A 55,641-nucleotide genomic window follows, 5' to 3' on the forward strand; every position below is an offset into this window, starting at 1 on the left:
GCTGGGGGACTGCACTGTTTCTCCTAGGTGATCACATCTCCTGGGCCACAGCCCGGATGATCTGACGACTTTGATCCGGGCTGAGGGCGTCCGCTCGAAGCCTATCCATCATCTTTCGGTGGTCTTCGATATCTTCTGGGCGGTCCTCAAACAGATTGTTCGCAACGCCCTCTGTGTAGACGACCGTGATGTGTTCCAAGTGGAGAAGCACGAATGAGCCCCGTTCCAGAGCTGCGTGGCCACCCGAGCTGAAGGGGATGATCAGGAACTCGATGTTCGGTTCCTCAGACAACTCGATCAGGTGCTTAAGCTGGCGCTTCATCCCCGGAGCCCCGCCGATGTGATGTCGGAGGGATGACTCCGCGACGATTGCCCAGGTCTCAGGAGCGCGCTCCCTCCACAGTGACTGGCGGTCGAGCCGGGCGCGGATGAGCCCATCCACCTCGTCGGGCGACCGGCTGTGCGCACTCTTGTCGAAGACCGCCCGAGCATACTCTTCTGTCTGGAACAGGCCTGGAATCAGCTCACTTTCGAAGAACTCCAGACGCGTCGCGGCCGCCTCCAGTCCGATATAGGTGCCGTAGCGCTTCCCGACACCGTAGCTCTGCCACCAGCCACGCTTCTTCGCCTGCGTGTACAGGCCAAGAAGCCGCTCTACTTGCTCCGAACTCACTTCGTAATACGCGAGCAGAGCCTTCAGATCTCGTAGTCGTGGCAGAGTCCGGGTCGGATCTTCCCAGCGGCCGACACTGGTCGGGGCCACTTCGATGCCCCGCCCAACCGTCTCCAGCGTGCGGCTGCCCCTGAGTTTGCGCAGCTCGTAGGCGAGCTGCCAGTGCCCGATCGTCGGATTCGCCATGGCGTCAATCATGGCGGCCACCACAGCCCTCCACAAAAGTTGTCCCCATGTGCTTCATTCAACTGCAGGCTGCATATTCAGGAGCTACTTTAGGAGTGTGAGCACACCCACACGGGGTGTGGACCCCTACTCCAAGCAGGTGATTCCTGTGGCCGAACAACTCACGTCCTCTTCCTCCCTCTCGCCTCTCAGCATCAAGTGCGGATGCTTCGAGGGAGACTTCATCCAGGTGCCGAACTGCCGGTCCTGGCTGCGGATGATCCTCTGCGACTACGACAGCGCCTTCCGCTGGATCGCGGAGCTGTGTGTCAGCGAACTCGCCGCCAATGCCATCGCGCACACGCGGTCCAGCTGGATCGGCGGGGTGGTGTGGCTGCGGGTCGAGTTCTACCCCTCGATGGTTCGCGTGGTCGTTCGCGACAACGGGTCGGAGCAGACGCCCACCGTGCGCGACGTCGGCGCTGATGCCGTCGGCGGGCGCGGACTGTCGCTCGTGCAGTCGATGGCCAGCGGGTTCGGGCATCAGGGCAACTACCTCGGCCGCGAAGTCTGGTTCGACCTCGAAGGCACGCCGGAGACGTGACCCGACGAACGACGAAACCGCTCCGGCCCTGGGCTTAGCAGGGCCGGAGCGGCGACTCCGATTATCTCAGAGACCAACATGGGAGGGGTTCCTCCCCGAGGAGGGGGCGGGGAGGAACCCTTAGGTCGTGGGGCGCTCGTCGGTCTCGGCCTGCATGTCCCGCATGAGTGCGTCGGCATCGGTCGGGCTCCGTATGAGGAGGCTGACGATCCACACGGCGAGCGTCGAGGCGATGAGGCCAGGGACCAGCTCGTACATTTCGCGGGCGACTGTCGACGACGCTGACATTCGTGCGTTGAAGGGGGCCCGAAGAGCGGTAACCGCAATGACGGCACCCAGCCGATACCGCTGATTGATGCGGTATCGCCGGTGGGCGGCAATAGCGGAGCGAGAAAAATACTCCTTGCCACTTTCAACGTATAGCGCACCGGGGGGCTTGCGGCAAGACCCGGGTCATGCCCCAGAATTTCCAGCCGAAGCCCGAACCTGCGGAAATCAGGGATTCGCGAAGTACGTGTGCTTTGGCGACGCATGGGTCGGGCAGGGACGTCGAACCGCCGGTGGGACTCGCGGTGCGGTTAGGGACACTTGGCGCGGAGGTGCGGGTGCGCGCGCCGCTGGACTGCGCGGAGCGGCGGGCCGGAAAGCAGTCATTGTTGTATGGGGGGTTTCATGGTTGACGTGATCGTGGTCGGCGGCGGGCCGACCGGATTGATGCTGGCCAGCGAGTTGCGGCTGCACGGCGTGCACGCGCTTGTACTGGAAAAGGAGGCGGAGCCGACCCGGTATGTCCGCGCGCTCGGCTTGCACGTGCGCAGCATCGAGGTGATGGACCAGCGGGGCCTGCTGGAGCGGTTCCTCTCCCACGGCCAGCAGTACCCGGTCGGCGGCTTCTTCGCCGCCATCACCAAGCCCGCGCCCGACCTGGACACCGCACATCCGTACGTCCTGGGCATCCCGCAGCCCACCACCGATCGCCTGCTGGCCGAGCGCGCCGCCGAGCTCGGCTCCGAGATCCGGCGCGGCTGCGAACTGGTGGGGCTGAGCCAGGACGAGGAGGGGGTGAGCGCCGAGCTGGCCGACGGCACCCGGCTGCGCTCGCGCTTCCTCGTGGGCTGCGACGGCGGGCGCAGCACGGTGCGCAAGCTGCTGGGCGTGGGCTTTCCCGGCGAGCCCACCCGGGTCGAGACGCTGCTGGGCGAGATGGAGGTGACCGAGCCCCCGGAGACGATCGCCGCCATCGTCGCCGAGGTCCGCGAGACCCAGAAGCGGTTCGGACTCGGCCCTATTGGGGACGGGGCGTTCCGTGTGGTCGTGCCGGCCGCGGGGGTGGCCGAGGACCGCTCGGTCCCGCCGACCCTCCAGGAGGTCAAGCAGCAGCTGCGGGCGTACGCCGGGACCGACTTCGGCGCGCACTCACCGCGCTGGCTGTCCCGCTTCGGGGATGCCACCCGGCTGGCCGAGCGCTACCGGGTGGGTCGGGTGCTGCTGGCCGGCGACGCGGCGCACATCCACCCGCCGGTCGGCGGGCAAGGCCTCAACCTCGGGATCCAGGACGCGTTCAACCTCGGCTGGAAACTGGCCGCCGAGGTCAACGGCTGGGCACCCGACGGGCTGCTGGACACTTACCAGGCCGAACGGCATCCAGTGGCGGCCGAGGTGCTGGATAACACCCGGGCGCAGATGGAGCTGATGTCCACCGGGTCGGGTCCCCAGTCCGTGCGCCGGCTGGTGTCGGAACTGATGGACTTCGAGGAGGTGAACCGGCACCTGACCGAGAAGATCACGGCGATCGACGTCCGCTACGACGTCGGCGAGGGGCACGAACTGCTCGGCCAGCGGATGCGCGACATCGGCTTGAAGCGGGGCCGCCTCTACGAGCTGATGCACGGCGGGCGCGGACTACTCCTCGACCCGACCGGACAGCTATCGGTGGAGGGCTGGGCCGAGCGGGTCGACCACGTCGTCGACGGCAGCGAGGAACTGGACGTGCCCGCTGTGCTGCTGCGGCCGGACGGCCACGTGGCGTGGGTCGGCGACGACCAACAGGAACTGTTCAGCCAGCTGCCCAGGTGGTTCGGCGCTGCCGCCACGTGAGCGCCGTTGCGGCCCGAAGGGGGCTTGAGCGAGACCCTGGAGTGACCGGTGGCACGCTGCCAGCGCACAGCCCAGGCCCCGGGGGTCGCTGCCGGATGACCGCCGCGCCGAACCGGCGTCGGCGGTGACCGCGGCACTGCTGCTCGACGCGGCCAGCTAAGAAGAGCCGCCCGTGTCCGCGTGAACCACACGGGGATTGTCGCGCCAGGGAAAGGGCTCGGCGCCGGGCTGCACCGCCAACTCGCCATGCTCGAAGTGACGGGCACGCTCGGCGGCGTTCCGCGGCGGCAGCCCGACGTCGAGCAGCAGCACCGGATTCCGAGATCATCCTGTTGAGAATTCTCGGCCGGTTCCCCCGTTGAGCATGGGTGCTGCATGGAGAGCGAGCCCTGTCCGGAGAACACCCCACACTGGAGAGGCCGCCGCAACAGACCAAACGCGGACTGGCTCATCACTGGCCAGCCGGGCATGCTAGTCGGGCGCGCCGGGTGTCTCCGACACCCGAAGCCCGCTCAGGTTCTCCAGGTCGGTGGCGAACCCGGGGTAGGAGGTCGCCACCGCCTCCCATCCCTCGATCAGACTCTCGCCCTGTGCCCGGCACGCCGCCGCAACAGCAGCGGCCATGGCGATGCGGTGGTCGCCGTGGCTGTCCACCCAGGCCGCGCTGAATTCCGGGCGGCCGTGGATGACCATGCCGTCAGGGCGCTCCTCCGCTTGAACGCCGAAAGCCCGCAGCATGGCCGCAGTTGTCGCGATCCGGTCCGATTCCTTGGCTCGCAGTTCCTTGGCGCCGCTGATGACCGTCGTGCCTGCGGCTGCGGCGGCGGCCACCGCCAGCACCGGGATCTCATCCAGGATGCCCGGCACATCCCCGGCATCGATCTCGACCCCGCGCAGGTGGGAGGCGCGGGCCACCACGGTCCCCGAGGCGCGGTCGACCTCGATGTCGCCGCCCATGCGCTCCAGCACTCCCACGAAGTCGGCGCGGCCATGCCCCAGGTAGAGGCCCGGTGCCTCGATCTCGCCCGCCAACAGTCCTGCGACCGCCCAAAACGCCGCCTGGGACGGGTCGTTCGGAACGTGGTGGTCGACCGGCGCCAGTGGGCCGGGGTGCACCGTCACCGCGGTGCCCTCCACACGGATCTTGACTCCGGCGGCCTGGAGCATCTCCTCGGTGTGGCGGCGTGTGGTCTTCGGCTCGATCACCGTCGTCCGCCCAGCGGCGTAGAGCCCCGCCAGCAGCACACAGGACTTGATCTGGGCAGAGGCGACAGGCGAGCGGTACGTGATCCCCTCCACTTGGCCGCCGCGGATCACCAACGGGGCGAACCCACCGTCGTGACGCCCATCCACGCGGGCTCCCATCTGCCGCAGCGGAATGGCGATGCGGTCCATCGGACGCCGCCGCAGGTACTTGTCTCCGGTCAGGACGCTCACCCCGTCCACACCCGCGCACACCCCCGACAACAGGCGCATACCTGTACCGGAGTTGCCACAGTCGAGCACGTCGTCGGGCTCGTTCCGTAGCCCGCCCCGGACTCGAACCGCCCCGGAGTCCAGGTCGGTGAACTCCACGCCGAACCGCGTCAGGGCCGCACGGGTGTGGGCGACGTCCTCGCACCGCGACACCCCGGTGAGGGTGCTGTGGCCCTCAGCGAGTGCCGCGAGGATCAGCGCCCGATGCGAAATCGACTTGTCCCCGGGAACCTGGACACGCCCTATGACCTCTCCGGCTCCCCTGACGCTGAGCCGAACCCCCGCGCGCTCAACCACCGACCACCTCTTTGTCCTGCGGTAACAACCCCCGTCCGTGCCCAGGTTTGCACGCTGAACCCGACGCTGGTCGGCGAACACGGGGGGCGACACCAGCCCATTGTGCGAGGAGGTATCCCCGCACGTGCGGGGATACCTCTGGGCCGAATGTGACGGGGCAGCCCAGATGCCCGTACGGCCCGCAAGCTCGGGGATCACACTGCTGGGCTGCTCATCGCTGTGGGGGGCGGGTCCTCTGATTACTCATGGCTTCCGGGAAGGCGGGTGCTGATCGCTCTCCGAGCGCATGTCGCGCATAAGTTGGTCGGTGTCCGCTGGTTTTCGGGTCAGGCGGCTGACGAGCACGACTGCCAGGGTCGAGGCGATGAAGCCCGGGATCAGTTCGTACATGTAGGGCTTGAGCGTGTAGTACCACGTCACCGTGGTCACGGCGCCGACGATGATGCCCGCCGCCGCACCTGCCGATGTCGTTCCCCGCCAGAAGAGGGAGAGGAGGAGGGGTGGCCCGAATGCCGCGCCGAGGCCGGCCCAGGTGAACAGGACGAGCCAGAAGACGACGTCCTCGATTCCGGGGACATAGAGGAGGCCGACGGCGAGGAGGCACATGGTCAGGACGACCAGGCGGCTGATCCGCACTGCGACGTGGCCGCTGAGTTCTCGGTTCTTGAGGATGAGGCCCTGGTAGATGTCGCGGACCACGCCCGAGGCGCCGACGAGGAGTTGGGAGTCGGCGGTGGACATGATGGCCGCGAAGACGGCGGCCACGAGGAGACCGGCGATGAAGGCCGGGAGGTACTCGGCGGCGAGGAAGGGGAAGAGCTGCTCGCTGTCGGCGCCGGGGAGTGCTTCGACGTTGCCGTAGATCGCCCGTCCGACCAGGCCGACCGACACCGCTCCCCATCCCATCAGGACGTTCCACACCGTTCCCCACGCGGCGGCGCCGCGCAGGCTGCGGGGGTCGTCGATGGACATGTAGCGGATGATGATGTGCGGGTTGCCGGGCGAGCCCAGGCCGATCCCGAGAGCGCCGATCAGGGCGCCGATGCCCAGGGAGAACGGGTCGAGCAGGGCGGGGTCGAGGGCGCGGAGGGTGTCGATCATCGGGCCCCAGCCGATGCTCGCCATCGCGATGACCGGCAGTACGACCAGGCCGAAGAGCATGAACATGGCCTGCACGACGTCCGTCAGCGCGACGGCGACGTACCCGCCCACGACCGTGTAGAGCAGCACGATCCCCGCGGTGATCCACACGCCCGCCATGTTCGGCAGCCCGAAGCTGCTCGCGAATGCCTTGCCTCCGGCCGTGAACTGCGCGGCGACGTAGGAGGTCATGAAGAGCACGATGACCCCGGCGATGAGCGCGCGCAGTGCGCGGCCGCCGCCGAGGCGGCTGACGAAGTAGTCCGTCAGCGTGATGTCGCCGCGTTTCCCGGTGAACCGCCGCAGCCGAGGCGCGGCGAACAGGAAGAGGAAGAGTTCCATCAGCGTGTAGCCGACGACCGACCACACAGCGGACGCTCCGCTCACGAAGGCCAGGCCCGTCATGCCGAGCATGAGCCAGGCGCTGCGGCCGGAGGTGACCGCGCTCAAGGCGACGACGACGTGCTTCATTCTCCGGCCGCCGAGGAAGAATCCGGCCGCCGATCCAGATCCCACGCGCGTGGCGTAGATAGCGATACCGATGACCAGGAGGAGATATAGGGAGAAGGAGCCCAGGACGGCCCAGTCGGCATCGACCGCGAACTGGGCCGCTGGAGGAGTAGCGGCCATTGCGTTCGCCGTCATCGCGGCTCCCGCGACGGGCGGCGGCCGCCCGTCGCGGCCGCCGCGTTGATGGCGCGGACGGTGGCGCACTCCGCGGCGGCTGATGGTGGTAGCCACGGCACAAGGGCAGGGTGCGCGAGGATCATGATGACGTCATCGCCTCTGTTCCAGTCGGGGATCCGCAGGGCGGGGCACCCCCGCGTCTGCGACGTTCGGGTAGAGGGGGCGCGGGGCGAAGTGGTGGGGCATCGTCGGGGCGGTCGATATGGTTCCGGGCGCTGGCCAGCTCGGCGTCGGAGCCAGCAACGGTAATCATGTTCGAATGGATACCGCTCCCGCCGTTCGCTTCGTGGCCACGTGATTACTGGCATCCCCGGTTCGGGACCGGCCAATCCATCCATAGGACGTCCACGTCGACCGGTCGTTCTCCCTACTCGCTGGTTTATCCGAGGTTAGGCTGGCCAATCCCCGCCCGCGACGCCGCCGCTTTTTTCTAACCCTTGGATAAACAATCCTTCATCAGCGCCCTCCACACCACGGAATTATGGAGAATCACTCCTGCAAAATACCGATGCCCGAAAGCCTCCGAATCTCCTTAGCGACACCCCTACGATCGCGTCATACACCCCACAGAGCAACGCACATGATTACACGGGGAATTCACTTGAGAACGAAGAGTGACAACCACGGGTCGTCCACCCATCACGCCGAGTGGAAGCCGACAAAGCGTCCGTTCGTCCGGAATCAGGGGCGGTGAACGTGAGGCAGATCGCTGTTCACTCATTGATCCGGCTAGGGGTGTCCCCTATTAGCCTCTTCTCAGGCATCATTGCCTCTAAAGAGGAAAAAGGAAGTCTCGCCATGGCCGAACAGACCTACCCCTCGCCACCGCCCTCGTTGAGCATCCGCAGGGCGGGGGTGACCATCCGGCTCACGCCGCAAGCGCTGGTCTGGGAGGACGCGGTTACGGTGAGCCACATTCCCTACACGGCGATCACCGATGCCGAAGCCGACCCCTTCCCGGCCTACGCAAGTAGTCTGCGAGTCACGGTTCGTGACACCGGGACGGGCCATCCGTCCGTCTACGAACTACTTTGTTCGCCGCGCGACGCCGCCGCCTTCGCTGCCGCGATCACCGCTCAGATCCCCCGGAACGGCGACAGGCCGCCGCCGTCCGACCAGCCCGCCATCACCGTCGCGCCGCGGCCCGACGAGCCGCCGCTGCTGGCGCGCCATGAGCCCCAGGAACTCGCCACGCGCGTTCTCCTCATGCTCTTCACCCTCAATTCCCTGGGGCTCATCATCTTCGGGGAGTGGTTCTGGGCATTGATGTCATGGTGCGGATTCATCGGCTGGTATGCGGCCGGCGCCCTCCTCACCCTCGCCGTGAATGGAATTCGCAGCGCGTGGCTGGTAATAACGAAGGGCGTCCGTGTGGAAACCCGGTACAGCCACACCGAGCAACGGCGGGACTCCGAGGGGAATTCCACCACCTACCAGATCTACACCTTCACCGACCCGAGCGGCCTCACCCGCGAGTACACCCATATTCCCGGCGACTCCGACAGGTCGACGCCGAAGCAGTCGCGCAACATCCGGTTTGTTCCCAGCGAGCTCTACCACCACGACATTTCCTCGACATTCGAAGTCGTTCTGGCCTTCGTCACGACACCATTGCTCATCGCCGCCGCGCTCTTCGCCGGTGCCATCGGATTCGTGAATATGCCGGGGCGGCTTTTCCTCCTGCTGGTGGGATGAACAGCGGGACCACCATGCGTCCGACGACGCCGTGATGACGACTAGCGAATCGGGAGCGCGTTTCCGTATTCCGATTCCGGCCGCGGCCCGTGGATACGGCGTTCCTCCGGAAGGATGGGGATGTCATTGATACTCGCCTCTCGGCGGCTCATCAGACCGTGCCCGTCGAACTGCCACAGCTCGTTGCCGTAGCTGCGCCACGTGCGCCCCTCAGCGTCGTGCCACTCGTACTGGAACCGCACCGAGATCCGGTTCCCACCGAAGCTCCACAGCTCCTTGCGCAGGGCGTAGTCGAGCTCCTTCTTCCACTTGCGGGCCAGGAAGTCGATGATCGCGGCGCGACCGGTGATGAAGTCGTCGCGGTTCCGCCAGACGGCGTCGGGGGTGTAGGCCAGGGCTACCCGTTCCGGTTCGCGGGTGTTCCACGCGTCTTCGGCGGCCTGGACCTTGCGCCGTGCTGATTCCTCGTCGAAGGGCGGCAGGGGCGGACGGGCGGTCATACGTACTACCTCCGGGAGAATCCGTCGAGAAGATCTGTGCGATCCTGAGCCGGGGAGAACGACCGTTCTCCCCGAGATCTGTACCCTAGAGAACGATCGTTCTCACGCGCAAGCGCCCCTGAGTCGAAAGTTGGATAACGTGGAGTTGCCAGAGGTCAGAGAGCGGGTGCTGGAGGCGGCCGGTCGGCTGTTCTACCGCGATGGCATCCAGGCCGTCGGGATGGACGCCATCCGCACCGCCTCCGGAATCTCCCTCAAACGGCTCTACCAGTGCTTCCCGAGCAAGGAATCCCTGGTCACCCACTACCTGGCGCAGCGCGACATGAACTGGCGCTACGCACTCACGCGATTCGTCGACGCCGCGGACACCGACGGACCGTGCACCCTGGCCGCCTTCGACTTCCTGGCGAGCTGGTTCACCACCGACGACTTCCGCGGCTGCGCCTTCATCAACGCCTTCGGCGAGCTCGGCGCCCGGTCCGAGCAGGTCGCCCACTCGGTCTACGCGCACAAGCGGACGCTGCTGGGCCATCTCCAGGATTTTCTCTACCGCGACGGCATCACCCAGCCGGAACGGCTCGCCGAACAGCTGCTCCTGCTCATGGACGGCGCCATCGTCTGCGCGGCGACCGGCACCAACCCGAACGCCGCCGAGGACGCCAGGGCCGTGGCCGCCGGGCTGCTGGCGAGTGCGCCCCGCTCCGCCGACATGCCTCACCTCGGGGCGGGAGCATCACCCGCTCCCGCCCCGCACGAAGCGCCCTCCCCGGCTCCCACCGACGCGGCCCCGCCGCCACGACTGGACACTCCGCCCTGGGCGTGACCGGGAAAACCGGTGCGCCCCGCCCCACTGGCGGAGACGGAGCGCACCGCGCCGTCAGTCCTGCGCGCCGCTCCCGTAGGGCCGGGTGATGAGCTCCAGGAAGTGGCCGTCGGGGTCCGCGAAGTAGACACCGCGCCCGCCGTCGTTGGTGTTGATCTCCCCGGGTCGCTCCTGGTGCGGGTCAGCCCAGTAGTCCAGGCCCTTCTCCTTGACCCGGGCGAAGCTCGCCGTGAACTCCTCCTCGCTGACCAGGAAGGCGTAGTGCTGGGAAGCGATCTCAGCGTCGACTTCCATGAAGTCGAGGGTCACGCCGTTGGAGAGCTCGACCGCCAGGAAGGGGCCGAAGGGCTTGGCCGGTGGAAGGTCGAGGATCTCGGTGAGGAACCGTGCCGACGCCTCCTTGTCACGCGCGCAGACGATGGTGTGGTTCAGCTCGATGGCCATGCTGACTCCCGTCCTCTTTGTGATCTCCGGGGTGGCGCCCCGTTCGGTTCACGAACCTAAAACGTCAACCAGACTTGAGGTCAATAACGTCACCACCACCTTCTGCGGCCGGTTCCGGTCGGCCCATGGGAAAACGTGAACCTCGCCTCTTCCTCTGCTTACCCACCGCCCCAACGTCGCTTCAGGCACACATAAGGGAAGTGAAAGTCAGGAGTGGTCGGATGGGGACCGATGAGAATCGACGAGGATCAACGAGAAGACGACGAACTCATGTGGCGAATCGCACGCATGGTGGCTCTCTCAATAGTCACAGATTCAACCACGGCCCTGATCCCGGTAATGGCGCGAACAACGGATCGTCCGGCTGAAAACGGCATTTCCGCAGCCTCGCCCCGGGCCGCTCGGAATGATCCCGCTATGCCGTAGATGTTCTCCCCCGCTCCGCACGCTCCCCGCCACGCTTCAGGAGAGCATGCGGGCGAGTTCGACGCGGGAGCGAATTCCGAGTTTCGCGAACACATTGCGCAGGTGGTGGTCGACCGTACGCGGGCTGAGGAACAACTGTGCGGCCACTTCGCGGTTGGTGGCCCCCTCCGCGACGAAGCGGGCGATCTGCAGCTGCTGCGGACTCAGCTCCTCCAGCGCGGACCGTTCGCGCGTGCGGACCGCCTCGCCCGCCGCCCGCAGCTCGGAACGCGCCTGGCCCGACCACGGGGCGGCGTTCAGGCCGTCGAAGGTCTCCAGCGCCGCGTGCAGGTGCTCCCGTGCCCGACGCACCTGGCGGGCACGGCGCAGCATGTTGCCGAACAGCAGCTCGGTACGGGCGCGCTCGAAGTCGCAGTACCCGCTCTTGTGCAGGTTGACCGCCTCTTCGAAGTGCTCCTCGGCCCGGCTCCCCTCCGCGCGCAGCGCCCGGCACCGCGCGGCCAGGGCGCGGACTTCGTCGCTCCCGGTCGCCTCCGCCCACCGGTCGAAGGCGCGCAGCGCGCCCTCCGCCCGCCCCAGGTCCTCGGTGTGGGTGGCGGTCGGCAGCCGGTCGATGCGTTCGGTGTAGGTGCGCCCCAGCCGTCTGCCGGGGGCGGGCAGGTACGGGAGGGGTTCGGCCCCGACGAGCTGGGCGGGGGTTAGGGAGACGACCAGATCCACGGCGGCCACCGGGTTGCCCTGGGCGAGGGCGGCGAGTTCGGCGCGCACGGCGTCGCTCAGCGGGTGCGGTGCCGCCCAGGTTGGCGGAGATGGCGTCGGCCCGAGCGAGTCGAGGCGGTGGAGGGGATCCGGCCGCCAGGCGCACCCAATCCTCCTCGGTGGCCCGAACCTCGCTGCGGACTGCGACCAGGAGGACCATGCCCTCGCTCCCGGCGCGGCGCGCGGCGAAGGACAGGACGTCGATTGACTGCTCCCCTCCCTGAAGGGAGGGGATTCTCTCCTTCAGGGCTGAGCGGGATCCCTAGCTCACGCCGCCAGACGGGGCAGCGCCCCATCTGGTCTTACGCGATCAGCACTAGCCGGGCCAGACCAGCCCGGACCAGCATCACACGCGCGGAGTTCTTGTCCCTCGGGACACGGCCCGCACGCGGTGCAGGCATACGTTCGTTCTGAGAGAGGCAGTGCGTGCTTGGTTCTCGCTCCGCACGACGCGCACTCCATGGTGGTATGCGCGGGATGCACGAGACGGACGTCCCGCCCGTGCTTGCGACCCATCTCCACCAGCGCCCTCTTCGTGGCGCTAATGGCGGCGTCAGCCGCCTTGCGCGCCATGGTGGACTTGGCCAGGAACTTCGACCGGAAGTCCTCCACGGCTACCGCGTCATGGTCGCGCACGACGCGCTTGGCCCACTTGCGTCCGGTGTCCTGGCGCTGCCGAGCCACCTTCTTGCGCAGCTTCGCGGCCTGCCGCTTCGCCCTCCGGTAGCCCCGGGTCTGCGCCTTGCCCCGGGGGCGTTCACGGCGAGACATCATCCGCTGATACCCGGCCAGCTTCGAGGCGGCTTTCCTGCCGTGCTCGGGGTGCGGAAGGTCGTGCGCGGTACTGGTGGTGGTCGCGGTCTCCGTCACGCCCCAGTCCACCCCGATCACACGCCCGGTCTCCGGCAACGGCTGCACCTCGGCGGGAACAACGAACGAGGCGTACCAGTGGCCGAGGTTGTCCTGATAGACGCGCACGGACGAGGGCGCTGCGGGAAGGTCCCGCGACCACACCACCGTCAGCACGATCCCGCCGGCCAGGTGCAGGCAGTTGTCTTTGAGCCGGAATCCGCGCCGGGTGTAGTTCAGGGTCGGCAGCGCCGCACGCTTCTTCTTCCATCGGGGCATCCCCGTACGCTGGCGGAAGGGAAGCCGCGCCTTGATGTCCTTGAGCGCTTTGGCGCGGGACTTGGCAAAGTCCCGGATGGTCTGCTGCTGGGGGACCGAGCTTCCCTCACGGAGCCACCGCGACGTCCGCCGCGCCTCGGTCAGCATCTTGTCCAGCTGCGCCGGACCGCATGTCACTTTCTCCCCGGTGGACTTGTTGTGCGCGTGCACCTGCTTGGATTTGGCCACGCACTCGTTCCACGCCCAACGGCACCGGTCCCACTCCGCGTGGAGGAGACCGAGCGCGGTGGACGATGCACGCAGACGGTAGGTGTACCGGGCGTGCCCGGTCTCCCTGTCGGCCTGTGCGCGTGTCGCCATGGCCGGCAATCTATACGAGGACTACGACAGACGCCGTCTGGCCTAGCGGCACGACGGCTCTCCCTGCCCCGCTAAACGGGAACCGGATTCCTCCCCGCCCTAAAGGACGGGGCATCCTCCGAAGGATTCGGTGAATTCGGGTGCCGCTGTCAGGGCGTCGTCGAGGAGGGAGGTCTTGCCGATCCCGGGTTCACCGAGGACGACCAGGGCACCGCTCGTGCCTATGCGGGCATCGGCGAGGAGGCGTCGGACGACGCCTTGCTCGCGGCCGCGACCGCGTAGACAGACCGGGCGTGTGTCGGGGGGCACATCTAACACACCGTCGAAGTTACTCCCCAGTAAATGGCTTGTAAATCGGACCGGTGGTTTCGCCGATGCGCCGCACACCGCACACAGCCGATACTTCTGGCAGTTCCCCCAACCCCGGGAGTACAGATGCGTCGTCTTCTCACCCGCCTGTGCGGCGTGGCCGCCGCGGCCGTCCTGGTGTTCACCACCGGCTCACCGGCCCAGGCCCAGGAGCGGGCCGCGGAGCCCACCCCCGTCGTCTTCGTCCACGGATTCGTCGGGAAGGGGAGCCAGTGGTGGGCCATGCGGCGGGACTTCTTGGCCAACGGCTACACCGAGGACCAGCTGCACGTCTTCACCTACAACTGGGCGCAGAGCAACAAGACCACCGCTGAACAGCTCAGGGACTTCGTCGGCGAGGTGCGTTCGTCCACCGGCGGGGGCAAGGTCGATCTGGTCACCCATTCCATGGGCGGGCTGTCGTCGCGCTGGTTCATCAAGTTCCTCGACGGAGCCGACAAGGTCGACGACTGGATCTCCATCGCCGGACCGAACAACGGGACCAGGGTCGCCGGGTTCTGCTCGCCCCTCTTGACGTCCTGCCGGGAGATGAAGCGCGACTCGGGCTTCCTGCGCGAACTCAACGCCGACAACCCCACACCGCACGACGTGAACTACGTGACCTTCCGATCCCCCTGCGACCTGATCGTCTCGCCGGTCAGCAGCACCAGCCTCGACGGGGCGAACAACCACCGCACCCGCTGCCTGGAGCACATCTCCATGATGTGGACCCCCAGCGTTATCACCGCGGTGCGCGAGACGATCGCCTGACCGCACATCTTTTTTGACCGATCGTTCCCGATAGGTGTAGCGTCGCGTCCATGGCACGAACCAAGGAGTTCGACCCGGACGCGGCGCTGCGTGCTGCGATCGAGTTGTTCTGGGAGCGCGGCTACGAGGCGACCTCCATGGCCGACCTCGTCGAACACCTCGGAGTCGCCCGGGCCAGCATCTACGCGACGTTCGGCGGCAAGCGCGAGCTCTACCTCAAGGCGCTCGACCGCTACGGGGAGCTGGCCGACCCCGACCTCATCCAGCGGCTCTCCCAGCCCGGACCGGCACTGCCCGCCGTGCGGGACCTGATCCGCCGGTTCGCCGAGGGGGCAGCGGGCGAGGGCGCCCGGCGCGGCTGTCTCATCACCAACACCGCGGTCGAACTCGCCCCGCACGACGCCCAGGCCGCCCGGCGGGTCGAGGCGGCGTGGCTGATCCAGGAGACCGCCATCGCCGGCGCCCTGAGCCGCGCACAGGCCCAAGGCGAGCTCTCCGAGGACCGCGACGCGCACGGGCTGGCCCGGTGCCTGGTCGTACTCCTGCAGGGCATCCGGGTGGCGGGCAAGGCCTCCGCCGACCCGGGGCGCGTACGTTCCGCGGCCGAACAGGCGCTGGCGCTGCTGGACTGACCCGCGCCGGACGCACGGACGGCCGCCCAGGGTGTCCCCCCGCCGTTGTTCGGTCGTTCCCTGGCACCGCCGCTCCCAGGGCAACGCATGGCCAAATTCAAGAACAATCGATCTCGAATTCCCCCGCACTCGTGCCCGGCGAACACCCGACCGACCCGAACCGAAGACGACCCACCGACATCGACAGGAGTTCTCACTCATGACCGCACGATTCACCGGAACGACCGTTCTCGTCACCGGCGGCGGGCGCGGCATCGGCCGCGGCATCGCGCTGGCCTTCGCCCGCGAGGGCGCGTCCGTCGTCGTGGCCGGCCGCACCGCCGCCCCGATCGAGGAAACGGCCCAGTTGATCGAACAGGAAGGCGGACGCGCGACGGCCGTGACCGCCAATGTCGCCGACTCCGCCTCCGTGACCGAGCTCATCGCCACGACCGTGGCGACCTACGGCTCGCTCGACGTCGCCGTCAACAACGCCGGGGTCCTGAACGCCAGGGGACCGGTCGCCGACGTCGACGAGGAGGAGGAGTGGCGCTCGATGCTGGACATCAACGTCACCGGCGTACTGCTCGCGATGAAGCACGAGGTCGCGCACATGCGGGCCAACGGTGGCGGCACCATCGTCAACGTCTCCTCCACCCTCGGCTGGTATGTGCGCAGGCCCGGCGTCGCCGGGTACGCGGCCACCAAGGCGGCGGTCACGGCGCTGACGAAGGCGGCCGCGCTGGACCACATCCGCGACGGCGTCCGGATCAACACCGTGAGCCCGGGGCCGGTGGCCACGCAGATGTCCCTGCTCCCCGGGGAGACCGAAGCCGGGCGCGCCGACCGCCTGAAGAACGACAGCCCGATCGGCCGCGTCGGCGCTGTCGAGGAGGTGGCGGCCGCGGTCCTGCACATGGCGTCCCCCGAGGCCGCCTACTCGGTCGGCGTCGACCTGGCACTCGACGGCGGCATCAGCGCCTGACCGGCTCCGCACACGGTGCCCGCGTGCCGGGCCGATTGCCACGCGGCAACCGGCCCGGCACGCCGCGCGTTACCAGAGCACGAGCTTGGCGACCTCGAAGTAGATGATCAGCCCGGTGCCGTCGACCAGGGTCGCGATGAACGGTGCGGAGACCACCGCCGGGTCGATCCCCAGTCGGCGCAGCACCAGCGGCAGGATCGAGGAGACCAGGGCCGACCACAGCACGATCGCCCCCACCGCCAGCACCACGACCAGGGTGACCTGCGGACCCACCCCCAGCGTCCAGGCGCGGACCATCGCGGCCCCGGCCATCGCCACCGCGATCAGCATGCCGGTGCCCATCTCCTTGCGGATCACCCGGCCCATGTCGCGCAGGGCCACCTCGCCGGTGGCCATCGCCCGGATGAGGGTGGTGGTGATCTGGGTTCCGGTGTTGCCGCCGGTCCCGATCAGCAGCGGGATGAAGAAGGCGAGCGCGATGGCGGATTCGAGCTCCTCCTCGAAGTGCCGCAGGACGGTGCCGGTGTAGGCCTCGGCGGCGAAGAGGACCAGCAGCCACAGGATCCGCTTCTTCCACAGCTTCCACGGAGAGGCGTGCAGGTAGGGCACGTCCAGCGGGGCCGAGCCGCCCTGGCGCTCGGCGTCCTCGGTGGCCTCCTCCTCGACGATGTCGGCGACGCCGTCGGCGGTGATGACGCCGACGATCCGGCCGTCGGCCACCACCGGGATGGCCGCGAGGTCGTGCGCGTTGAGCAGACGCGCCGCCTCCTCGCGGTCCGCCTCGGCGGTGACCTCGATGACGCGGGTCCGCATCAGTTCGCCGACCGGCCGGTCGGCCGGGGCGAGCACGAGCGCGCGGAACGGGACGACCCCGAGCAGCTCTCCGTCGTCGCCGGTGACATACAGCGTGAAGGCCACCGCGCCGTCGGCGGCGCTCTCCCGTACCCGCTCGATGGCCTCCTCGGCGGGGGTGTCGGCGGGCAGGGCGATGAACACCGGCGTCATGTGTGCCCCGGCGCTCGTCGGCGGGTGCGCGAGCACCGTCCGCAGCGGGGCCGAGCGCTCCCGGCCCAGGCGCGCCAGGACCTCGACGACCAGCGGGGAGGGCATCTCGCGTAGGATCGCGGCGGCGCGGTCGGTCCGGATGCGGCCGATGGTCTCGATCAGGGTGGGCAGCGGGAGCTGCCCGAGGAAGTCGGCGGCGGTGTTCCGGTCCACCGGCTCGACCAGTCGGGCGGTGGCGGGCGGGCCGATGAGGTAGGCGAGCCGCGCGGCGCGCTCCTGGTCCAGCCGGGCCAGCTCCTCACCGCGCTCGCGGGGGTCGGTGACGTCGCCGAACCAGCGCTCCAGCGCGTCGGGGCGGGGCTCGTTGAGAATGGTGCGCAGGGACGTGCGAACGAGGGTCATGGCGTCTCCTCAGGGGTGCGGCGGGAAAACCGCAGGCACGCGGAAATGGCCGTTCGTCGTGGGAACGGTGGGGTCCGTCAATGGGCGGCGCGGTACTGCGGGAAATGGACGCGGACCCTGCGGAGAATCACCGCGTTACGAATGCGCGCATTCGGGGGTGGCATTCCGCTGGGTCGCCGATAGCGGACTTCGACCCGGACTCATCTGCCATCACCTCCCCGAATCGCGCCCGGACCGGCCGGTGCGCCCCTGCGCCGCGGACCGGTCGGCCGCGGCGGCACCACCGCGATCGGTGTACTGCGCCCGTGACGTGCGCGCCGCACCCTGCGGTCGCACCCCTCGACGAGTGCGAGGGAGGGAGAAGACCTCCACGTCAGAGCTTTGGCACTGCGCGACGTGTCCAGATGCCCGGAAGCCACTTCGGGCCACCCCTTAAGCCGGGGAGGCCTGTCCTAGCCCAGCGGTGTCTCTCGACACCGGCGGACCAGTGGCCTGTGTTCGCGCAGGAGCCTCACCGAACGAGGTACTGCCGTGCCAGTTTGGACGCCGGCCCGCAGTTCGTCAAATTCCGCGTTCGACCGACAATGCCGACTCTGACCCGTCAGCAGGTCATGGTGACGCGGTCATCATTACCGGGGTCCCGCCATCATTCGCCACGGCGCAACCGGGGAGCGCCTCCCGAAACTCGCAGGTCCGATCTCACGCGTGCCGATTGATATGCGGCTCGTCCAATATGAACATCGTCTGGGTATTGCGCACTTCCGGGATCCGCTGAAGCCGTTCGAGGACGAAGGTCCGCAGGGCGGCGGCGTCGGCCACGCGGACCAGGAGGAGCAGGTCGACGTCGCCGGAGACCAGTGCGGCGTGGTCGACCTCGGGGATGTCGCGCAGGTAGTCGCGGAACCTCTCCCAGGAGTGCTGCTCGATCCGCACCGACACGTAGGCGGCCAGGCCGGTTCCGTACTTCTCCGGGTCGATGACGGCGGTGAACCCGCGGATCACCCCCTGGTCGCGCAGCCGGTCGAGCCGCGCGTAGGCGTTCGCCCGGGAGATGTGGACCTGCTCGGCCACGGCGCGGATGGACATCCGGCCGTCCGCTCTGAGCAGCTCGATGATGTGCCGGTCCACCGCGTCCAGATCCACGGCCATGTGTCTCACCTCACACCGCGTGAGCGGAGATCGATTAGGACGATCTGCAGCGACAGCGGCAACAAACGGCAATCTGTCCACGGTCGCCCGCCGGATATGGACACTATGGGGTGATTCACTTCATATTCAAGACATGAAGCGTACCGATGAGTTGGCCGGCTCGGCTCCTCCACTCCCATCCCAGGAGCCGATTCGCCTTGTGGACCCGCAGGGCCACCGCGTCGGCGAGGCCGAATACCTCACTCCCGAACCCGGCACCTTGCTGGCGCTGTTACGGGCGATGATCATCGGGCGGCGCTTCGACCGCCAGGCCAGTGCGCTCGCCCGGCAGGGCCGCCTCGCGGTTTACCCCTCCTCGCATGGCCAAGAGGCGTGCCAGGTGGGCGGCGTGCTGGCGCTGGCGGACGACGACTGGCTCTTCCCCACCTACCGCGACTGCGTGTCACTGGTCACTCGCGGCGTCGACCCCGTCGAGGTGCTCACGCTGCTGCGCGGCGACTGGCACAGCGGCTACGACCCCGAGCCGCACCGCTGCGCGCCGCAGTGCACCCCGCTGGCCACCAACGCCTCCCACGCCGTCGGCCTGACCTATGCCGCGCGGCGCAAGGGCCAGGACGCGGCGGCGCTGGTGCTCATGGGCGACGGGGCCACCAGCGAGGGCGACGCCCACGAGGCGTACAACTTCGCGGCGGTGTGGAACACCCCGGTCGTCTTCCTGATCCAGAACAACCGGTGGGCGATCAGCGTCCCGGTGGACAAGCAGACCGCCGCCCCCACCCTGGCGCACAAGGCCATCGGGTACGGCATGCGCGGCTACAACGTCGACGGCAACGACGCGGCGGCCGTCCACGCCGTCGTCAGCCACGCGCTGGCCGAGGCTCGCGCCGGCGGCGGCCCCGCGATCGTCGAGGCGCAGACCTACCGCCTGGACCCGCACACCAACTCCGACGACCCCCAGCGCTACCGGGACGACGCCGAGGTCGAGTACTGGAAGGCGCGCGACCCGCTCACCCGTCTGGAGGCCCTGCTGCGCGGCGAGGGGCTGCTCGACGACGCCGAGGTGGAGCGCATGAGCGCCGAGGGCGAGCGTCTGGCCGCCGATGTGCGCGAGCGGCTGTCCGGCCCGGACCGGCTCACCCCCGAGGAGCTGTTCTCCCACGTGTACTCCACCGCACCGGCGATGTTGCGGCGGCAGCGCCAGGAGCTGCTCGACGAGATGCGGAAGGGCTGAGCCGATGGCAGAGATCAGCTTGGGGCGCGCGCTCAACCGCGCCCTGCACGACGCGCTGGACGGCGACCCCGACGTGCTCGTCTACGGCGAGGACGTGGGCGCCCTCGGCGGGGTCTTCCGGGTCACCGACGGACTGACCGCGACGTTCGGCGAGGACCGCTGCTTCGATTCGCCGCTGGCCGAGGCCGGCATCGTCGGCACCGCCATCGGCATCGCCATGTACGGGCAGCGTCCGGTGGTGGAGATGCAGTTCGACGCGTTCGCCCTGCCCGCGTTCGAGCAGGTCGTCTCGCACGTGGCCAAGATGCGCAACCGCACCCGCGGCCGTGTGGAGCTGCCCCTGGTCATCCGGATTCCCTACGGCGGCGGGATCGGCGCCGTGGAGCACCACGCCGACTCCTCGGAGGCCTACTTCGCGCACACCCCCGGGTTGCGCGTGGTGACGCCGGCGACCCCGGCCGACGGCTACTCGATGCTGCGCGAGGCGATCGAGTGCCCCGACCCCGTCGTGTTCCTGGAGCCCAAGCGGCGCTACTGGGCCACGGCCGACATCGAGCTGCCGGTGCGCACCGAGCCCATGGACCGGGCGGTGGTGCGGCGCCCCGGGACCGACGTCACGCTGATCGCCTACGGGCCGATGGTGGCCACGGCCCTGGAGGCCGCCGAGGCCGGGCAGCGGGAGGGCCGCGACATCGAGGTGATCGACCTGCGCAGCCTCTCCCCCTTCGACGAGGAGACCGTGACCGAGTCGGTCCGCCGGACCGGCCGCGCGGTCGTGGTGCACGAGGCGTCCACCTTCGGCGGTTACGGCGCCGAGGTCGCGGCGCGCGTCACCGAGCAGTGCTTCCACTACTTGGAGGCGCCGGTGCTGCGCGTCGGCGGGCTGGACATCCCCTACCCGCCACCGAAGCTGGAGTCCTACCACCTGCCCAACGCCGACCGGATCCTCGACGCGATCGACCGGCTGCAGTGGGAGTCCGAGTGGGTGCCGGGCGGCACCGGGGGCCAGCCCCCGCTGCACCAGACGGGGGTGGGGGCGTGACGGGGCGTTCGTCTTCCGCGGAGTCCGTGCGCGACTTCGTCCTGCCCGACCTCGGCGAGGGCCTGACCGAGGCGGAGATCGTCGACTGGCGGGTGGCGGTGGGCGACGAGGTCGCCGTGGACCAGCCGGTCGTGGAGGTCGAGACGGCCAAGGCGAGCGTGGAGGTCCCCTGCCCGTTCAGCGGCCGGGTGACCGCGCTGCACGGCGGCCCCGGCGAGGTGATCGCTGTGGGCGCCCCGCTCATCAGCATCGATACCGCGGCATCGGGAGCAGGCGCCGGTTTCGGCGAGCCCGGTGTCGTCGTGCCCGAAGCCCGCGGGTCCGCAGAGTCCGGCGGCGGTGGCAATGGCGCCACCGCGGCGGTGCAGGGATCCGGAGCGGTCCTCGTGGGCTACGGCACAGGGGAGGGGGCCCCGCGGCAAAGCGGTGGTCGGCGGCGTGCCCTCTCGGCGGACGGGACGCGGACAACGGCGTCCGCGGCCCCGTCCCCGCAACCCGGCGTGCGACGCCGCACCCCGGTGGTATCGCCTCTGGTGCGGCGCATCGCGCGCGAGCACGGCATCGACGTCACGTCTCTGACGGGCAGTGGAGAGGGCGGGCTGGTGCTGCGCCGCGACGTTCTCGCGGCTATCGCGGAATCCGCCGCGGCGAGCGCGCCGACCGGCGCGGGAGCGGGGACGTCCCCGGCCGCAGGGGCCGCGGTTCCGCTGCGGGCCGTGCCCACCGAGGCACCGGAAGAGGCCGAGCGGATTCCGCTGAGCGGTGTACGGGCCACGATGGCCGAGCGGCTCTCGCGGTCGCGCCGGGAGATCCCGGAGGCGACGGTGTGGGTCGATGCCGACGCCACCGGCCTGCTGGACTTGCGCGCGACGCTGAACGGGGCCGATCCGCGGCGGCCGGTGAGCGTGCTGGCGCTGTTGGCCAAGTTCTGCCTGCTGGGGCTGCGGCGCTATCCCGCTCTCAACGGCCGGGTGGACACCGAACGCTCCGAGCTGGTGCGGTTCGGCCATGTCCATCTGGGGTTCGCGGCGCAGACGCCGCGCGGGCTGATGGTGCCGGTGGTCCGTGATGCGGACCGGATGACGACGCGGGAGCTGTCGGCCGAGCTGTCGGCGACCACGTCGGCGGCACGGGCCGGGTCGCTTCCGCCGTCCCGGCTGACGGGCGGCACGTTCACGGTGAACAACTACGGCGTGTTCGGGGTGGACGGCTCGGCGGCGATCATCAACCACCCGGAGGTGGCGATCGTCGGAATAGGGCGCATCGTGAAGCGCCCGTGGGTGGTGGGCGATGAGGTGGTGGCCCGCCCGGTGACCGAGCTGACCTTGGCGTTCGACCACCGTGTGTGTGATGGCGAGGAGGCCGGCGGCTTCCTGCGCTTCGTGGCCGACTGCGTGGAGCGGCCGCAACTGCTGTTGGGCGACGTCTGACCGAGCGCGCGGTCGGGCGCCGTCGGCGGTCCGGTCACGTGTGGGAAGCGCGGACCCCGCGGGGCTAGGGCGGGGCGTCCCGTGCAGTCACCGTGTCCGGAGGGAGATCACTTCCGGCGCAGCTCGGCGACTAGGTTGCGCCAGCCGTCGGTGGTCCGGAGGGTCTTGACGTCAACGGACCGCAGGGACTGCCAGTTCATGTTGCGCAGGGAGTCCCAGCTGAACGCCGTGTCGTTCTCGGCGTCCTCGCCGTCCTTGGCGGAGGCGTGCTGGCCGAGGGGGCGGTTGCGCTTGGCGAGGAAGGCCACGGCCAGGGCGGGGAGCAGCGCCAGCGTGAGGACGCCGGCGGCCATCGGCAGGTCATTGCCGGCCAGGGTGGCCCCGGACAGGTCGTTGGCGGCGGTCCCGGTCTCGAAGGCGGTGTGCGCCTGCTCGTCGCTCTTGGACTGCTGGTCGACCTTCTCGGCCTTGCGCTGCGCGAGCTCGGCCTGCTCCTTGGCTTCGGCCTTCTTCTTGGCGGCCTCAGCCTTCTTCTTTTCGGCCTCGCGCTTCTTCTTCGCTTCGGCCTTCTTCTTTTTCTCGGCCTCGCGCTTCTTCTTCTCCGCCTCGTCGTCCTTCTTCGCGGACGCGGGGATCGGAGAGACGGCGTTGTCGCAGGTCTCCGAGCCGCTCATGGGCTGGGGCGCACCTGGGGTGCCGTGGCCGTCGCCCCAGGAGGTGATGTAGTACTCGACGTCGATGTGGCCGTTGCCACCGGAGACGGTCAGGCTGTTGGTGTTCCAGGACTGGCCGGTCAGTTCGGCGAAGGTCTTGCCGTCGAGGTCGAGGAGGACGTTGCAGCCCTCGGCGGGAGCGCCGGGACCGCGGTCGCCGACGAAGAACTCGGCCTTCTTGCCGTTGTAGACGACGTAGCCCTCGGTGCCGAGCGGCCAGCTGGGGCTGGCGGCCAGGCCCTTCTGCATCGGCTCGCCCGATGCGGGGGCGCCCGTGTCGCCGTTGATCCCGGAACCGTCGTCCCAGAAGTAGGACGCTTTGACCTTGCCGTACTGCACAGGATTAGAACTCATCGATAGATACCCAGGTCGGAGACAGGGCCGAGAGAGACCGGGGCACGACGAAGACAGATTCCGCCCACGGGTGTGGACACACAGGAATCAGCTGCGTGAGTGCTTGTGGTGGGGCCGCCTGACTGGATCGCCAGACGTGTGGGGCCGTGCTCGCGGATGGGGACCGCGAGTCGAGGGGCAGGCGCTCAGCAGCGCGGCCCGGCCCGTGGGAGAAAGGGGTCTCGTGTCACCCGGGGCGTCATGAGCCTCGGGGCTCGGCATCGGTGTGATCCCATCGGCGCACATCCGCACCGCACATCGGAATCACGAACCGATCACGAGGACTCTAACCAACGAAAAGGTAAAATGCACGCGGTTCAAAGGTAAAACCGCAGATCAGGCGTGATCCACACGGGTCGGACAAAGGGTAAAACGCCTGCGTTGGCGGGCGATCCGGCGCCGCGACACACCAAAAAAGGGGCACTCATCACACCGACGAGTGCCCTTCGTCTCACAAGAATCACGTGGTGAACTCTTGACCTACTGGTAAGTAACTGTTCAAGAGTCATGTGACCTGCGCCCGTTCGGCGAACCGAGGGTCGCGCCACTCACCGGTCCGCACCACCTCCACCAGCGCCGTGGCGGCGTCGAAGACGTCCACGTAGCGCAGGTAGAGCGGGGTGAATCCGAAGCGCAGCACATCGGGCGCGCGGAAGTCGCCGATCACGCCACGGGCGATCAGCGCCTGCACGGTCGGGTACCCCGCCTCAGGGTCGGGGTGGGACAGCGCCACCTGGCTGCCGCGCCGCTCCGCGTCGCGCGGTGTCACCAGGCCCAGACCGGCCGGTGCGGTCAGGTCGATGAACATCTCCGTCATCGCCACGCTCTTCTCGCGGACCCGCCGCATGTCCACCCGGGCGAACAGGTCCAGGCTCGCCTCCAACGCGGCGTCGGCGACCAGGGGCTGGGATCCACTGAGGAAGCGGCTGGCGGTGTCGACCGGGACGTAGTCGCCGGTGAAGTCGAAGGGGCGGGCATGCCCGTGCCAGCCGCTGAGGGGCTGGCGGGCGGTGGCGTGGTGGCGTTCGGCCACATAGCTGAAGGCGGGGGCGCCCGGACCGGCGTTGAGGTACTTGTAGGTGCAGCCCACGGCGAAGTCCGCGCCCCACGCGGAGAGCTCGATGGGCACCGCGCCCACGCTGTGGCACAGGTCCCAGATCATCAGGGCACCGCTGTCGTGCACCATCCGCGTGATTCCGGCCATGTCGCGCAGCGCGCCCGTGCGGTAGTCGACGTGGCTGAGGAGGACCGCGGCGACGTCGCCCGCGGCCAGCGCCTCGGCCAGTTCCGGCCCGTCGGGGTCGACCCGGCGCTCGGTGGCCCCCATCAGTTCCACGGCGCCCTGGGTGATGTAGAGGTCGGTGGGGAAGTTGCCGGTCTCCCCCACCACCACGCGGCGGTCGGGCGCAAGCCGCAGCGCCGCGATCACCGCCTTGAAGAGGTTGGCGGAGGTGCCGTCGCCCACGACCACCTCGTGCGGCGCCGCCCCCACCAGCGGGGCGAGCTTGGCGCCCAGGGTGCGGGGCTTGTCCCACCACCCGGCGGTGTTCCAGCTCTTGACGAGGTCGCGGCCCCACTCGCGCTCGATGAGGTCGGCCACGCGTCCCGGCGCGGCCTTGGGCAGCGCGCCCAGGGAGTTCCCGTCGAGGTAGATGACGCCGTCGGGGAGGACGAACTCGTCTCGGAAGGGGGCCAGGGGGTCGGCGGCGTCCAGCTTCGCGCAGTCCTCGCGCGTGATCTGCGTCATCGTCACTTCCTCGGGGTCTGGCCGGCCGTGCGCCCGCCGCTGTCGTGTTCGTCACTCACCTGGCCGCCGCGCTCCGACTCACATGGCGGTGCGCAGCGACCACAGTTCGGGGAAGACGTCCTTGTTCGCGTGCTCGGCCAGCCACTCCAGGCCGCTGGATCCTCCCGTACCCGGTTTGGCGCCCATGGACCGCTTCACCGCCATCAGGTGGCGGTGCCGCCACCGGGTGACGCGCTCGGCCGTGTCGAGCAGGGCCTCGGCCAGGGCGAGCAGCTCGTTGTCGGGGCGGTCGTCGGCGTAGACCTCGGCCCAGGCGCGTTCCACGCCGGGGTGCGGCGTGTAGCGCTCGGACCAGTCGCGCTCCACCCGCTCAGCGGGGACCGGCAGGCCGCGCCGGTGCAGCAGCCGCAGGGCCGCGTCGTACAGGCTCGGCTCGGCCAGGGCGCGCTCCAGCTCGGCGCGCACGCCGGGCAGGGCGGCGTAGGGCTCGATCATCCGCTCGGACTTGTTGCCGAGCAGGAACTCCAGGTGGCGGTGGGCGAAGGAGTGGAAGCCGGAGGCCTCGCCGAGGGCGTCGCGGAACCGGTTGAACTCGGTGGGGGTGAGCGATGCCAGCAGCTCCCAGGAGTTGGCCAGCACGTCCTGGGCCTCGGCACCGCGCTTGAGCGCCGCGAGGGCCGCAGGGACATCGTCGGCGTCGAGCGCGTCGCGGGCCTGCTCCCAGCGCTGCCGGATCAGCGTGAACAGCAGCTCCATGACCTGGGTGGTGATGATGAACGAGACTTCGGCCGGTTCGTCGGTGCGGGGCCGCTGCAGGTCGTGCAGGGTGTCGACCCCGCCGTAGCGGACGTACTCGACTGCCTGGTCGACGGTGGTGGTGGGCCTGCCCCGGTTGCGGGCCGCACGGGCGGCGCGCTCCCGCTCGGCTGCCGGTGCCGCGGTGTCGACCATCGTTTCCCACCTCTTCTCGCGGCACGCCGTCCCGCGTCGCCGCGTCCGTGCGCCGGGGCGCGACCGACACGTCGCCAGACCGCGCCGCCCGGCGATCGATCTCCGTTGTGACCTAAACCTCAGGATGCTGCAGACAGGCGCGGAGAGAGAAGGGCCAGTACTTGCCATTTGGCAGGATCGGCTTAACAATCGTTAGGGATTTTCCCGTCTGACTTGACGATCGGAACGGATATGGAGAGCGTCGACTGGCGGATCCTCGCCGAGCTCCAGGCCGACGGGCGGCTGTCGTTCAACGAGCTGTCCCGACGGGTGAACCTGTCGGCTCCGGCCGTGGCCGAGCGCGTGCGCCGCCTCCAGGACTCCGGCGTGATCACCGGATACCACGCCCACGTCGATCCGGCGGCGGTCGGACTGCCCGTAACCGCGCTGGTGCGGATGGAGTGCTTCGGGCCGCTGTGCCTGCTGCGCGACGAGGCGGCGATGGCCCTTCCGGAGATCCTGCAGCTGCACCGCGTCACCGGCGACGCCTGCTGCGTCCTGTTCATCGGGGTGACCTCGATGGCCCACTTCGAGGAGGTCATCGACCGCCTCGCCGAGCACGGCCGCCCGTCGAGCACGATGGTGCTGTCCAGCCTGGTGCCGTGGCGGGCCGTCACCCGCCCGGATTGATCCTGCCCCGTCGGCACGGCCGACAGGGCAGGCGGGACGCCGCGCGGTCAGGCGTTGATCCGGCGCATCGAACCGACGCCGAGGGACAGCGCGAGCACGGCCACAGCGACGGCCACCGCGGAACCGATCGCGATGGACGGATCGGTGAAGTGCCCGGCGAACAGTGCGCGCTCGGCCTCGACGACGTGGGTGACCGGGTTGAACCGGGAGACGATGTACAGCCACGTCGGCCCCTGCTCCATGGGCAGCAGCAGGCCCGAGGTGAGGATCAGCGGCATGATGACGGTCTGCAGCAGCGCGGCGAACATGTGCTCCACCTTGAGCACCATGGCGAGCAGGTAGGAGAAGGTGCCCAGCCCCACCCCCAGGACAGCCAAGAGCAGGAGACCGACCAGGACGCCGAGGGCCGATGCCCGAAATCCGAAGGCGGTGACACCCACGAGGAGGACGACCGCCTGGATGAGCAGCACGACGACGTCCCGCATCACCCGGCCGAGCAGCAGCGCGACCCGGCTGGTGGGCGTGGCGAGCAGCCGTTCGTGCGAGCCGTTGCGCAGCTCGGGCAGGAGCCCGAACCCGGCGAACGCCGTGCCGAACAGGCCGAGCATGGCCAGGATGCCGCGAAAGCCAAGTCCGGGGATATCGACATCCAAGGCGGCGGCGCGCCTCCCCGCCGAGAGTGGCGGGAAGGCGCTGGGATCCGGTTACTCGAAAGGCGACCGCCAAATGAGCGGTCCGGGGCCCTTCTCCAGACCGACGCAGACAAGCGTGAGGGTGCCGCAGGTAGCGCTATAGATGGTGCAGCCGCTCAACGTGTATCCACCGCGAATGATCGGCACGTGATGGGCAGCCGCCCATGCGCGCAGGTCGGCCATGTCGGCAACCTCGCGGATCTCGCAGTAGGTGGTCACCACGATCCCACCCCCGCTGCCCGTTCGAGGAGGCGGGATGCTTCGTCCGTGGACAGCTTGCACTCTCGGATCAGGGCTCGGCGCGCTTCGCCATAGGGGGCGCCCAGGCGAACGATCCGGCCGCCGCGGCCGCGGACGGTGAACCGCTGAAGAAGCGGAAGTTCCGGGTCATAGCTGACGGTGATGTCGCCGAACCTGGTCGAACTGATCGCGGAGGTCATCGGATCGCCCCCAGGGCCCTCAGCATGGCCAGTCCGGCGAACCGTCGGAAGTGGCGGGCTTCGCTGGCGCGGCGGTGTTCGAGCACCGTGATGTAGGGGCGGATCCGGCGGCTCCGCCGCGATGGCAGGATGGACATTGTCAACAGAGCTCCGTTCTGTTGGCCAAGCCCCGGGCCTGTGGCGCAGGCGCCGGGGTCTTCCTGTCCTCACTGTTCTTCGCGGAGCTGGATTTGGGATCTGCCTATCTGTAGGCCATTTTGTAGGCCACCATGAAGGCATGGCCCCCGAGACCTTTCCCCAGATGCTCAAGCGCCACCGCACATCCCGCCGATGGTCGCAGCAGCGCTTCGCCGAGGCGCTGTGTGAGGCATCCGGCCGTTCCACCGTGACGCGGCAGGAGGTCTACCGCTGGGAGACCGGACGCCGCGTCCCGAAGTTCTGGCTTCCCCACATCGCGACCGTGCTCGGCGTGGCCAGAGAAGAGTTGGAGGACGCAATTGCGGCAGCGGCCGCGCCGTCGCCTCCGACCCTCGACGACATCCTTCCGGGGAAACCGCCGGTCGCCGACCTGTCACCGGCCGGCCGCCGGATCGGGAAAACGGCGGTAAATCGCCTGAGCGCACGCGTGCACGCACTCAGGCTTGCCGACGACGTGCTGGCAGGACACGACTTGATCGATCCCGCATTCCGCGAACTGGAAGCGGCCGTCGTTCTCTTGGCCGACAGCACGTACTCAGAGTCGGTCGGCAACGGTCTTCGGGTGGCCGTGGGCGAACTGGCACAGATCGCCGGATGGATCGCGTCCGACGCTGGCCGACACAGCCAGGCCGAACGCACCTACCGTCTGGGGTTGTCGGCCGCGCGCGAGGCGGGAGATGCCACCCTCGCCGGGCAGCTCGCAGGATCGCTCGCCTACCAGTGGTCGAACATCGGCCGGGAGTTCGACGGCGCCGCGTTGGCTGAAGCTGCCCTGGAAGAAGCGGGCCCCACCGCACCGCCGCGTGCCCGCGCCCTGTTCTGGGACCGGATTGCATGGGCCCACACCAAGACTGGCGACGCACGTTCGGCCATGCGCGCGCTGGGGGAAGCGTCCGACGCTCTCTCAGATCATGGCGAGGAAGACGACCCCGCGTGGCTCTATTGGGTGGACGCCGGTGAGCTCCAGGTCATGGAAGCCCGGGCCTACACGGAGCTTCGGCGCCCGTTGCGCGCGGTCCCCCTGCTCAACGACGTTCTGTCTCGCTACGACGCCACGCACACGCGGGAGATGGCGCTCTACCTGTCGTGGTTGGCGGTGGCATACGCGGATGCCAACGAGCCCGAACAGGCGGCCGACATCGCGCGCCAGGTGCTGGAGCTGTCGGCTGACCTGGGCAGCGACCGCACCGACGAGCGGACCAAGGTAGTGCGGGCGTCACTGGAGCCTTTCCGCGACATACCCGAAGTCCGGGAAGCCCTCGGTGCCGCATAGGGGTCCTACGGCGCCGCCATCGCATGGGACGAGGAGGCACCAAGGGCACCTTCCGCCGGGCGGACACGGCGCCGTGGGGCACGGCCTGCAGGGCAGGCGGTCTGCTGGGCGGCCTTGTCGGTGGGCGTCTTTCCGGTGTTCTTGGGTGAAAAGCGGCACCGAGGGCGGAGGGGGCTGGGGAGCACCGGTCCCCTGGCGGGTGCGGCGGGGCGGGGCCAGCAGCGGTGGCCCGCGCGCCGGTCACCTCCCCGGTCGAGCGGTGGGGGCGGCGGCGACGAGGGGTGGGGTCGGGCGCCCCTGATCGGTAGCCGGGCGAGCCATACGGGCGGGCCGAAAGTCGGATTGCGGGCCGCCGGACTCCGGGTATGCTCGGTTTGCCACAATCCCCGTGATGGCACGGCGAGGCGAGCGCTTTGCCCTGTTTGACCTGGTCGGCGCAGGATGGATTCGTTGATCTCGGGACAGTGCGCCAAATCCCAGCGGTTTTTTGGCGCACTGTCCCGAGATCAACACAGGCGCGGACATAACGGGCCTAAAGCGAGCGTTTTCCCGCCCTGGGCCACCCACCCCACGCCGCTGGACGACCACGGCGCCCCACCCCCACCGGCCGTCGGTGCCGCTTTTCACCTCAGGACACCGGAGGAGCGGACCGGGCCGACCCAGCAGACCCCGGGACCCGCCCGCGATGACCGCCGGAATTCTGTCGATTTCCGGCTGCTTCCGACGGAATCCCCGTGATCACCGGCGGAGGAGGCCCAGAGCAGGGCGATCCTCCCGCATCACGGAAGCTGTCTCACGCGAAGCGGAACCCCCGCGTTTCGGCCGTCCAGAGGGAACAGATCCGCCTGCCCGCGCCCCTGCGGCTGCCCGGCGCCCGGGCAGCGTGTCCCGCCCGGTCGGTGACCGTGGTGCCCCACCCCTACTCCTCGTCGGTGCCGCCTTCCCCTCCCCGCCGGGAACCTTCACACCGCGCATGCCCCGACGACCGCCCGGCCCCGCTGAACCCGCCGGGGGGACTGGCGCCCCCAACCCTCTTCGCCCTCAGTGCCGCTTTTCACCACAGAACATCGGAGGAGCGGACCGGGCCGACCCAGCAGACCCTGGCGTCCGACTCCGGACGTGACAGGGATGATCACGGGGATTCTCCCGGCAAAACGTACAGAACCGGGTCAGGTGCCGTGATTACCGCCAGGTCAGGCCCATGGCAGGGCACCTCTGCTGTATCGGGGGATGGTCTTCACACGAAGCGGAACCATGAGGCTGCGATCGACCACACGGCGTCTACGGCAGCTTGTACTCCCGCTGCCCCAGCAGGGCGACGCGGCCGCCGACCTCGACTGTGCCGTCGGGGCCGGGGCGTACGTCGATGCGTGAGCCCACGCCCTGACGGATGATGAGCGGGCGTTGGAGCCGCTGGCCGAGGCGCAGCGCGGCGGCGCCAGTGGCCTCGTCTTCGACGATGCCCATCCTACCGGGGAAGACGCGCACCCGCACGCGCCCGGCGGTCTCGTCCTCCCAGGCCCACACGTGCAGGTCGGTACCGGGTTCGCCGCCCTCCAGCGCGTCGACGTCGGCGGCGGAGTCGAGCTGGCGGGTGTCGAAGACCGGAGCGCCGTCGGGATCGGCGCGGATCCAGGTCAGATCGCCCTCGGCCCAGGTGGCGACGGGTCCGGCCGGAGGGTTGAGGGTGTCGAGCCCGCGCCCGTCTCGGCGCAGCAGCCAGGACGTCCCGACCAGGGGGTGTCCGGCCAGCGGCAGTTCGACGGCGGGGGTGTGGATGTGCAGTCGGCCGGTGGCGGGGTCTTCCAGGAAGACCGTCTCGGCGTAGCCGAGGTCGGCCGCGATCGCCTGGCGGGTCTCAGCGGGCAGGCCGGGGCGGTCGAGGAAGACGCCGAGCTCGTTGCCGCCGGTGTCGCCGTCGCCAAGGAAGACGGTCGCGATGTGGAGGGTGGTGGTCTCGCTCATGTTCGCCACCCTGCCAGATTTGATCTTGAAGCACTAGTTAATTCTTTTTGCAGAAAGAGTTGAGCAGGCGTAAATAGAGGACGCCACCAGGGCATCAACGACGCCAACGCGCCCAGGTCGCACGGCGACGCGGCCGCCCCTGGCCGTCCCTGGCTGGCCGTCCAGCAGGCGCTCCGCCGATGTGACGCCGGAGACCGACGCACCCGGGCTCAGCAACTCCTCGACCAGCGTCGAGCACCCGCGCCTCTCCGTCCCTCCAACCGACGCGGCGTGGACTGTGAGGAACATCCAATATCGCAGGGGAATCCGTCGCCACTAGTATCGTGTTCTGAGCATTGAGCTGATGATGGGACCTTTACTGAATCCTTCTCCTCATAGTCCCCGCGCCCACCGGACACCCCCTGCCGAGCCCCTCGCGGCCCCGCACGTCCAGTGAGTGCGACACGCGCCGACCGCGCCGTGCCGCCGCGCCCGTCAGCGCCCGGAAGACTGTAGAGAACTGGAGTTCCATGTCCCCTCTGGCAACGCTGCGCCGCATGCACACCATCGCCGGAGCCCCCCTGCTGATCGCCTCGTTCCTCGCCCGACTCCCCGTGTCGATGTCGCTCATCGGCACGCTCACCCTCGTCACCACGCAGGTCGGCAGCGTGGCGGCGGGCGGCGTGGTCTCCGGGGCACTGGCCCTCGGCGAGGCCGTCGGCGGGCCGGTCATCTCCCGCTTCGCCGACCGGCACGGGCAGCGCCCGGTGGTGCTGCTCACGTCGCTCGTCGACGCCGCCCTGCTCGTCGTCCTGGTCGCGGCCGTCTTCGCCGGTGCCCCCGTGTGGCTGCTCGCCGCGCTCGCGGCGCTGGCCGGGCTGAGCATGCCCCAGATCGGCCCGCTGGCCCGGTCGCGGTGGATCGCCCTGGCCAAGCGCCGCGGCCAGGACCGCGACCGGTCCATCGCCGCCGCCCTCTCGGTCGAGGGCGTCCTGGACGAGACCGGGTTCGTCATCGGACCGGCGGTCGTCGGCCTGCTCGCGGTGCTCGCCGACCCCGCCGTCAGCGTCCTGGGCGCGGCCGTGCTCATCGGCGTGTTCGGGTCGGTGTTCGCCGTCCACCCGACCGCGCTGCCCGGCACCCCCGTCGCGCCTGGCGAGGACGGCCTGGTCCGGCCGGGGCTGCTCGTCTTGATCCTGCCCATGTTCTGCCAGGGACTGTTCTTCGGCGGCGCCGCCACCGGCGTCACCGCCTACACCCAGAGCATGGGCCACGCCGACCTGTCCGGCCTGATGTACGCCGTCATGGGCGTGAGCAGCGCGACCGCCGGGCTGCTGATGGCGTCGGTGCCCGCGTGGGTGGCGCTGACCACCCGGCTGCGCGTCGCCGCCACGGGCCTGGGCCTGCTGTCGCTCCCGCTGTTCCTCGCGCCCGGGCCGGTCGCTCTGGCCGCCGCGATGTTCCTGATGGGGTGCGCCATCGGCCCGCACATCGTCACGATCTTCGCTCTGGCCGAGCGCGCCGCGCCACCGGCCCGGCTCGGCCAGGCGATGACGCTCATCGTGAGCAGTCTGATCCTCGGCCAGGCCTTGGGCTCCGTGGTCGCGGGCCACGCCGCCGAGCGGTTCGGATTCCACGGCGCGTTCCTGCTCGCCACCGCGGCCGCGTTCATCGCGGCCCTGGTCGCGACCGGGATCGTGCGCTCCCGCTGGTACACGGCGGCGGAACGGCAGGAGCAGCCCGCGCGGGTGTGACGGCTCGGGGGGCGTGAGCCGGTGTGAAAGCCACGCGCCACGCCCCTCACCCAGCGTGACAGTCCTCATAAGCGGGCCGCCCGCACGGTTGCGCACACCACTCCCGCGCTCTGGCACCGACCGCGATTCCCCTGGTGAACGGGGCTTTTATGGAGCGCGGGCGGGTACACACATCCCTGTCGGGACATCGATCCGTCCCGACCGCGTTAAACACGCGTTAACAGCTGCCTGTCCACCCGGAATGGAGGCGTAAGCTCGGCAATTGTGCTTACGCTGTTCCCTCCCCGCAAACTTCGGATGCAGGACCGCCGAAGAGAGGATTCCGTGCCTAGTGTGACCGGTCTCGCGCACCTCACGCTCTCCGTGCGTGACCGCGACGCAAGCATCGCCTTCTACCGCTCCGTCCTGGGCTTCAAAGAGCACAAGACGCGCGACGGAAAGCGGTGGCTGCACACCGAGTGCCGCCACCCGAGCGGCGTGGTCCTGGGGTTCACCCAGCACGAGGACCACTTCAAGGCCAGGTTCGACCACCGGCACGCCGGGGTGGACCACATCGCCTTCCAGGTGAGTTGCCTGGGCGAGCTGGAGGGCTGGGAGGAGCGACTCACCGAGCTCGACATCGACCACTCGCCGGTCGTGCACTCCGACCACGGCTCGATGCTCAGCTTCGCCGACCCCGACGGCATCCAGCTCGAACTGTACTGTCCGGCCGAGCTGGACACCGGCGAGGACTGATCGGCTCCGGCCGCTCCCACCCCGCAGACACACCGCATCAGCGCGCTGGAGGACCGCCTACTCCGGCGCCACCAGCTTCAGTTCCACTTCCCGGGCGCGCATCTCCTCGACCGCTGATTGCGGCAGGCGGTCGTCGGTGACGATGAGGTCGAACTCCTCCAGCCGCGCGACCCGGAACGTGCCGAACTTCCCGTACTTCGTGCTGTCGACGGTCAGCACGCTCTTCGAGGCGATCCGCAGCAGCTGCTGCTTGGCCACCACCTTGGCCTCCGAGGGGGTGGTGGACCCGCGCTCGACATCCCACGAGCTGCTCGCGATAAACGCGATGTCCACGTTGACCTTGCTGAGGAAGTCGGCGGTGAACTGGCCCACCGACGAGTGGTCGGCGTGCGAGACCAGGCCGCCGGTGTGGATCAGCTCGATGTTCGGATACTCCATGAGGTGCCCGACGACGTTGAAGTCGTTGGTCACGACGGTCAGCCCCACCTTGTCGGTGAGCATCGGCACCATCTGCAGTGTGGTGGTACCGGCGTCCAGGAAGATCGTGAAGTTGTCCCGGACCAGCTCCGCCGCCGCCCGGGTGATGGCGCGCTTGGCCGGTACCTCCAGCTGGGCCTTGGCCAGGTAGGAGGGCTCGCTCTTGAGGCGGGCGGCCAGGCGCACGCCGCCGGTGACCGACAGCACCTTGCCGTCGTTCTCCAGCGCCTGGATGTCCCGCCGCACCGTCATGTGCGAGACGGCCAACATCGACGTGAGCTCGTTGATACTCAGAACGTGGCGTTCCTGCAAGAGCTTGAGGATGTGCTCGCGACGCTGGTCGGGGATCATCGTTCGCCTTCGGTATCGGTTCGTCGTGCGTGTTCACGAGTGTGACCGACGCACTTCCTACACCAGCAGTTTCCCAGGTCCCGACGGCGTGGCGGGGCGGTGGTGCGGGTGACGCGGCTCGCATCGGCGCGGCGCCCGACCTTTCACCGCGTTTTCGCCGGTCTTCCCTACATCGGGGCACTGACTTTGGCACGCTTGTCGCACGTCCCCCCTCGGGGGCACCGTCAGTCCACCCCCACCGCCACGGTGGTAACGGAGGTCCGGAGATGACGCTGGCGATCGCGCACCGCGGTGACACCACGGGATTCCGCGAGAACACCCTTCCCGCCATCAGGTCGGCCATCGACCACGGCGCCCACATGGTCGAGATCGACCTCGATCGCACGTCCGACGGGCACGTCGTGCTGATGCACGCGGAGGCCCAGGGGCGCCTGTGGGCGCTGCCGCGGCCCATCACCGAGATGACGCTGGCCGAGATCGCGTCGCTCGGTGTCGAGGTCGAGCAGCGCATCCCCACGCTGATGGAGGTGCTGGCGGCGGTGTCCTACCCGCGCCCGACCCAGCTCATGCTGGTGGCCAACTCGGTGGACACCGTGCTGGCCGCCGACAACCTGGTGCACGAGCACGGCATGGCCGACCAGGTGCTCTACTCGGGGTCGGTCGAGGCGCTGCGCGCGATCCGGGCGCGGCGGCCCTCGGCGGGCCTGGTGCTCACCTGGGACCGGCCCGCGTTGCCCCCGGCGGAGCTGTGGCAGACCCTGCGGCCGCGCTACTACAGCACCCAGTACCGACTGCTCACCCGCGATCTGGTGACCGAGGTGCACCGGCATGGATACGGCCTGGCCGCGTGGATGGTGAACGACTTTCCGGAAATGGCGCGGCTCATCGGCATGGGCGTCGACGCGATCATCACCGACCACATGACCGAACTGGTGAAACTCACGGGCGACCTGAACGGTCAGGGCGCCTCTCAGGAGTTCACCGTCGCCCCGTCCGCCCCGTCCTCAGGCCATGATCAGCAGTCGCGCGGCAGCAATGGCGTCAATGGGGTGACGGCCGGACGCAGAACATCCCTCACTTCCGGAACACAGGGTGGTGGTCCCACGATTTCCGAGCCCCGATTTCACGTTCTGGAGTGAATCGGCGTGAGAACGGCGCTATCCTCGAAATCGATTCGTAACCGGATCAGCCACACCCCTCGACCGCGCCTCGCCCACCGGCCGGCGCAGCCCAGAGATGATCATGACGGCCGACCTCTCACCACATGACACACGCCTGGCCGATCACACCCTGGACGCAGCGACGACCCTCTTCGCACGTCACGGTCCGCACGGCCTCGGCATGGCCTCACTCACCCGGGAGATCATCGAGCGAACCGGTACCGACATCATCGAATTCCGCCGGGCTTTCCCCACCCGGCTGGATCTCATGTACGCCGTCGCCCTGCGTTCCACACGGGAATTGGTGGCCTGCCAGATTTCCGATTCCTCACCTTCCGAAACCCCCGTCACGCGCCTTTCCCATCTGATCCGCCGACATATCGACCACTGCTGGAAACACCGGACCGAGGAGGAGCTGCGGCGCACGCTGCTCCCCACGCTCCGCGCCATCCACCCGGTGCGCTACCGGGAGCTCTCCGAACAATTACGCCTCTACCGCGAGCACATCCGCGAGATCATCGCCGACGGCGTCGATGAGGGCCGGTTCTGTGTCGCCGGTCCCGGCATCGCGGCCGGAACGGTGCTGGAGACCCTGGAGTCCATCCTCAACTGGTACGACCCCGAGGGCGGGCTCTCCCTGCCCGAGCTGGGCGACGTCTACGTCGACCTGGTCATCCACCACCAGCTGGGGTGCCCGCGACGGTGACGGCGTGCGGCCGCCCGCACCCCCGCCCAGGGCGGCCCGCACACGCCCCACCGCTCGGCGCGGGGGTCCTCAGCCCACCAGCGTCTTGACCGCGGTCCCCAGCGCGCTGAGCGCGGTCTTGGCGTCGGCGAGGTACATCCGTGTCCGGGGATCGGTGTAGAGCTCGTTGTCGATCCCCGCGTAGCCGTGCCCCAGTGACCGCTTCACCACGATGACCGTCTCGGCCCGGTCGACATCCAGGATCGGCATCCCGGAGATCGGCGTCCCCGGGCGGCGCGCGGCCGGGTTGGTCACGTCGTTGGCGCCGACGACCAGGGCGACGTCGGCGCGGTTGAACTCGGGGTTGATCTCGTCCATCTCCCGCATCTGGGCGTAGGGCACCTTCGCCTCGGCCAGGAGCACGTTCATGTGGCCGGGCATCCGTCCGGCCACCGGGTGGATCGCGTAGTCGATCCGCACCCCGCGCTCCTCCAGCAGCTCGGCGAGTTCGTGCAGCTCGTGCTGGGCCTGGGCGGCGGCGAGCCCGTAGCCCGGGACGATGATCACGCGTCCGGCGTAGGCGAGGCGGATCGCGGCGTCGTCGGCATCGATGGTGCGCACGCCCTCGCCCGCGCCGCCGGGGAGCGCGGCCGCTGCGTCACCGGTGCCGTAACCGCCGACGAGGATGGCGCGGATCGGCCGGTTCATGGCGTCGGCCATCAGCTTGGTGAGGATGCCGCCGGAGGCGCCGACGAGGGCACCGGCGATGATGAGCATGGAGTTGCCGATGACGAACCCGGCCATCGCGACCGCCACCCCGGTGCAGGCGTTGAGCAGGGAGACGACGACCGGCATGTCGGCGCCGCCGATGGCCAGCACGACGAGCACGCCCAGGGCGAGGGCGGCGAGCACCATCACCAGGAGCGCGAGCGCGCCGCCGGGGCCGGCGAGGAGGAATCCGGCGGCGACCACGATGACGGCCGCCACCAGCGCGTTGACGGCGCCGCGCAGCGGCAGCAGCAGGGGCTGGCCCGCCACCCACCCCTGCAGCTTGGCGGAGGCCACCAGCGACCCGGAGAAGGCCACGGTGCCGATGACGACGTCGAGCGTGACGGCGGTGGTCGCCGCCGCGGTGAGCTCCCCTGCGGGTCCGCCGAAGCGCAGGTAGTCGTGGAGGCCGATGAGGGCCGCGGCACCACCGCCCACCGCGTTGAAGAGGCTGACCAGCTGCGGCATGGCCGTCATGGCGACCCTGCGTGCCGCGTACAGCCCGGCGCCGGTCCCGATGAGGGTGCCCAGGACGATCATCGTCCACCCGACGGGGGTGACGGTGCCCGAGGCGAGGATGATCGCGAGGGTCACGACGACGGCCGCCCACATGCCCGCGGCGGACAGGAGGTTGCCGCGCCGGGCCGTGGCCGGGGAGTTCATCAGGTGCAGTCCCACGACGAAGCAGGTCGCCGCGGCCAGGTAGACGAGGCGGACGGCGATGTCCAGGGCGCTCATCGGTCTCCTCCCCCACCCGTGTCCGTCCCGGTCCGGTCGGGGGCGTCGGCGCGGCGCGGAGCGCGGAACATCTGCAGCATCCGGTCGGTGACCACGTAGCCGCCGACGGCGTTCATGGCGGCGAACGCGGTCGCCACCAGGACGAGCGCGTAACCGGCCGGGGTGTCGGCGGTGACGGCGATGAGCATCGCGCCGACGAGGACCACGCCGTGGATGGCGTTGGCGGCCGACATCAGCGGGGTGTGCAGTGTCGCCGGGACGCGGCTGATCACCTCGAAGCCGACCAGCAGGCTGAGGAGGAAGACGGTGAGGTCGTCAAGCGCTCCGGGGACCATACCCGCCTCCGTCGAGGGTCGTGTCGGCCGCGGTGTGCGTGTCGGGCGGCTCGTCCGAATCGGGTGCCAGCGCGGCGACGGCCTTGGCGGCGGCCGGGTGCATGACGCCGCCCTCGTGCGTGATGACGACCCCGGCCTGGATCTCGTCGTCGAGGTCGATGTGCAACCGGCCCTCCCGGGTCATGTGGGTGAGCAGCGCGCCGATGTTGCGGGCGTAGGCCTCGGAGGCGGCCCGCGGGACGGTGGCGGCCAGTTCGGCGGCGCCGATGACGGCGACGCCGTTCTTGGTGTAGGTGGTCTCGCCGGGTCGGGAGCCGTACACGTTGCCGCCGAGCGGCCCGGAGGCGAGGTCCACGGCCACGGCGCCGGGGCGCAGGGCCCGCAGCGCGTCCTCGTCGACGAGCAGCGGCGGTGGTCCGCCGAGGACCTGGGCGGTGGCGATCACGATGTCGAAGCGGCCCATGACGGCGGCGAGCGCCTCCCGTTGGGTGCGCTGCTCGTCGCCGGTGAGCGCACGAGCGTAGCCGCCGCTGGCGGTCGCCTCGGTGACCGCCGGCAGATCCAGGGTGTCGGCGCCCAGCGAACGGATCTCCTCCTGGGCCTCGGGGCGGACGTCGTAGCCGGAGACGACGGCGCCGAGGCGGTGGGCGGTGGCGATGGCCTGGAGTCCGGCCACGCCCGCGCCGAGTACCAGGATCTGGGCGGGGCGTGCCACCCCGGCGGCGGTCATGAGCAGGGGGAGGTAGCGGTCGTAGGCCTCGGCGGCCACGATCACGGCCTTGTATCCGGCGACGCTGGCCTGGGAGCTGAGCGCGTCCATGGTCTGGGCGCGGCTGAGCGTGCGCGGTACCCCGTCGAGGCTGATGGCGGTGATCCCGGCGGCGGCGAGGTCGCGGATGAGGCGGGGCTCGGCCAGGGGGCGCAGCAGGCCCATGAGCGCCTGCCCGGGGCGCAGCAGCCGCAGCACCGCAGGGTCGGGTGCGGTGACCGAGAGCAGGACGTCGGCCCGCGCGTAGAGGTCCTCTTCCGAAAGAACGGACGCTCCCGCGTCCGTGTAGTCCTGGTCGGTGTAGCGGGCGCCTGCGCCCGCCCCGGCCTGCACCAGCACCTCGAATCCGGCGCCGCGCAGCCCGGCCACGGCCGTCGGCACCACCGCCACCCGCCGCTCCGCGGGTGCGGTCTGCCGGACGACTCCGGCCCACAGGGTCGACACGGCCATATCGGCTACCTCCGCTGGAGAGGTACCCATCGTGCGCGGTCCGGATGCGTGGCCGCTTTCGGCCGACGCCGCCGTCGCCCCTGTGGACGGCGCGGTACAGCGCGTGCGCCGCCGGTTCTAGGCCGCGGTCTCGGGGACGGCGAAGGCCGCCCAGACGACCTTGCCCCGGCCGTCGATGATGTCCCAGCCCCAGCCGGAGCTGAAGGAGTCGATGAGCGGGAGGCCGCGCCCGCCCTCGGCGTACTGGGTGGGGTCGTTGCGTACCGGGGGTTGGCGGCTGGGGTCGACCACCATGCAGGTCACGTGGGCCTCGTCGCGGGCCATGCCGAACTGGATCGACCACTGGGACAGGGAGCCGCCGACCGTGGGGACCGCGTGGCGGCAGGCGTTGGTGACCAGTTCGGAGACGACCAGGCGGGCGTCGGGGGCCATGGTGTCCAGCCCCCAGCCGCGGAGCACGGTGCCGGTGAAGTCCCGCGCCACCTTGACCGAGGCGGGGTGGAAGCCGAGTCCGTGCTGGGCCGTGGCCGTGTCGATGACGTGGTGCCCGATGGGCAGAGGTGGGGTCGACAGGCTCCACCGGCCGTGATCAGCGGCGTGGGCGTGGCTGCCGACGTACGGGCGGGTCAGCCCGGTGAAGAGGTCATCGGGTCGGGAGTATGCAGAGTGCGCATTCATCGCGTTCCTTGCATCGTCGGACTCTTCGCGCCACATGGTCCTGCTTGCACCCCGTCCGTACGTTCTTTCATGTGTAAGCACGGATGCATGTGCATCACGCAGTCTAGTGCGCAGTGAGTGCAAGATCCTACTTGGGACCCCTTTGTTATTGGTCGTTCAATGATCGGGGGATTCGAGAGGGTTGTCCCGTGCACCACCGTTGAACGTGTTTACCCAGTTCAGTTCTGTTCACTCACGTTCGATTCGGACATCCACCCCTCCACGCCACGAAGTACGTACGGGATGAACTTTTTCATGGAACCACCCCCCGTAGGCCCGTCCGACGCCACCCCCGCGCCACGCCCGACTTGTTGTCGATGCAACCATTTGACACATTCCGTCGCCGTTGGCGTAGTTTGCAAGAGCAACTGCCGATGTAAGCACGGATGCACGTGCACGCAGCGATCCCACGGCGACGATGCCCCGGGATCCGCCGCCGACCGGCGCGAACTCCGATCCCCGGATCACCACCCAACGAGGAGGCACAGATGCAGCAGGCCTACAACGGCATCCCCGCCGCCGACCTGAACGGCGCCGAATGGCTCAAGAGCAGCCTCAGCAACCCCGACGGCAACTGCGTCGAACTGTCCCGGCTGCCCGGCGGAGAGTTCGCCCTGCGCAACTCCCGGCACCCGCACGGACCCGCCCTCATCTACACACCCGCGGAGCTCGCGGCGTTCGTCAAAGGGGCGAAACAGGGAGATTTCGACCACCTCATCGAGGCCGCCACAATCGATTGAGCATTGTCGCTCCGGCATACTTCTGATTCACTGACCGGGGTTCGGCCACGCCAGGAGGGCAGATGGACAGCAGACGGGCGGAGGCGGACACGCCTGCCGCCGACGTACTCACCCCCTCGCGGGGCGGACCGACCGTGCTGCGTATCCTCCTCGGCACCCAGCTGCGCCGCCTGCGCCAGGCCAAGGGCATCTCGCGGGAGGACGCCGGCTATGAGATCCGGGCCTCCCACGCCAAGATCAGCCGGCTCGAACTCGGCCAGGTCAAGTTCAAAGAGCGCGACGTCGCCGACCTGCTGACCCTCTACGGCGTGACCGCCCAGGAGGAGCGCGACGCCCTGCTGACGCTCGCCCGCCAGGCCAACACGCCCGGATGGTGGCACAAGTACAGCGACGTCCTTCCCTCCTGGTTCGAGGTCTATATCGGCCTGGAAGAGGCCGCGGCCGTCATCCGCACCTACGAACTCCAGTTCGTCCCCGGCCTGCTCCAGGCGGAGGAGTACGCGCGGGCCGTCATCATGCTCGGGCACGGCGGCGACCCGGTCGAGGAGGTCGACCACCGGGTCCGGCTGCGGATGACCCGCACGGAGCGCCTCACCGGCCCCAACCCGCCCAAGCTCTGGGCGGTGGTCGACGAGGCCGCGCTGCGCCGCCCCATCGGCGGCCCGGCGACCATGCGGGCCCAGATCGAGCACCTCATCGAGATGGCCACCCTGCCCAACATCACGCTGCAGATCATCCCGTTCCACAAGGGCGGCCACTCGGCGGCGGGCGGGCCGTTCAGCATCCTCCGGTTCACCGAGAGCGACCTGCCCGACGTGGTCTACCTCGAACAGCTGACCAGCGCGGTCTACTTCGACAAGCCCGACGACACCGACCGGTACATGGAGGTCATGGACCGGCTGTGCCTCGAGGCGCTCTCGGCCCCCGAGTCCGCCCGCTACCTCGCCACGATCCTCGACGACTTCCGCTGAGGGGACGGCTTCGAGCGCGGCGCGAGCACCGAGCGGCCTCACTCCTCCGCGCTGTCGAGCGGGCCGATCCGACCGACGACGCGCCAGTACACCGGGACTTCGCACACGCCCTCGTCCGCGGGGCCGACCTTCTGGCACCCCGGCCCCGGCGGGTCCATCGGACGCTTCAGCAGCACCTCCACCGCGTAGCCCGTGCGGGGGCCACCGGTCAGGCCGATCCCCTGGATCCGGGGATCGGCGCCGAACCGTTCGCGCAGCAGGCGCTTGGCCACGCGGGCCTGGTGGAGGGTGATCACGCGCCGGCCAGCCGGGCGTTGAATCCGTCGAGCACCGCGGTGATGGGGTTGGCGTAGGTCAGCCCGGTGCCGTCGGGGCCGCCGAACCGGCTGCCCGCGAACAGCAGCCCCACCGCCGCGCGCCCCTCACTCGTCCAGATCAGCGACCCGGAGTCGCCGCCGTCGCTGAATGCGCCGTCGCGCCCGGAGATCTCCAGTTGGTCGTCGAAGAGCAGCTCGCCGTGGGAGAAGTTGATGCGCAGGCCGTCCACCTCGAAGGCGGTGATCCGGCCGCGGGTGTGGCCGGTCGTCCGGCCGATCTTCTCCACGGTCACGTCCTCGGTGGGGCCCTCGTCGATCGTGGTGACGGGACCGCCCGGGTACCGCTCGGCGTCGTGCCCGACGCCCGCGTCGATCCGCGCGATGGCGGCGTCGACAAGGTTGATCCGCTCGGTGCTGAGCTCGCTCATGGCGACGAGCTCACCGAACCGGTCCTGCGGGTCCAGCCCCCGGTCCGCGACGCCCGGCTGCAGCGCCGCGTCCCCGGGCCGGGCCTTGCCGCTGTCGCCCAGCACGTGGTTGTTGGACAGAGCGTGCACCGCGCCGTCGACGACCACGAATGCCCCGAGCGTTCCGGCCGTGATGTCCGGATGCCCCACCGAGCAGCCGGGGATCAGGGGGCGCTGACTCTTTTGGAGCTCCTCGGGACTGAGCGCCTCGGGCAGCGCCCGGATCTCGCCGACCTCGACGACGTCGACCTCGTCGCGGGCCTCGGCGGCGATACGCGCCAGCAGGGGTTGAGCCGACGCCGTGTCACGCACCCGCACCGCGAGCACGTAGGTATGGGGGGCGGTGCGCTCGACGCCGACGGCGAGCCACGGCACCTCCGTGCCGACCGCTAGGCTGGTGGCCCGCTCGCGCAGGGACCGCTTGAGTTCTCGGCAGGAATCCAGATGCATGCGGCTCCTTAGATCAGGGGTCAACAGTTGATATGACAACCACGCTCATGTGTGAGCGTAGTTCCGCGAACTCCGGATTTACCGGGAAATCTCGGCCGAAAGCGGCAATTCGGTGATCACGGAAAATGCCACGTCATGACAGAAATGATCTGCATTCCCACGCGCCCCACCCGCGCGGCTCACGCGGGCGCCCGCAGCAGCTCCAGGTCGATCGATTCGGCGATCGCGCGCAGCCCGGCGTCGCCGGGGTGGAGGTGATCGCCGGAGTCATAGGCGGGCAGCAGCCGCTCGGGCGCGCTGGGGTCGCGCAGCACCGCGTCGAAGTCGAGCACGCCGTCGAAGAGCCCGCCGGCCCGCCCGTTGGCGCGGATGAACGCGTTCACCTCGCGGCGCTTGGCGTCGACCTCGTCGGTGCAGTCGCGGAACCCGCCGCATGGAGCGACGGTGGCCACGAGCACGCGCTTGCCGTGGGCGCGCGTGCGCGCCGCGATCTCCGCGAGGCCGGCGGTGACCTGCTGCGGGGTGGTGCCGGTGTGCCGGACGTCGTTGACGCCCTCGAAGACGATGACGGTGTGGGCGCTGGTCTGCGCCAGGACGTCGCGCTCCAGCCGGTGGGGGGCGCTGACACCGCCGGTGTCGGTGCTGACGCCGTCGCCCGAGTAGCGGTCGGTGACGATCCGGTTGGCCGAGATGCCCTGGTTGAGAACGCCGTAATGGGGCACCGAGGACTGGGAGCGCAGGCGCTCGGAGAACACGTCCGGCCAGCGCCGGTTGGCGTTGGGGGTGGAGCCGACGCCGTCGGTGATGGAGTCGCCCAGGGCGACCACCGACCCGGGGCCGCCGAGGACATCGATTCCGGTGAGGAACGGCCAGGTGGCGATGGTGCCGGTGAACGGATCGGCCCCGGCCGCGGCAGTGGCGTCCCCGCTGCCCGGGGCGGTGACGTAGTTGGTGCCGGTCACCGCGGTGTGCACGGGGGCAGCTGTCACCGCTTCGGGCAGGTGGATGCTGACCAGGAGGTCGCCGCCGGCGGGAACGGGGAACATGGCGGGGTCGCTGAGCACCTGCCCGCCGGCCGGGATCCGGGTGCCGGGGGCACCGTCGAAGGTGAGCGGCACGGGGGTGTGGGCGGCCTCGGCGCCGTGCCGCCGCAGCGCAATGGTGACCCGGCCGATGGCCACCGGCTCGGCGGCGAAGGTGTTGTCCAGTCGGACGCGCGCCCCCAGACCGCCGGTGGTCGACCGGACGGCCAGGCGGAGCGTCTGGTCCTCCCAGGGGCCGACCGCGGTGTAGCCGGAGGTGCTCGTGGACCAGGTTCCGGTCCAGCGCGACGTGGGAGCGCGCAGGCCGAGGGCGAAGACGTGGATGCGGGCCGCGTCGTCGGCGACCCGCGGCAGTTCGACCCGGGCGACGTCGCGGGCGGGGTCGGCCGGCACGGTCCGGGCGTAGAGGAGGACGGGGCGCTCGATCCGGCCCTGGGGTGAGTTCGCGTACGGGAGCGCGACCGCCTTGGTGGGGTGCGGTCCGGTGACCCAGTCGGGGACGGTGAGGGTGTAGGTGTCCGAGGTGCCGTCGGCGTAGACGATCCGGCCGCTGCCGGTGGCGGTGCCCCCGGTGGCCGCGACGAGGAGGGTGAGCGCGTCCCCGCGCCCGCTCACCCGCACCTCCTGGCCGTCGGCCACAGCGTTGTCGGGCTCTCCCGGCACGGTATCAGGCCAGGTCAATCGGGTGCGGTGCACGGTCAGCCGCTGACCGGGCCCCCAGCCGGCCCGTCGCAGGGCGGCCGCGGACAGGCTACGCCCCGTGCCGTCGAGGTCGGCGGCGGAGGCATCGGCGTCGTCGGAGATTCCCGCGTTGTCGAAGTGCTCGGCGAGCGGCGCGGGTGCGGGGCGTGCCTCGGGCGCCTTCCGGGCGACCGACCCGGCCTGGGCGGTGACCAGGTGGAGGGGTGTCAGTCCGCAGAGGACGAGCAGCAGCAGCGCCATCGGCCACAGGCGCGCCATGCGAAATCGACAGACCACGCCCTGTTTGCCCACGCCCACACCAACCTCTCATCCGCGGATCGCCTCCAAGGGGGCACATGGCCACAGAGACAACATGATCCAGGACGCGGACGGTCGCGGGGCAAATGGCGGAAAAATTGTGGATACACCGCCTCGTGTGACGGCCGCGGGCGACCGCCTCGCGGGGTGGAGCGGGGACGGGACGTTCGGCCCCGTCCCCAGGTCAGCCGCGGCCTACCGGCCGGGTGGTGCGCGGTCCCGTGTCAGCCGGAGGGCCGGGCCGACCGGCCATAGGGTGAGCGGACTCACCCGGCCGGTAGCGGCCGGGCACGGACCGTCAGCGGTCGCGGCGGGCGGACAGGCGGGCGAGCGCCGCCAGTTCCGCCGCCGGCCCCTGAGGCGGATCGGCTCCGCCCAACAGGGCCAGCCCCTCGGACAGGAGCTCATCCGCCTGCGCACGGCTCCATGCCCGCCCACCGGCGACCTCGACGAGTTCGGCGGCCCGCGCCAGGTCGCCGTCGGACGGGGTGTCCTCCCCGCGGTACAGCCCCGACAGTTCGCGCCCGGCGGCGGTGCCGGAGCTCAGGGCGGCGACCACCGGCAGCGACTTCTTCCGGTTGGCCAGGTCACTGTGGGCCGGTTTACCGGTCGCCTCCGGCGCCCCCCAGATCCCCAGCAGGTCGTCGACGTGCTGGAAGGCCAGGCCGACCCGCTCGCCGAAGCCGCGCAGGCGGCCGACCTGTTCGGGGTCTCCGCCTCCGAACACGGCGCCCAGCTCGCACGCGCAGCCCAGCAGGGCGGCGGTCTTCTGCTCGGCCATGGCCAGGCATTCGGCCAGGCCGACGTCGTCGCGCTGTTCGAAGGACACATCGGCGCTCTGCCCGGCCACCAGGGACTGCACGGCCGCGCTGAGCGTCCGCACACATCTCTGGGCATCGGGGTGGGCGGCCGCCGCGAGGACGTCGAGGGCGAGGGTGAGCAGCGAGTCCCCCGCGAGGATCGCCGCCCCGGAACCGAAGACGGTCCAGGCCGTGGGCCTGTGCCGCCGGGTGGTGTCGCGGTCCATCACATCGTCGTGCAGCAGGGAGAAGTTGTGGACCAGCTCCACGGCGACGGCCGCTGGTAGGGCGTCCTTTGCGGTGCCGCCGACGGCCTGGGCCGACAGCAGGGTGAGCGCAGGGCGCAGCGCCTTTCCGGCCGGGGCGCCGTCGGGCCGACCGTGCTCGTCGCACCAGCCGAAGTGGTAGCCGACCACGCACCGCATCGAGGCGGGGAGCGTTTCGGCGGCGCCCCGCAGGGCCGGATCGACGATGTCGCGGCTCCACCCCAGGATCTCGCGTGTCGACCGGTCGGTGCCCTGTGTTTCGCCGGTCATGGGTGTGCTCCCCATTCAGCGTCCGATCTCGACGTTCTCGAGGACACCGAGCGCGTCGGGGACCAGGATCGCCGCTGAGTAGTAGGTGCTGACCAGGTAGGAGATGATCGCCTTCTCGCTGATTCCCATGAAGCGGACGGACACCCCCGGTTCGCATTCGTCGGGAAGGCCGATCTGGTGCAGACCGATCACGCCCTCGTCCTCTTCTCCGACACGCATCGCCAGGATGGAGGTGGACCCCGTGCCCGAGATCGGGATCTTGTCGCAGGGCAGCACGGGGATGCCGCGCCAGGTGGTGACCGCCTGACCGCCCATGTCGGCAGTGCCGGGGTAGACGCCGCGGTGGCTGCACTCACGACCGAAGGCGGCGATGGCGCGCGGGTGCGCCAGGATGTAGCGGGTCTTCCTCCGGCGGGAGATGAGCTCGTCCAGGTCGTCGGGGGTGGGCGGGCCGTTGCGGGTGGGGATGCGCTGCCGCAGGTCGGCGTTGTGCAGTAAGCCGAACTCCGGATTGTTGAACAGGTCGTGCTCCCGGCGCTCGTGCAGCGCCTCGACCGTCAGGCGTAGCTGCTGGTGGAGCTGGTTCATCGGCTGGTTGTACAGGTCGACCACCCTGCTGTGCACCCGCAGCACGGTCTGGGCCACGCCCAGCTCGTACTCGCGGGGCTTCAGCTCGTAGTCGACGAAGGTGCCGGGCAGGTCGGGCTCGCCCACGTGGCCCGAGGCGAGTTCGATGTCGGCCTCACCGAACCTGTTGTGCGGCCGCTCCGGTGCGGACCGCGCCTGGGCGATGTGCGCCCGCAGTGTCTCGGAACGGTCGAGGACCTCCTGGAACTCGGTGCGCCACAGGGTGAGCACGGTGCAGCGGGTGACCGCCGTGAACGTGTCCTGCCATTCGTCCGGTTCCTCGGCCAGCGCCTCGACGCCGAAGTGGTCGCCGTCGATGAGGGTGCCGAGCAGCGTCTCCTCGTCGTACTCCCCCACGCCGACGCGGTTCACCTTGCCGTGGGCGATGAGGACCAGGCGGTCCACCGACCCGCCGGACTCGACGATCACCTCGCCCGGCCCGTACTCCCGCTGCACGAACCGGTCGGCGAGCGCGGTGAGCGTGGCGTCGTCCTCGTAGCCGCGCAGCGCCGCCAGCTCACCGAGTTCCCGGGGGATGACGCGGACGTCCGTGCCGGTGATGACGAACTCCACCCGCCCGTCGCCGACCATGTGGGTCAGTCGGCGGTTCACCCGGTAGCTACCGGCCTGAACCCGCACCCATGGCAGGGAACGCTGCAGCCAGCGGGGGGTGATCCCCTGCATCTGCGGCGGTGTCTTGGTCGTCGTCGCGAGATTCCGCGCCGCCGCCGTACTCAGGCTCAGTTGGACCTGCTCGCCTTCGGCACCCGATCGCGTCACCGTACCTCCTTCGAGAATGCCCCCGGCTTCAGCCAGGGAAGGAACCGAACCCCTGCGGAGCAGGGCAAGAAACGGGTAAGGTGCACGCTGTGCGTTGCGAGAACCAAGCGCGCACGGCGCGCTGAGCGAGAACCAAGCTGGCGCAACCGCATGCTTGCGTGCAACCGGGCAGGTTCCGTCCCGGCTGGCGTTGACGGAGTAAGACCTTTCAGGTCGCAGACCTGGGGGGCTTCCTGAGCCAGGAATCCCCCTGCGTTAGCTGGGGGAGGGTTCAAGATGACTACCACCAATCATTGATCCTGTTGGAACCGACAGCGCTTGGTACCGCCCACCGAGCGGAGGGGAATACGGGATGTGTGGCTGATCCGGTGGTGGGCCGGGTTCCCCGGCCCACCACCGGCTGAGAGTCAGGTTCCCCTCAGCCGGTGGTGAAGGCGGTCAGCCCTCGCGGCCGATCTCGACGTTCTCCAGGACTCCGAGGGCGTCGGGCACCAGAACGGCGGCCGAGTAGTACGTGCTGACGAGGTAGGAGATGACGGCCTTCTCGTTGATGCCCATGAAACGCACCGACAGACCGGGCTCGTACTCGTCGGGGAGACCGGTCTGGTGAAGGCCAACCACGCCCTGACGGGCTTCACCGGTGCGCATCAGCATGATGGAGGAGGTGCGCGTCTTGGTGACCGGAATCTTGTTGCAGGGCAGCATGGGGACGCCCCGCCAGGCCGGGACCTTGTGGCCGTTGATGTCGACGCTCTGCGGATAGATGCCGCGGTGGCTGCACTCGCGGCCGAAGGCGGCGATGGTGCGCGGGTGGGCCAGCAGGTAGCCGGGTTCCTTCCAGACCAGGGCGAGCAGCTCGTCGAGGTCGTCGGGAGTGGGCGGGCCGTTGCGGGTGGGGATGCGCTGACGCAGGTCGGCGTTGTGCAGCAGGCCGAACTCGCGGTTGTTGACCAGCTCGTGCTCCTGCCGCTCGCGCAGCGCCTCGATCGTCAGGCGCAGCTGCTGCTCGACCTGGTTCATCGGCTGGTTGTACAGGTCGGCCACGCGGGTGTGGATACGCAGCACCGTCTGCGCGACGCTCAGCTCGTACTCGCGGGGGGCCATCTGGTAGTCGACGAAGGTGCCGGGAAGGTCGGGCTCGCCGGAGTGCCCGGAGGCGAGATCGACGGCGGCCTCGCCGTACTCGTTGGCGGCGTGGGCGGCCGCTTCGGCGCGGTTGCGCTCGACCTGCGCCCGCAGCGTCTCGGAAGAGTTCAGGATCTGCTCGAACTCGGAGCGCTCCAGGGTGAGCGCGATGCAGTGGGTGACGGCTTTGACCGTGGACTCCCAGGTGCTGTCCGGATCGACCAGTGCCTCGTCGCCGAAGTGGTCGCCGTCGACGAGGACGTCGAGCAGGGTCTGCTCGTCGTACTCGCCCTCGGCGAACCGGTCCACCTTGCCGTGGGCGATCAGATAGACCCGGTCGGCCGGGGTGCCTTCTTCCACCAGCACCTGACCGGCGTCGAACTCCCGCTGGACGAAACGGCCGGCCAGCGCACTGAGCACGGCTTCGTCGTCGAATCCGCGCAGCAGCGGCAGTTCCGCCAGCTCGGCCGGGATCACCTGCACATCGGCTCCGACGTTGGTGAAGGTCACCCGGCCGTCGCCGACGGTGTAGGTGAGCCGCCGGTTCACCCGGTAGGCACCACCCGACGCCTGGACCCACGGAAGGATGCGCAGCAGCCAGCGGGAGGTGATCCCCTGCATCTGCGGCACGGTCTTGGTCGTCGTCGCCAGGTTCCGCGCCGCCGCGGTGCCCAGGCTCAGCGGCGTCGCGTTGGGGTCGGTACCGGCACCGGCCTCGGGCTGCTCCGTCATAATGCGCACCACCACTTTCCTTCGGGGTTGACAGGGGAAATCCCGACGAGGAATCCGTCCACTCTTCAACCACCACTCGAATGACCACAGAAGACGGCGTTGTATCGAGCCGAGGGATTTTCGCGTACGAATCGCGCGACACCTGCGGGGATTGAGCGAATGGCGATTTCCGTGACTTTCCGGGGGATTCTCAGGACCGCCGTCGTCGTACCCAACGCACTCTCCCGCATGCAGGGGGCGACGACGCAATCACGCGGAACTTTCGGAGTCTTCTTCCGAACCCGTGGATGCGGACAGGGCGAAACAAGGAACAAACGGACCACCGACAGGGTCGGCCTGCGGCGATCTACCGAACTCCGATTTTCGGCCGCCTACGATCGTCCTGAACTACTGCCCGATTGAATCGGACGTCCCGCTCCTCCTGCGTTTCCGAAAATCGGCTTTCAGACTCCTCAAACCCCATTGCCGGAGGACCGAAAGCTGAGTTTCGCCAAATATAAGGACAATATCCACCACACACCACAGAACAGGTCGAACCAAGCCGATCGACCTATCCGACCACATCCCCGGCACATCCACCCGCCCACCACACGACGGACGCCGCCGACCGGGCTCGGTCGGCGGCGTCGGCGCTGTGTTTCGGGCTATCTCCGTCTCATCGCACGAGGACGGTGCTGTGGATGTCGAGTCGCCCGCTGTTCCACAGCCAGTCCATCGCCTTGATGCTGACCCGGGCGCAGCCGTGCGACGCCGGGTAGGGCGGCACGGAGGTGTAGCCGTGCACGGCGATACCGCCGTTGAAGTACTTGGGCCGGTACAGCGAGCCCAGCGGTCCGGGGTCCCAGGCGTCGACGTCGCGGAACACGGTGTACCGACCCTTCGGCGTCACGGCGACGTGCTCCTCGCCGCGCGACTCGTACTTCTTGCCCGAGCCGGTGGAGGTGTTGAAGACCTTCTCCACCGTGCCGTTGGAGACCACGAGGAGCAGTTGGCGCTCCAGGTCGATCTCCACCACCTTGCCCGACGATGTCTGCGCACTGGGCCGGACTCCGTCGTCGAGCGCCTTGCGGGTGTTCGGGCCGACGATGCCGTCGCGGTCGATCCCGGCCGCCTTCTGCAGCGCCCAGACGGCGTGCAGGGTCAGGCCGCCGAACTCGCCATCGGCGGTGTCCAGCCAGTAGCCGAGATCGATCAGCCGTTGCTGGAGCCGCTTCACCTCGGGCCCGGAATCACCGATGCGCAGCTCGGAGGAGAACAGACGGAATGCGGGGGCCGACAACTCCGGTGCCGATGCCGTCGGTGCCGCACTCACCGCTCCCGCGTTGGCCGCCATGCCCCCGAGAGGGAGGGCGACGACGGCGGACAGGCTCACTGCGGCCACGCGAGCCGCATACCTCTCAAAACGTCTAAATGAACCAATAGCCATCTAGACGCATTACCCACCTTTTACGGCGGATTACCCATCCATCACGAGGAATCACTCCGAGTGGCTCGACACCGACGCACACACGGGCCGATCGAGGACCCACCGCCGCGCGCCGCGCCGCCTCATCGACTCCATACAATCATTACCCCCACCTGCGAATAATCACGTTTGGATATCAATCGACAGCGGAAAGTAATCACAGGTGACCGGGGACCCCTGGGACCGGGCTGCCGCCACCGCAGCGGCGCAGGGGCTACCGGTCACTCGCATCGCAGATCCCAAGCACCTCGATCGGGGAGCAAGCCGTGGTGAACGCACGCAAGGGCAAGGGGAACGGCAATGGCCACCGCAAGATGACCGCGAAGGAGGTGGAGAACCTCCAGGAGCTGATCGTCGAGGGCGGCGCCCTTGGCCACGAGCACCGGGAGAGCCAGCACGAGGCCGGCGGAGAGCGCCCGACCCTCCAGCAGGAGCAGGTACTCGAACTCCACGTGTGCATGGGGCTCAACGCATGCCGCCACCATGACATGAAGCATGAGGCCCCCATGGCGGGGACCTGCCAGTGCTCTACGGTGCAGCACGTATGCCACGGCGACAACCAGTGCCGGGGCCAGGGCGGATGCGGTTACCTGGGAGCGGAGTACGAGCAGTCCATCCCCGGTGAGCAGTCCTGCTGCGAGAACGGTAGCTGCGCCACACCCATCAATGAGAGCCGGGTAGCGTCCGCCGGACCGTTCAAGGGGACCGGCGTATGGAAGCTCGCCCGAAAGCGCTTCGAGCAGCGGATGTGGGACGCCGGTCGCCCCTTCGGCCCCTCGCCCGGCGAGGGTTCCCGGGACGAATGGGTGCCGGAGTACGAAGACCGGCGACCGCTCCTCAAGGAGATCGAAGACGCACGGAAGAAGCGAGAGAAGGCGGCCGCGGCCAACCAAAGCATGGAGATGTCGGACATGCCCTTCTTCGAGGGTGGTGCTTGATGCCGCCTGCGCGGCTCGGCCTCCCCGATCTCGGCTTCGGAGTCGGGCTGCGGGCATGCCACTACTCCTATGTGCTCACACACCGACCGCAGGTGGACTGGTTCGAGGTCATCACCGAGAACTTCCTGGACGTCGAGGGCTTCGCACGCCACGTCCTGGAGCAGGTAGCCGACTCCTACCCCGTCGTCATGCACGGGGTGTCGATGTCGATCGGTAGTAGTGATCCGCTCGACCTCGACTACCTGCGTCGCGTCCGCCGGCTGGCCGACGGGTGCGGCGCGGCGTGGGTGTCGGATCACCTGTGCTGGACCGGTGTGCTGGGGATCAACACCCACGACCTGCTGCCGATGCCGTTCACCGAGCAGTCGCTGCGCCACGTCGTCGAACGGATCCGGATCGCCCAGGACATCCTGGAACGGCCGCTGGTGCTGGAGAACCCGAGCAGCTACCTCGAGTACACCGAATCGACGCTGACCGAGTGGGAGTTCCTGGCGCGAATGGCGGAGGAGTCCGGGTGCGGCCTGTTGCTGGACGTGAACAACGTCTATGTCTCGGCCCGCAACCACGGATTCGATCCCGACACGTACCTTCGTGCGATGCCCGCGGAGCGAGTGGTGCAGATGCACCTGGCCGGGCACACCGACCGCGGCACCCACGTCATCGACACCCACGACCGACCGGTCGCCGGTCCGGTGTGGGACCTGTACCGCCACGCGCTGGACCGAACGGGCGGTGTGTCCACGCTGCTGGAGTGGGACGACCACATCCCGCCGTTCCCCGATCTCCTCGACGAACTCGCGCGGGCCCGCGCGTTCGCGGCCGGGGCGGGGAGGCCAGGAGTGGTTCACGACCATGCCGGATGACGCGCTGCACCGAACACAGGCGTGGCTGCAGTCGGCGATCCTGGACCCCGTCTCCGCGGACGCGGCGCCGGAGTTCGTGACCGCGTCCACCACACTCACGGCACGGGACCGCCTCGCCATTTACCAACAGGGGTACCGGGCGCGGCTGGTCGAGTGTATGCGGGCCCACTTTCCGGTGCTCCACCGTCTACTCGACGACGAGGTCTTCGACGCGTTCGCCCTGGAATACCTGCGCAGGCGACCGTCGCGGAGCCACACCCTGCACGTCCTCGGTGACGGGTTCAGCGACTTTCTGCGGGAGACCCGGCCGGAGGAGGATCCGGCAGCCGATGACGGATGGATCGCCACGCTCATCGACCTCACGCACTTCGAGCGGGCCTTCGCCGGGGCCTACGCAGCGTCCGGCCCCGAGGGGCGCGTCTACCCGACCCCTGAGGATCTGCCGGAGGCAGGGAGCCAGGCGTGGGCGGCGACCGTGCTCGTGCTCGCACCGTGTGCCCGGCTGATGCGCGCAGGGGCACCGGTGCACACCTTCGCGGCGGCGGTCCGCCGCGGCGAGGAGCCGCCGATACCGCCGCGCTCCCCGGTGTACCTCTGCCTGTCTCGACTCGATTTCACCGTGACCGTGACCGAACTCGAGGCGCGCGAGTTCGATCTGCTGTCCCGTCTGGCGGCGGGAGCGGCTCTTGGAAGGGCGGCGACCGGGGCACGGGCGTCGGTCGCCCGGTCTGACGCCGCTGTGCGCCGATGGTTGGACCGCTGCCTGTTCAGCACATGTACAACGGCCCAGCCGATGACGGCGGGCTGACACGCCAGTGAAGGAATGAGGAGTCCCGATCATGCAGCAGAAGCTCGCCGAGGCCGTCTATACCAAGCCCGACGCCAGCAAGCCCATCGAATCCATCGAGGAGCTGTTCTCTCACCTGTACGACGCCTCGCGGGTAGAGATGCAGTCGATTCCGATGTACCTGTACGCGGCCTACTCCATCGAGACCCAGAACTCCTCGCAGTGGGCACCGGGGGTCGGGGCGTTTCGGCTCATCAAGAGCGTCGTCATCGAGGAGATGCTGCATCTCGCTTTGGCACGGAACCTGATCATTTCCATCGGCTACGGCGACCGCATCCACTTCAGCGACAAGGGGTTCATTCCCAACTATCCGTGCGAGATGCTGCATCGCAACCCCAAGGACCCGCTGACACTCCACCTGGAGCAGCTCACTCCGCAGCTGGTCAAGGATGTCTTCATGAAGTTCGAACAGCCAGCGAAGAAGGGGGCGCCCCCGCAATCAGAGGACTACGACTCGCTCGGCCAGTTCTACCGGGCGATCTATGACGGCTTCCTTCGGCTGGCCGGGATCGACGAGAAGGACATCAAGAAGTTCGGCGAACCGATCAAACCCGAGAAGAAGTTCGAGTTCGATGCCACAAGGATGGAATGGCTGTTCAAAGAGAACCGGCCCGACCTGCAGTACGTGGAGACCTATTGGAACGAGGGCGGGGGCGGATCACCGATCGTCGTCCACGATCTCTACTCTGCGCTCAAAGCGATCAACGTCATCGTGGAGCAGGGCGAGGGGATGGACCAGGATCACCAGGTCGTTCCCAAGAATCCGGCCAACCCGCAGCCTGGCCAGTTCGAGTTCCCGCACTACATCAAGTTCAAGCGGATCGCCGAGGAATGGGAGCCGATCGGCAACGTCTACTCGGTCCCGCCCGACCCGAAGGTCCACATGTATCCGGAGGACGACGGGATCCGCGACCTCGCTCTGCTGTGCAACGCCGCCTATATCTACACGCTGCGGCTGCTCGACGAGCTCTACCGGACGTCCTGGAAGGATATGAAGCCGGGCGAAGAGCTTACGCGATACGGCATCGAGCGCAAATTCATCGCGGCGATGCAGGGGATCCTCTTCGGGGCCATCAGGGAACTGGTACAGAGGACGATCCCGTTCGGCGAATTCAAGGGTTGCAACGCCGCACCGACCTTCGAATACTACGAGTTCCCCAAGGGCAAGGACATGACCCAGCACCTTCGGGAGATGTGCGAGAAGGTGATCCCCCACTCTCCCAGACTCGGGGGCGACAACAGCGTGCTCTGGCTCATCGACAAGATGCCGGAATTGAAGCCGCTGTCGCCGCTGCCACCGATCCCGGAGTCGCAGAAGTAGCGTCGCGCTTTCGCGAACCCCGGTTCGTCGGTGGTCGCCGGACGGCGACCACCGACGAACCGGGGTCCCGCAAAGCCGCGCGCTGAACACGAAACCGAAGCTTCGCGAGACGACCGTGCGATCGGGCCACCCGTTCCGTGCCCGCCCCGGCCGGTCGGCGCAGGTCCGTCACCGGATCCTCGACAATAGGAGAATGTCGAAGAACCGCAGCCGTGACCACCTGCACCGCGTCGACCTTCCCTGTCCCTGTGGGCTCGCGAAGGTCTACGGCGACTGCTGCGGCCCGCTACACCGCGGAGAGCGGTCCGCCTCGACCGCCGAACAGCTCATGCGATCGCGCTACAGCGCCTTCGCCGTCGGCCATGCCGGCTATCTCGTGCAAACGTGGCATCCGCGCACGCGCCCGCGGCGGG

Annotated in this window: 55 protein-coding genes, 1 pseudogene and 1 riboswitch (2 of these 57 only partly in view); of the genes and pseudogenes, 23 read left to right on the forward strand and 33 right to left on the reverse strand. The window is 69.2% G+C overall.

Annotated elements, in window-relative coordinates:
• Positions 1-15, reverse strand: a pseudogene (locus CDO52_RS29555) (DUF397 domain-containing protein); its annotated part reaches 72 nt to the left of the window's first position; the annotation flags it as partial.
• Between the two features lie 16 nt (positions 16-31).
• The gene (locus CDO52_RS19480) at positions 32-871 is read right to left on the reverse strand and encodes a DUF5753 domain-containing protein (RefSeq protein WP_232524522.1); all 840 of its coding nucleotides are present in this window, start codon (positions 869-871) and stop codon (positions 32-34) included.
• 85 nt (positions 872-956) lie between these two features.
• Between CDO52_RS19480 and CDO52_RS19485 the strand changes: the two genes are divergently transcribed.
• Complete coding sequence (locus CDO52_RS19485; protein ID WP_157745644.1) at positions 957-1,442, forward strand: ATP-binding protein; 486 nt, start codon at positions 957-959, stop codon at positions 1,440-1,442.
• A gap of 120 nt (positions 1,443-1,562) precedes the next feature.
• On the opposite strand, the gene CDO52_RS27710 is transcribed toward CDO52_RS19485, so the two are convergent.
• A complete protein-coding gene (locus tag CDO52_RS27710) occupies positions 1,563-1,700 on the reverse strand; it encodes a hypothetical protein (protein ID WP_017619221.1) in 138 nt (45 codons plus the stop codon).
• A gap of 414 nt (positions 1,701-2,114) precedes the next feature.
• Here CDO52_RS27710 and rox point away from each other — a divergent pair, with 414 nt between their 5' ends.
• A complete protein-coding gene (gene rox, locus CDO52_RS19490) occupies positions 2,115-3,539 on the forward strand; it encodes a rifampin monooxygenase (RefSeq protein ID WP_094932859.1) in 1,425 nt (474 codons plus the stop codon).
• A gap of 156 nt (positions 3,540-3,695) precedes the next feature.
• Here rox and CDO52_RS27715 read toward each other — a convergent pair whose 3' ends face one another.
• The 3 genes from CDO52_RS27715 to CDO52_RS19500 form a co-directional block, all read right to left on the reverse strand.
• Positions 3,696-3,851, reverse strand: coding sequence for a hypothetical protein (locus CDO52_RS27715; protein ID WP_017619222.1), 156 nt, complete (start codon positions 3,849-3,851; stop codon positions 3,696-3,698).
• Between the two features lie 159 nt (positions 3,852-4,010).
• On the reverse strand, positions 4,011-5,312 hold the full coding sequence (aroA, locus tag CDO52_RS19495; protein ID WP_094932596.1) for a 3-phosphoshikimate 1-carboxyvinyltransferase: 1,302 nt from the start codon (positions 5,310-5,312) through the stop codon (positions 4,011-4,013).
• A gap of 243 nt (positions 5,313-5,555) precedes the next feature.
• Complete coding sequence (locus CDO52_RS19500) at positions 5,556-7,097, reverse strand: sodium/proline symporter (protein WP_232524253.1); 1,542 nt, start codon at positions 7,095-7,097, stop codon at positions 5,556-5,558.
• An 840-nt stretch (positions 7,098-7,937) separates the two neighbouring features.
• On the opposite strand from CDO52_RS19500, the gene CDO52_RS19505 reads away from it, so the two are divergent.
• The gene (locus CDO52_RS19505; protein WP_017619226.1) at positions 7,938-8,834 is read left to right on the forward strand and encodes a hypothetical protein; all 897 of its coding nucleotides are present in this window, start codon (positions 7,938-7,940) and stop codon (positions 8,832-8,834) included.
• Positions 8,835-8,875: 41 nt separating this feature from the next.
• Here the strand turns inward: CDO52_RS19505 and CDO52_RS19510 are convergent, their stop codons facing one another.
• The gene (locus CDO52_RS19510; RefSeq protein WP_017619227.1) at positions 8,876-9,334 is read right to left on the reverse strand and encodes a nuclear transport factor 2 family protein; all 459 of its coding nucleotides are present in this window, start codon (positions 9,332-9,334) and stop codon (positions 8,876-8,878) included.
• A gap of 139 nt (positions 9,335-9,473) precedes the next feature.
• On the opposite strand from CDO52_RS19510, the gene CDO52_RS19515 reads away from it, so the two are divergent.
• Positions 9,474-10,157, forward strand: a complete 684-nt coding sequence (locus CDO52_RS19515) for a TetR/AcrR family transcriptional regulator (RefSeq protein WP_094932598.1) — start codon at positions 9,474-9,476, stop codon at positions 10,155-10,157.
• Between the two features lie 54 nt (positions 10,158-10,211).
• Here the strand turns inward: CDO52_RS19515 and CDO52_RS19520 are convergent, their stop codons facing one another.
• The 4 genes from CDO52_RS19520 to CDO52_RS29300 all read right to left on the reverse strand — a co-directional run bounded on the left by CDO52_RS19520 (position 10,212) and on the right by CDO52_RS29300 (position 13,661).
• On the reverse strand, positions 10,212-10,601 hold the full coding sequence (locus CDO52_RS19520) for a VOC family protein (protein ID WP_017619229.1): 390 nt from the start codon (positions 10,599-10,601) through the stop codon (positions 10,212-10,214).
• Positions 10,602-11,063: 462 nt separating this feature from the next.
• Positions 11,064-11,795, reverse strand: a complete 732-nt coding sequence (locus tag CDO52_RS28865; protein WP_332459730.1) for a helix-turn-helix transcriptional regulator — start codon at positions 11,793-11,795, stop codon at positions 11,064-11,066.
• A gap of 258 nt (positions 11,796-12,053) precedes the next feature.
• The gene (locus CDO52_RS19530) at positions 12,054-13,274 is read right to left on the reverse strand and encodes an RNA-guided endonuclease InsQ/TnpB family protein (RefSeq protein ID WP_232524254.1); all 1,221 of its coding nucleotides are present in this window, start codon (positions 13,272-13,274) and stop codon (positions 12,054-12,056) included.
• Positions 13,275-13,373: 99 nt separating this feature from the next.
• On the reverse strand, positions 13,374-13,661 hold the full coding sequence (locus tag CDO52_RS29300; protein WP_332459731.1) for an ATP-binding protein: 288 nt from the start codon (positions 13,659-13,661) through the stop codon (positions 13,374-13,376).
• Positions 13,662-13,709: 48 nt separating this feature from the next.
• Between CDO52_RS29300 and CDO52_RS19535 the strand changes: the two genes are divergently transcribed.
• The 3 genes from CDO52_RS19535 (at position 13,710) to CDO52_RS19545 (ending at position 15,989) form a co-directional block, all read left to right on the forward strand.
• The gene (locus CDO52_RS19535) at positions 13,710-14,393 is read left to right on the forward strand and encodes an esterase/lipase family protein (RefSeq protein ID WP_017619232.1); all 684 of its coding nucleotides are present in this window, start codon (positions 13,710-13,712) and stop codon (positions 14,391-14,393) included.
• 50 nt (positions 14,394-14,443) lie between these two features.
• On the forward strand, positions 14,444-15,025 hold the full coding sequence (locus CDO52_RS19540; protein WP_017619233.1) for a TetR/AcrR family transcriptional regulator: 582 nt from the start codon (positions 14,444-14,446) through the stop codon (positions 15,023-15,025).
• Positions 15,026-15,224: 199 nt separating this feature from the next.
• Positions 15,225-15,989 carry an SDR family NAD(P)-dependent oxidoreductase gene (locus tag CDO52_RS19545; protein WP_017619234.1) on the forward strand — a complete coding sequence of 255 codons (765 nt, stop codon included), beginning with the start codon at positions 15,225-15,227 and terminating at the stop codon, positions 15,987-15,989.
• Between the two features lie 69 nt (positions 15,990-16,058).
• On the opposite strand, the gene mgtE is transcribed toward CDO52_RS19545, so the two are convergent.
• Both mgtE and CDO52_RS19555 read right to left on the reverse strand, forming a co-directional pair.
• Positions 16,059-17,396: a magnesium transporter gene (gene mgtE, locus CDO52_RS19550; protein WP_017619235.1), complete on the reverse strand. Its 1,338-nt coding sequence runs from the start codon at positions 17,394-17,396 to the stop codon at positions 16,059-16,061.
• Between the two features lie 359 nt (positions 17,397-17,755).
• A riboswitch (M-box (ykoK) riboswitch) is annotated at positions 17,756-17,926 on the reverse strand.
• Between the two features lie 169 nt (positions 17,927-18,095).
• Complete coding sequence (locus CDO52_RS19555) at positions 18,096-18,545, reverse strand: Lrp/AsnC family transcriptional regulator (protein ID WP_017619236.1); 450 nt, start codon at positions 18,543-18,545, stop codon at positions 18,096-18,098.
• A 133-nt stretch (positions 18,546-18,678) separates the two neighbouring features.
• Here CDO52_RS19555 and CDO52_RS19560 point away from each other — a divergent pair, with 133 nt between their 5' ends.
• From CDO52_RS19560 to CDO52_RS19570, 3 genes are read left to right on the forward strand one after another with little or no spacing between them, the layout of a single operon-like run.
• A complete protein-coding gene (locus CDO52_RS19560) occupies positions 18,679-19,776 on the forward strand; it encodes a thiamine pyrophosphate-dependent dehydrogenase E1 component subunit alpha (protein WP_026125900.1) in 1,098 nt (365 codons plus the stop codon).
• Positions 19,777-19,780: 4 nt separating this feature from the next.
• Entirely contained in the window at positions 19,781-20,818 is a 1,038-nt protein-coding gene (locus CDO52_RS19565) for an alpha-ketoacid dehydrogenase subunit beta (RefSeq protein ID WP_094932600.1), read from the forward strand.
• A 26-nt stretch (positions 20,819-20,844) separates the two neighbouring features.
• Positions 20,845-22,248, forward strand: a complete 1,404-nt coding sequence (locus CDO52_RS19570) for a dihydrolipoamide acetyltransferase family protein (protein WP_017619239.1) — start codon at positions 20,845-20,847, stop codon at positions 22,246-22,248.
• A 107-nt stretch (positions 22,249-22,355) separates the two neighbouring features.
• On the opposite strand, the gene CDO52_RS28230 is transcribed toward CDO52_RS19570, so the two are convergent.
• From CDO52_RS28230 to CDO52_RS19585, 3 genes are all read right to left on the reverse strand, one after another.
• Positions 22,356-23,315 (reverse strand): hypothetical protein, encoded by a 960-nt coding sequence (locus CDO52_RS28230; RefSeq protein ID WP_232524255.1) that lies wholly within the window; start codon positions 23,313-23,315, stop codon positions 22,356-22,358.
• A 544-nt stretch (positions 23,316-23,859) separates the two neighbouring features.
• Positions 23,860-25,101, reverse strand: a complete 1,242-nt coding sequence (gene kynU, locus CDO52_RS19580; protein ID WP_017619240.1) for a kynureninase — start codon at positions 25,099-25,101, stop codon at positions 23,860-23,862.
• 78 nt (positions 25,102-25,179) lie between these two features.
• A complete protein-coding gene (locus tag CDO52_RS19585; RefSeq protein ID WP_017619241.1) occupies positions 25,180-26,052 on the reverse strand; it encodes a tryptophan 2,3-dioxygenase in 873 nt (290 codons plus the stop codon).
• A gap of 231 nt (positions 26,053-26,283) precedes the next feature.
• Here CDO52_RS19585 and CDO52_RS19590 point away from each other — a divergent pair, with 231 nt between their 5' ends.
• Complete coding sequence (locus tag CDO52_RS19590) at positions 26,284-26,721, forward strand: Lrp/AsnC family transcriptional regulator (protein ID WP_017619242.1); 438 nt, start codon at positions 26,284-26,286, stop codon at positions 26,719-26,721.
• 47 nt (positions 26,722-26,768) lie between these two features.
• On the opposite strand, the gene CDO52_RS19595 is transcribed toward CDO52_RS19590, so the two are convergent.
• From CDO52_RS19595 to CDO52_RS28235, 4 genes are read right to left on the reverse strand one after another with little or no spacing between them, the layout of a single operon-like run.
• Positions 26,769-27,374, reverse strand: a complete 606-nt coding sequence (locus CDO52_RS19595; protein ID WP_017619243.1) for an ABC transporter permease — start codon at positions 27,372-27,374, stop codon at positions 26,769-26,771.
• A 51-nt stretch (positions 27,375-27,425) separates the two neighbouring features.
• Entirely contained in the window at positions 27,426-27,635 is a 210-nt protein-coding gene (locus CDO52_RS19600; RefSeq protein ID WP_152471655.1) for a hypothetical protein, read from the reverse strand.
• Positions 27,629-27,853 (reverse strand): hypothetical protein, encoded by a 225-nt coding sequence (locus tag CDO52_RS19605; protein WP_017619245.1) that lies wholly within the window; start codon positions 27,851-27,853, stop codon positions 27,629-27,631. Before CDO52_RS19605 ends, CDO52_RS19600 begins: the two co-directional genes overlap by 7 nt.
• On the reverse strand, positions 27,850-27,990 hold the full coding sequence (locus CDO52_RS28235; protein ID WP_017619246.1) for a hypothetical protein: 141 nt from the start codon (positions 27,988-27,990) through the stop codon (positions 27,850-27,852). Before CDO52_RS28235 ends, CDO52_RS19605 begins: the two co-directional genes overlap by 4 nt.
• 140 nt (positions 27,991-28,130) lie before the next feature.
• On the opposite strand from CDO52_RS28235, the gene CDO52_RS19610 reads away from it, so the two are divergent.
• On the forward strand, positions 28,131-29,324 hold the full coding sequence (locus CDO52_RS19610) for a helix-turn-helix transcriptional regulator (RefSeq protein WP_017619247.1): 1,194 nt from the start codon (positions 28,131-28,133) through the stop codon (positions 29,322-29,324).
• 1,281 nt (positions 29,325-30,605) lie between these two features.
• Here the strand turns inward: CDO52_RS19610 and CDO52_RS19615 are convergent.
• Positions 30,606-31,289, reverse strand: a complete 684-nt coding sequence (locus tag CDO52_RS19615) for a PhzF family phenazine biosynthesis protein (RefSeq protein ID WP_033300596.1) — start codon at positions 31,287-31,289, stop codon at positions 30,606-30,608.
• A gap of 509 nt (positions 31,290-31,798) precedes the next feature.
• On the opposite strand from CDO52_RS19615, the gene CDO52_RS19620 reads away from it, so the two are divergent.
• Positions 31,799-33,022 (forward strand): MFS transporter, encoded by a 1,224-nt coding sequence (locus tag CDO52_RS19620; RefSeq protein WP_026125902.1) that lies wholly within the window; start codon positions 31,799-31,801, stop codon positions 33,020-33,022.
• 324 nt (positions 33,023-33,346) lie between these two features.
• Entirely contained in the window at positions 33,347-33,757 is a 411-nt protein-coding gene (locus tag CDO52_RS19625) for a VOC family protein (protein WP_026125903.1), read from the forward strand.
• A gap of 57 nt (positions 33,758-33,814) precedes the next feature.
• Here CDO52_RS19625 and CDO52_RS19630 read toward each other — a convergent pair whose 3' ends face one another.
• Positions 33,815-34,585, reverse strand: coding sequence for a DeoR/GlpR family DNA-binding transcription regulator (locus CDO52_RS19630; protein ID WP_094932601.1), 771 nt, complete (start codon positions 34,583-34,585; stop codon positions 33,815-33,817).
• A 266-nt stretch (positions 34,586-34,851) separates the two neighbouring features.
• Here CDO52_RS19630 and CDO52_RS19635 point away from each other — a divergent pair, with 266 nt between their 5' ends.
• Positions 34,852-35,724 (forward strand): glycerophosphodiester phosphodiesterase, encoded by an 873-nt coding sequence (locus tag CDO52_RS19635; RefSeq protein WP_017619251.1) that lies wholly within the window; start codon positions 34,852-34,854, stop codon positions 35,722-35,724.
• Positions 35,725-35,827: 103 nt separating this feature from the next.
• Positions 35,828-36,451 (forward strand): TetR/AcrR family transcriptional regulator, encoded by a 624-nt coding sequence (locus CDO52_RS19640; RefSeq protein ID WP_026125904.1) that lies wholly within the window; start codon positions 35,828-35,830, stop codon positions 36,449-36,451.
• A gap of 69 nt (positions 36,452-36,520) precedes the next feature.
• On the opposite strand, the gene CDO52_RS19645 is transcribed toward CDO52_RS19640, so the two are convergent.
• The 4 genes from CDO52_RS19645 to CDO52_RS19660 all read right to left on the reverse strand — a co-directional run bounded on the left by CDO52_RS19645 (position 36,521) and on the right by CDO52_RS19660 (position 40,168).
• A complete protein-coding gene (locus CDO52_RS19645) occupies positions 36,521-37,936 on the reverse strand; it encodes an NAD(P)(+) transhydrogenase (Re/Si-specific) subunit beta (RefSeq protein WP_017619253.1) in 1,416 nt (471 codons plus the stop codon).
• A complete protein-coding gene (locus tag CDO52_RS19650) occupies positions 37,933-38,271 on the reverse strand; it encodes an NAD(P) transhydrogenase subunit alpha (protein ID WP_017619254.1) in 339 nt (112 codons plus the stop codon). Before CDO52_RS19650 ends, CDO52_RS19645 begins: the two co-directional genes overlap by 4 nt.
• Positions 38,252-39,490 (reverse strand): NAD(P) transhydrogenase subunit alpha, encoded by a 1,239-nt coding sequence (locus CDO52_RS19655; RefSeq protein WP_017619255.1) that lies wholly within the window; start codon positions 39,488-39,490, stop codon positions 38,252-38,254. The genes CDO52_RS19650 and CDO52_RS19655 overlap by 20 nt, the downstream gene beginning before the upstream one ends.
• 117 nt (positions 39,491-39,607) lie before the next feature.
• Positions 39,608-40,168, reverse strand: coding sequence for an ATP-binding protein (locus CDO52_RS19660; RefSeq protein ID WP_017619256.1), 561 nt, complete (start codon positions 40,166-40,168; stop codon positions 39,608-39,610).
• A gap of 527 nt (positions 40,169-40,695) precedes the next feature.
• On the opposite strand from CDO52_RS19660, the gene CDO52_RS19665 reads away from it, so the two are divergent.
• Complete coding sequence (locus CDO52_RS19665; protein ID WP_017619257.1) at positions 40,696-40,947, forward strand: DUF397 domain-containing protein; 252 nt, start codon at positions 40,696-40,698, stop codon at positions 40,945-40,947.
• A 62-nt stretch (positions 40,948-41,009) separates the two neighbouring features.
• Positions 41,010-41,918 carry a helix-turn-helix domain-containing protein gene (locus CDO52_RS19670; protein WP_017619258.1) on the forward strand — a complete coding sequence of 303 codons (909 nt, stop codon included), beginning with the start codon at positions 41,010-41,012 and terminating at the stop codon, positions 41,916-41,918.
• 38 nt (positions 41,919-41,956) lie between these two features.
• Here CDO52_RS19670 and CDO52_RS19675 read toward each other — a convergent pair whose 3' ends face one another.
• From CDO52_RS19675 to CDO52_RS19705, 7 genes are all read right to left on the reverse strand, one after another.
• Positions 41,957-42,214, reverse strand: a complete 258-nt coding sequence (locus CDO52_RS19675) for a hypothetical protein (RefSeq protein ID WP_017619259.1) — start codon at positions 42,212-42,214, stop codon at positions 41,957-41,959.
• Positions 42,211-43,152 carry a chymotrypsin family serine protease gene (locus CDO52_RS19680; protein ID WP_017619260.1) on the reverse strand — a complete coding sequence of 314 codons (942 nt, stop codon included), beginning with the start codon at positions 43,150-43,152 and terminating at the stop codon, positions 42,211-42,213. The genes CDO52_RS19675 and CDO52_RS19680 overlap by 4 nt, the downstream gene beginning before the upstream one ends.
• 179 nt (positions 43,153-43,331) lie before the next feature.
• Positions 43,332-45,155 (reverse strand): SGNH/GDSL hydrolase family protein, encoded by a 1,824-nt coding sequence (locus tag CDO52_RS19685; protein ID WP_017619261.1) that lies wholly within the window; start codon positions 45,153-45,155, stop codon positions 43,332-43,334.
• A 337-nt stretch (positions 45,156-45,492) separates the two neighbouring features.
• On the reverse strand, positions 45,493-46,530 hold the full coding sequence (locus CDO52_RS19690; protein ID WP_017619262.1) for a family 2 encapsulin nanocompartment cargo protein polyprenyl transferase: 1,038 nt from the start codon (positions 46,528-46,530) through the stop codon (positions 45,493-45,495).
• A gap of 15 nt (positions 46,531-46,545) precedes the next feature.
• The gene (locus CDO52_RS19695; protein ID WP_017619263.1) at positions 46,546-47,937 is read right to left on the reverse strand and encodes a family 2B encapsulin nanocompartment shell protein; all 1,392 of its coding nucleotides are present in this window, start codon (positions 47,935-47,937) and stop codon (positions 46,546-46,548) included.
• A 438-nt stretch (positions 47,938-48,375) separates the two neighbouring features.
• A complete protein-coding gene (locus tag CDO52_RS19700; RefSeq protein WP_017619264.1) occupies positions 48,376-49,794 on the reverse strand; it encodes a family 2B encapsulin nanocompartment shell protein in 1,419 nt (472 codons plus the stop codon).
• A 655-nt stretch (positions 49,795-50,449) separates the two neighbouring features.
• Positions 50,450-51,220, reverse strand: a complete 771-nt coding sequence (locus tag CDO52_RS19705) for a L,D-transpeptidase family protein (RefSeq protein ID WP_094932602.1) — start codon at positions 51,218-51,220, stop codon at positions 50,450-50,452.
• Positions 51,221-51,525: 305 nt separating this feature from the next.
• Here CDO52_RS19705 and CDO52_RS19710 point away from each other — a divergent pair, with 305 nt between their 5' ends.
• From CDO52_RS19710 to CDO52_RS19730, 5 genes are all read left to right on the forward strand, one after another.
• The gene (locus CDO52_RS19710; protein WP_017619266.1) at positions 51,526-52,197 is read left to right on the forward strand and encodes a hypothetical protein; all 672 of its coding nucleotides are present in this window, start codon (positions 51,526-51,528) and stop codon (positions 52,195-52,197) included.
• Positions 52,197-53,060: an MNIO family bufferin maturase gene (gene bufB / locus CDO52_RS19715; RefSeq protein ID WP_017619267.1), complete on the forward strand. Its 864-nt coding sequence runs from the start codon at positions 52,197-52,199 to the stop codon at positions 53,058-53,060. Before CDO52_RS19710 ends, bufB begins: the two co-directional genes overlap by 1 nt.
• On the forward strand, positions 53,050-53,868 hold the full coding sequence (locus CDO52_RS19720; protein ID WP_017619268.1) for an HvfC/BufC N-terminal domain-containing protein: 819 nt from the start codon (positions 53,050-53,052) through the stop codon (positions 53,866-53,868). Before bufB ends, CDO52_RS19720 begins: the two co-directional genes overlap by 11 nt.
• Before the next feature lie 31 nt (positions 53,869-53,899).
• The gene (locus CDO52_RS19725) at positions 53,900-55,228 is read left to right on the forward strand and encodes a ferritin-like domain-containing protein (protein ID WP_017619269.1); all 1,329 of its coding nucleotides are present in this window, start codon (positions 53,900-53,902) and stop codon (positions 55,226-55,228) included.
• Positions 55,229-55,421: 193 nt separating this feature from the next.
• On the forward strand, positions 55,422-55,641 hold the 5' portion of the coding sequence (locus CDO52_RS19730; RefSeq protein ID WP_017619270.1) for a YchJ family protein. Its footprint extends 194 nt past the window's final position; the window shows 220 of its 414 coding nt (coding positions 1-220); it begins with the start codon at positions 55,422-55,424; the stop codon falls past the right edge of the window.

The sequence above is a fragment of the Nocardiopsis gilva YIM 90087 genome, from assembly GCF_002263495.1.
In the GTDB taxonomy this organism is placed as follows: domain Bacteria; phylum Actinomycetota; class Actinomycetes; order Streptosporangiales; family Streptosporangiaceae; genus Nocardiopsis_C; species Nocardiopsis_C gilva.

Coding starts and splice junctions, on each gene's coding strand:
- CDO52_RS28235 (WP_017619246.1), bottom strand. CDS start 27,990: ATGTCCATCCTGCCATCGCGGCGGAGCCGCCGGATCCGCCCCTACATC.
- kynU (WP_017619240.1), bottom strand. CDS start 25,101: ATGACGCAGATCACGCGCGAGGACTGCGCGAAGCTGGACGCCGCCGAC.
- CDO52_RS19615 (WP_033300596.1), bottom strand. CDS start 31,289: ATGAGCGAGACCACCACCCTCCACATCGCGACCGTCTTCCTTGGCGAC.
- CDO52_RS19530 (WP_232524254.1), bottom strand. CDS start 13,274: ATGGCGACACGCGCACAGGCCGACAGGGAGACCGGGCACGCCCGGTAC.
- CDO52_RS19505 (WP_017619226.1), top strand. CDS start 7,938: ATGGCCGAACAGACCTACCCCTCGCCACCGCCCTCGTTGAGCATCCGC.
- CDO52_RS19705 (WP_094932602.1), bottom strand. CDS start 51,220: ATGGCTATTGGTTCATTTAGACGTTTTGAGAGGTATGCGGCTCGCGTG.
- CDO52_RS19535 (WP_017619232.1), top strand. CDS start 13,710: ATGCGTCGTCTTCTCACCCGCCTGTGCGGCGTGGCCGCCGCGGCCGTC.
- CDO52_RS19635 (WP_017619251.1), top strand. CDS start 34,852: ATGACGCTGGCGATCGCGCACCGCGGTGACACCACGGGATTCCGCGAG.
- CDO52_RS19610 (WP_017619247.1), top strand. CDS start 28,131: ATGGCCCCCGAGACCTTTCCCCAGATGCTCAAGCGCCACCGCACATCC.
- CDO52_RS28230 (WP_232524255.1), bottom strand. CDS start 23,315: ATGAGTTCTAATCCTGTGCAGTACGGCAAGGTCAAAGCGTCCTACTTC.
- CDO52_RS19510 (WP_017619227.1), bottom strand. CDS start 9,334: ATGACCGCCCGTCCGCCCCTGCCGCCCTTCGACGAGGAATCAGCACGG.
- CDO52_RS19605 (WP_017619245.1), bottom strand. CDS start 27,853: ATGACCTCCGCGATCAGTTCGACCAGGTTCGGCGACATCACCGTCAGC.
- CDO52_RS27710 (WP_017619221.1), bottom strand. CDS start 1,700: ATGTACGAGCTGGTCCCTGGCCTCATCGCCTCGACGCTCGCCGTGTGG.
- CDO52_RS19680 (WP_017619260.1), bottom strand. CDS start 43,152: ATGCATCTGGATTCCTGCCGAGAACTCAAGCGGTCCCTGCGCGAGCGG.
- mgtE (WP_017619235.1), bottom strand. CDS start 17,396: ATGACCCTCGTTCGCACGTCCCTGCGCACCATTCTCAACGAGCCCCGC.
- CDO52_RS19660 (WP_017619256.1), bottom strand. CDS start 40,168: ATGAATGCGCACTCTGCATACTCCCGACCCGATGACCTCTTCACCGGG.
- CDO52_RS19520 (WP_017619229.1), bottom strand. CDS start 10,601: ATGGCCATCGAGCTGAACCACACCATCGTCTGCGCGCGTGACAAGGAG.
- CDO52_RS19555 (WP_017619236.1), bottom strand. CDS start 18,545: ATGGCCGTGGATCTGGACGCGGTGGACCGGCACATCATCGAGCTGCTC.
- CDO52_RS19585 (WP_017619241.1), bottom strand. CDS start 26,052: ATGGTCGACACCGCGGCACCGGCAGCCGAGCGGGAGCGCGCCGCCCGT.
- CDO52_RS19665 (WP_017619257.1), top strand. CDS start 40,696: ATGCAGCAGGCCTACAACGGCATCCCCGCCGCCGACCTGAACGGCGCC.
- CDO52_RS19590 (WP_017619242.1), top strand. CDS start 26,284: ATGGAGAGCGTCGACTGGCGGATCCTCGCCGAGCTCCAGGCCGACGGG.
- CDO52_RS19620 (WP_026125902.1), top strand. CDS start 31,799: ATGTCCCCTCTGGCAACGCTGCGCCGCATGCACACCATCGCCGGAGCC.
- CDO52_RS19685 (WP_017619261.1), bottom strand. CDS start 45,155: ATGGCGCGCCTGTGGCCGATGGCGCTGCTGCTGCTCGTCCTCTGCGGA.
- CDO52_RS19650 (WP_017619254.1), bottom strand. CDS start 38,271: ATGGTCCCCGGAGCGCTTGACGACCTCACCGTCTTCCTCCTCAGCCTG.
- CDO52_RS19645 (WP_017619253.1), bottom strand. CDS start 37,936: ATGAGCGCCCTGGACATCGCCGTCCGCCTCGTCTACCTGGCCGCGGCG.
- CDO52_RS19725 (WP_017619269.1), top strand. CDS start 53,900: ATGCAGCAGAAGCTCGCCGAGGCCGTCTATACCAAGCCCGACGCCAGC.
- CDO52_RS19720 (WP_017619268.1), top strand. CDS start 53,050: ATGCCGGATGACGCGCTGCACCGAACACAGGCGTGGCTGCAGTCGGCG.
- CDO52_RS19480 (WP_232524522.1), bottom strand. CDS start 871: ATGATTGACGCCATGGCGAATCCGACGATCGGGCACTGGCAGCTCGCC.
- CDO52_RS19540 (WP_017619233.1), top strand. CDS start 14,444: ATGGCACGAACCAAGGAGTTCGACCCGGACGCGGCGCTGCGTGCTGCG.
- CDO52_RS19655 (WP_017619255.1), bottom strand. CDS start 39,490: ATGGCCGTGTCGACCCTGTGGGCCGGAGTCGTCCGGCAGACCGCACCC.
- CDO52_RS19565 (WP_094932600.1), top strand. CDS start 19,781: ATGGCAGAGATCAGCTTGGGGCGCGCGCTCAACCGCGCCCTGCACGAC.
- bufB (WP_017619267.1), top strand. CDS start 52,197: ATGCCGCCTGCGCGGCTCGGCCTCCCCGATCTCGGCTTCGGAGTCGGG.
- CDO52_RS19560 (WP_026125900.1), top strand. CDS start 18,679: ATGAAGCGTACCGATGAGTTGGCCGGCTCGGCTCCTCCACTCCCATCC.
- CDO52_RS19690 (WP_017619262.1), bottom strand. CDS start 46,530: ATGACCGGCGAAACACAGGGCACCGACCGGTCGACACGCGAGATCCTG.
- CDO52_RS19700 (WP_017619264.1), bottom strand. CDS start 49,794: ATGACGGAGCAGCCCGAGGCCGGTGCCGGTACCGACCCCAACGCGACG.
- CDO52_RS19630 (WP_094932601.1), bottom strand. CDS start 34,585: ATGATCCCCGACCAGCGTCGCGAGCACATCCTCAAGCTCTTGCAGGAA.
- CDO52_RS19500 (WP_232524253.1), bottom strand. CDS start 7,097: ATGACGGCGAACGCAATGGCCGCTACTCCTCCAGCGGCCCAGTTCGCG.
- CDO52_RS19670 (WP_017619258.1), top strand. CDS start 41,010: ATGGACAGCAGACGGGCGGAGGCGGACACGCCTGCCGCCGACGTACTC.
- CDO52_RS19640 (WP_026125904.1), top strand. CDS start 35,828: ATGACGGCCGACCTCTCACCACATGACACACGCCTGGCCGATCACACC.
- rox (WP_094932859.1), top strand. CDS start 2,115: ATGGTTGACGTGATCGTGGTCGGCGGCGGGCCGACCGGATTGATGCTG.
- CDO52_RS19545 (WP_017619234.1), top strand. CDS start 15,225: ATGACCGCACGATTCACCGGAACGACCGTTCTCGTCACCGGCGGCGGG.